Consider the following 56,991-nt stretch of genomic DNA (forward strand, 5'->3'; position numbering starts at 1 on the left):
TTCGGCCGTGATTCTAGGGTACGTCCAAGCTGGCAGTGGGAGAGTGACGTGCAGGTTCTGACGCAACGCATCGACAGCGCGGATGTCGGCCGGGGCCGTTGCCTTGCGGTTGTCCCACGGGGCGGCGACCGCGTGGCCTGCTTCTTCCCGTCGAGCTTTCCCGAGAACGCGATCACCAACGTGCCGGGCTTCGCGGTGGACTCCATCACCTCGATCGGTGGGGGTCTGATGGTGCAGGGCGACGCGGCGCGAGACGCTGGCGGACGCAGGCTGCCGTTGGCGGGCGATCCGGTTGCGCTGCCGGAAACTGCGCCGCAACTGGAGCTCTTCGCCGGTTTGAACAGCGCACTCGCCTTGCGGCAGGTGGAATCGCCGGAGACGGTGCGCGACTGGCTGCAATGGCACGCGACCCACCACGGATTGCAGGCCGCGCTGATCATCGACCGCGGCGCGCAGGCGGCTGAAGCGCTGGCCAAGGCTTTGATGCAAACCCCTGTCGAGGGGATCGAGCGGGTCGTGATCGTCAGCTTCGATGTCCCCCTTGGCCGCGCGGATCAGGGGCCCGAACAGCATCCGTTCAATGCCCCCGACGCCCCCGGCAAAGACCGGATGGAGCCTCCGGCGCCCGACCCGGAACGCTCTGCCTTCGGCGAGATGATCCTGTATGAGCTGTGCCGCGCGCTGTATCTGGACCGTGCGGCGGGTGTCATGAACGTCGATCTGTCTGACCTGATCACCGACGGCGCGCCCACCGTGTTTGAACAGACCGCGCTGTCACCCGGCGGCCTGCTGCCCCTTATGGCCAAGCGGATCTATCCCTGGGGCGTCGATAGCGTCGACGGCACAGGCTTTGCCGATCACGTCTGCGAGCGTTTCGACGGCAGCATGGCGCATCCCCGTTGGTGCATGATCCCCGACCGGATGCCGGATGGGGCCGTATGGCGCATGGTGCGGATCGGTGGCGCGCAACCGGCCGCGAAGGGCCGCGTCTACTGGCGCGCGATGGCGCTGCGCCACCCAACAGAGAAGATCTCCGAGATCGTGCCCAAGACCGCGCTGATTGAGGATGCGCGCCTGATCCGCACCATGGCCGCCAACTTCGGGCGCGAAGGCCAGCGCCCGCCGGTTGAGGAACTGAACCCGCAAGCGCATTCCGGAACGAACCGCACTTGCATCGTCACCACGATGAAGAACGAGGGGCCGTTCATCCTGGAATGGATCGCCTATCACCGCGCGATCGGCGTGCAGGATTTCTTGGTCTATACGAACGATTGCACCGACGGCACCGACACGATGCTCGATCTGATGCAGGACAAGGGCCTGCTGCAGCACCGGGACAATCCGTTCAAGGATAGCGGCCTGAAGCCTCAGCACGCGGCCCTGCAGGCGGCCGAGAACGAGCCGATGATCCAGGATGCGGATTGGGTCATCTGCATGGATGTGGACGAGTTCATCAACATCCACACCGGCGACGGCACGCTGGCCGATCTTTACGCCGCCGTGCCCGACGCCAACATGATCTCGCTAACATGGCGCCTGTTCGGCAACGCGGATGTGGAAGAGTTCCGCGACGATTTCTTGCTGGACACCTATACCCTGTGCGCGCCGCAGCTGGCGCGCAAACCGCATCAGGCGTGGGGCTTTAAGACGCTCACGCGCAACACGGGCATCTTCAAGAAACTGGGCGTTCACCGCCCCAAGGGGCTGAAGCCCCAATTGGTCGATCACATCAACTGGGTGAACGGATCCGGCAAACCCATGCCAGAGACCGATTATCGCAACGCCTGGCGCTCTACGGTCGAGACCTATGGCTACGATCTGGTCATGCTGAACCACTACGCCCTGCGCTCTGCCGAAAGCTTTCTTGTGAAGCGGGACCGGGGCCGAGTGAACCACGTGGATCGCGATCAGGGCCTGAACTACTGGTTCCGCATGAACCATAATGCGGAAGAGGATCGCTCTATCCAGCGGATGATCCCCGCGTTGCGCGCGGAATACGACCGCCTGCTGTCGGACCCCGAGATTGCCGCTCAGCACGCGAAATGCGTCGCCGCCCACCGCGCCAAGATCGACGAGCTGCGTGCCACCGAGAAATACAAGGCCTTCTACGCCGAGATCACCGGCGACCGCCTGCGCAAGCTCAGCCGGATGCTTGAGCACTTTGGGTCGAACGTCTTCATGGCCGGCCCCGACGTGATCCCCGACGAGGTGATGAACTACGCCGGTCGCCCCGACTATTTCTTTACCGTTCCGGACGAAGAGGTTCCGGGTTAGTACAATAGCCACAATCTTGCCGGATTGTTGTGACATCAGGCCATAATCTGAACAGGACGAATGCCATGCCCCTTCCTGAGATCGGCACGCTGTGGGTCGGCCCCGCGCTAAGCTGGCTGGAACAGCTTTGCCTGAAAAGTTTTGTGGACGCGGGGCATACCGTTCATCTGTTCGCCTATGACAAGATCGATGGCGTGCCCAATGGCGTGACCATGCGGGATGCGTCCGACATCATGTCCGCCGATCAGATCATGCGCCATGCACGCACCGGATCGCCCGCGTATCACGCCGATATCTTCCGGCTGAAGATGATGGCGCAGACCGATTTGATCTGGGCCGACACCGATGCGTATTGCGTGCAGCCGTGGGATATCGATCCCGCCAAGCCGTTTTACGGTTGGATTTCCGACGACGTGGAGCAGGTCAACAATGGCGTTCTTCGGCTTCCCAAAGACAGCCGGACCTTGGATTTGATGACCGAATTCGCCTCTGATCCCTATCCAATCCCGCCGTGGTTGAACGGAAAGCGCCAGGCCGACCTGCGCGCCGCGAAAGAGGCTGGGCAGGGCGTGCATGTGACTGAACTGCCGTGGGGCGTGCTGGGTCCGGATCTTCTGACCCATATGCTCACCGAAACCGGAGAGATCGAACACGCGCAGCCCGGCCATGTCATCTATCCGATCCCGTTCAAGGACACGGTGATGCTGTTCCAGCCGAAACGCCATGCTGCCGCAGAAAAACTGATCAAACCCGACACCCTGTCGATCCACCTGTGGGGGCGGCGCTTCCGCAATTCCGCGGCCAAGCGGGGCGGCGTTCCCGATCCGGCAAGCTACGTCGGTACGTTGTGCGTGCGGCACGGGATCGACCCCGAGCAAACGAGGCACCTCATGAAGCTGAAACCGAATGCGTCCAGTTCCATTACCTCCCTGCCGTCCGACATCGACACATCGATGTTCAGCGATGTGGATGTTGCGAACCTGATCCTGCAGCGTTCGGAAGTGGTCGCCTCGCGAGAAGCGATCCTAGCGTGGGAAGCGGGTGACGATGCACCTTTGCTGAACCTCGCGCAGACTGCGCGTGATGCCGTTCTGACCGGTGCGCTTGAGCGGTTGCGGTCGCGGTGTGATGTGTTCGCGCCCAGCGTCGATGCGCAGAAGCCCAAACGCATCGCGGATATCGGGTGTGGCTACGCCATGGCGTCGCTGGTTCTGTATCACCGCTATCAGTGCGACGTGGTACTGATCGATATCGAGCAAGCGCCGAACCGCCATTTCGGCTTTCAAGACACCGGGGCGGCTTACGCCGATCTCTCCACGGCCCGCGCCTTCCTAGAGGCCAACGGAGTGCCATCGGACAAGATCAAGACCGTCAATCCGCTTAAGCAACCCATCGCAGACGCGGGCACCGTTGATCTGGCGTTTTCGTTGATTTCTTGTGGCTTCCACTATCCGGCTGAGACTTACGCCGATTTCTATCGTGAGCAAGTGACGCCTGAAGGGCAGATCGTGCTGGACATCCGCAAGGGCTCTGGCGGCATTCCGGCCATGAAGAAATTCGGGGCATTGACCGTTCTTGATCAGGAAAAGGGCCTATCGACGATCCTTGTTCAAAAGCAGCCAGAAAACGCATGACACTCGATCCCGCCGATATCCGCGCCATCATGGACGCCTTGGACCGCGACGATGTGGGCAAGGTCGCCGACATCAACGGCCAGGCGCCGGGGCTGATCGCGGCGCTGCAGAAGCGGTACGATTGCAAGGTCGACGTCTTCGGCCTTTGTGCCGACGGAGAGCGGGTCGTCGTGTCGGACGACGAGTTGGACGCTTACTGCATTGCCGTGGGGGCCGCCGGGGGCAACCCGGACCGCATCAAGTCCGCGACGCCTGGCAAGGCGATCCGGCCTTACGACGTGATCGCCAACATCAATGGGTTCGGGTCGCGCCATAAGGTGAAGCACCTGAAACCGTTGATCGAAAACGGCTTCAACGGTCAGACGCGGCTGGTCACGGATATCAAGCAGGGCTCTGGCAGCTATCCCTTCTTCAAGGACTACGGCACAGCGAACACGCTGATCGAGCCGACGAAGGCCGCGCCGGGTCGGGCCGTTGTATCGGCGATCCCGCCGAAGACAAGTGCGGGTGCATGGTCCGAGATCGCGAAGGGACTGGCGGGCGATAGCGGCTGGTTCCGTGATCTGGGCGAGCATTCCATGCTGTTCGAGGATCGCTCGGACACGCTGGTCGTCACCTTCGACAACCTTGATATCGCCATGGATAAGCGAGAGGATCGTCGCCCCTGGGGCTATGCGTTCATCGAAGCCCAGGGGTGGTCGATGCTGGGCGTCATGGCGTCCGGCTGGACGTGGTTTCGCGACCCTGCGGTGGACGCAGAATTTATCCGTCTGCGCGACGAAGGCTTCTTCGAGCGGTTCAGCCGCGTTGTCTTCTACGGCGCATCCATGGGCGGCTACGCGGCGGCAGCGTTCTCTGCCGCTTGTCCAGGGGCGACGGTCTTCGTGACCTCGCCGCAATCGACGCTCGACAAGTCCATCGTGCCTTGGGAAATGCGCTACAAAACCGCGTGGGACCGGGATTTTTCAGGACCCTTCGGCGACGCGTCACTGGCATCACAGTCAGCCTCGGCCGTTCACATCCTGTATGATCCCTACGTCGCCCCCGACGCTGCCCACGCCGCGCGGTTCACGGGCGATAACGTCACGCATTGGCGCTGCCCATTGTTGGGGCATCGGCTGGGGTCCTCTTTGCAGCAGATGGGCGCTTTGAAAGAGATCACCGTCGCTGCCATCGAAGGGCGGCTGGACCGCGATCTGTTCTACACGACGCTTCGCAAGCGACGCGAGTTGCCGCGCTACCAGCGAGAGCTCGTGCACCACGCGCTTGACCGTGGTCACGATGCGCTGGCGCTGAAGGTCTGCAATTTTGTGCTGGCACGGCGCAAGGACAAGGCTCTGGCGGGTATCGTGAAGCAGCTGACCTCTGCAGCTTAGCGTGGTGCTGAAACCTAAGCTGGACGACACGCTGACCGGGTCAGTCGTCCAGCCAATCTGGATACTCACCGCGCGCGTCCATCGCTTGAATGGCAGCGTTCAGGCGCTTGCGGAACATCGGCCCACCGCCGCGCTTCAAGCTGGCCTTGCAAGCCAAGGCAATCAGGCGCTGTCGATCCTGGGCGACAAGGCGGACAATCAGACGCCGCAGCCAGACCAGATCGCCGTGGCGTTTGCGCAGGGCCTTATGGGCGTCGGCGCGGCTCATTTCGCCGCTTCCAAGGCCGTCGATCAGCGGATGCAGCAGGTCCATCCGCTCTAGCACCAGCGCTAGCGATCCGCCCTCTGGATCCGCCATGTAAGGCATAGGGATCAAGGTGACGTTGGCGTTGCGGAATAAGGTGGCATGCATCGCGTCCATCGGCTGTTGGGGATCGAACAACACCATGACTTCTTCCGCGGCTTCGATCATCTCGGGCGCATAAGCGTAGCGTCCGCCGAACGCGATCCGGCGCGCGGACGGAAACCGCGTGTCCCAACCGGCGATGCGGGTTTCCATGGTGGCCTGTGGGGCCAGCGCCACCACACGCGCGCCCGGCGCTGTTACGGAATAGGCGGCCGCCGCGTATCCACCGGCTTCGGCGCCGTAGAATATCACGCGGTCGTATTCGTCGAAGAAGACGTCATCGGCCAGATCGTCGAAGAAGGCGAACACGGCGTTGCTGCGAAACCAGGTGGGGCGGGCGGCAGTGATGTGGAGGACGGACCAGTTCTTGTCTTCGGCAAGGTCCAGCGCCACCGGCAGACCGGATTCGCGTTTCAGCGTCACCTCGACCTCTTCAAAGGACACCATCAATGTCGCTCCGCGGGACACGAGCGTCGCGGTATGATCGGCGTCCAGCACCCGGTGGTAGCCACGATCGCCCGCTGCGGCCTGCAACTGCTCCAGCACGCCTGCGGCATCCACCGGACGAGCTTCTTCGATGTTTGCCACGTCATCTGCTGCCATGGTCTCGGTCATGTCTGCCCCTCTTGGCCGGAACCGGTATTCGGCCCCACACGAAGACCGTCTTCGGTGATACCTAATGCCAACCCAAGGCAATTTTAAGGAAGGAAGGGGACGGTTGCTGGCCCGTGATGGGCATTCGCGCTTGCCGTGCGGGTCAGCGATGGCCTATGTCTGCTGCCGATCAATGATGGGACTGCCGTGCCGACTTCCGCCGACCCCCATGCCAATCAGCGCGTCTACAGCGACCCGGAAACGCATGTCGTCTTTCATCTGGGCGCGCATTGCACCGGCGAAGACAGCCTGATCTTCTCTCTCAAGCGCGACAAATCGTTGTTAGAGAAATACAACCTGGGCGTGCTGCGCCAGAAGTTCTTTACCGATATCCTTAGAGAATACACAACGGAATTGCTGCGCGGTCGCGCGGCGGACCTGTCCGAACAAGAGCATCTCTTCCAGTCCCTGATCGGCACGAACCTCGTCGACCGTCTGGTGCTGTCATACGACAGTTTTCTGTCCGGGCCACAGAGGGTTCTGGCCGCCGGCGGTCTGTATGTGAACGCGGATCAAAAGGCGCGAGAGCTACGCAACTGCGTCCCGGACAATCCGGTGTCTTTCATGTTGGCGATCCGCAATCCGGCGACATTCCTGCCCGCCATGTTCGCGAAGGTCAGCGAAGCGCAGGACATCGAAGATTTCCTAGGCGCGATCGATCCGTTTTCGATCCGGTGGAGCCAGGTCATCGCGCAGATCCGCGAAGGCGCGCCGGATGCGCCGATCACCGTTTGGTGCAACGAGGACACGCCTTTCGTTTGGGGCAAGGTCCTGCGCAGCGGCTTCGGGATCGCCGGTGAAGAGATGCTCGACGGCCAATTCGATATCGCGAAAGACATCATGACGGAACAGGGTCGGGCGGCGTTCGAATCCTACGTCGCTGTAAAACCGCCCCGCTCGGACGCGCAAGCGGCGTCGATCATCGAACTGTTCTTGGAGCGGTTCGCCGATCCCGAGCAGCTGATCGAGGACGATAGCCTGCCCGGCTATGCGCCCGAAGACCTGACCGCCATGACCCGTCTGTATGAAGAGGATATCGCGCGCATCGCCGCCATGCCGGGCGTCACACTGCTGTCGCCATGAGGGTACTGGCGATCTCCAGCTTGCGGGACGAGGGGCTGAACCTGCTGCACTGGATCGCCCACCACCGGGCGGCGGGGGTGACGGACTGGCTGCTCTTCACCAACGACTGCGCGGATGGCACTGATACGATGCTCGATTTGTTGCAGGCGGCCGGGATCGTCACGCATGTGCGCAACGCCGTGCCGGAAGGGCGCACGCCGCAATGGTCCGCCTTGCGACAGGCGCGCGATCAGCCAGCCTATGGCCGCGCGGATTGGGCGATGGTCATCGATTGCGACGAATACGTGAACCTGCGCCCATCGGTGCCGACGATCCCGGCGCTGATCGACCGCGCGGGCGCCGATGCCATCGTTCTTCCGTGGCGACTGTTCGGTCACAACGGCCACGCGCGCCGCCCCGAAACCCCGCCGACCGAGGCTTATACCCGTGCGATCCCGCCCGATGCGCTTTACCCGGCACTGTCGCGGTTCTTCAAGACGCTCTACCGGCAAGAGGCGTTCCGCGCCCCCGGCGTGCACCGCCCAAAGGCGCGCAAGGACGCGGCGCCATCATGGGTTGACGGATCTGGCCAGCCGCTGGGAGAGGACTTCGCCCGCGCCAATCAGATCATGCTGTGGGGCCAGCCGCTGGCCACCGATCTGGTGCAACTCAACCACTACTCCGTCCGCTCGGCAGAGGACTTCGTGGCGAAGGTAGCGCGGGGGTTGCCCAACCACACCGACAAGCCGATCGACTTGACATACTGGGTCGAACGCAACTTCAACGCCGTGCCCGACGACACCATCGCCCCCATGGCCGCCGCCACCGCGCGCGAGTTGGAGCACCTACGCAGCCTGCCCGGCGTGGCCGAGGCGGAAGCCGCCAGCCGCGGTTGGCACAGCGCGGGCTTCGATGCCGCGCTGCACGATCCCGCCATGGTCAAGCTGTTCGGGCGCCTGTTGCTGTCGGCGGGCAGCACCGCCCCCGACGCGCAGACCGCGATGACGCTGGTGCGCCTGTTCCAGCGCGCGGGCGTCTAGGACTTTTGCGCCATTGACCCTATGCCGGTCGGGTGCAGGTATCGCCAGGCAACCAGCAAGGACAGACCATGGCCGACATGCCCGCTTCCATCGACGATGTGCAGACCATGCTGCGCGATCAGGACTACGTTTGCGGGCGTCCGCTTGCGACCGTGGCCTATCTTGCGCTGACCCTGGGCCGCCCGTTGTTCCTTGAAGGCGAGGCGGGAACGGGAAAGACCGAAATCGCGAAGGCCATCGCCGCCGCGCTGGGCCGTAAGCTGATCCGCCTGCAATGCTACGAAGGGCTGGACGCCGCATCCGCCGTCTACGAATGGAACTTCGCCGAGCAGATGATCGCGATTCGCTCGGCCGAAGCGACCGGCGGGGCCGACCGCGCGGCCCTGAAGACGGAGCTCTTCACCGAGGACTACCTGATCTCACGACCGCTTCTGGAAGCGATGCGTCCCCAGACCGGCGGCGCGCCCGTCCTCTTGATCGATGAGATCGACCGCACCGACGCCCCGTTCGAGGCCTTCTTGCTGGAAGCCCTGTCGGACTTCGCCGTCACCATCCCGGAACTCGGCACGATCAAGGCGCCAGAGCCGCCCATCGTAATCCTGACGTCGAACCGCACGCGCGAAGTCCACGACGCGCTCAAGCGCCGCTGCCTTTACCACTGGGTCGATTACCCGGCCTTCGAGCGTGAGATCGACATCCTGCAAGCCCGCGCGCCCGAAGCCTCTGCCGATCTGTCGCGGCAGGTGGTTGCTTTCGTTCAGAAACTGCGCGGGAAAGACCTTTTCAAGAAGCCCGGCGTGGCCGAGACCATCGACTGGGCGAAGTGCTTGCTGGCGCTCGACATGATGGAGCTTAGCCCGCAGGTGATCGCCGACACCCTCGGCGCGATCCTTAAATACCAGGACGACATTCAACGCATGGAAGGCTCTGAAGCCAAGCGCCTGTTGGACGAGGTCAACGCGGAACTCAGCCCAGCATGATGCTGCTTCATCGTTCCTTAAATACCTCGGGGGTCCGGGGGTAGGACCCCCGGCTTGGACCGATGGCGAAATACACCGATCTCGACCTGCCGGAGCACCCGAAGCTCGCGCACAACATCACGTGGTTCGCCCGTGCGTTGCGCACCGCTGGCCTGCCCATAGGTCCGGGCCGCGTGATCGATGCGATCCGCGCCGTGGAGACTGCAGGCTTCACCGACAAGCGCGACTTCTACTGGGTTCTGCACGCCTGCTTCGTCACCAAACGCGACCAGCGCGAGACCTTCGATCAGGTGTTCCGCCTGTACTGGCGCGACCCGCGATACATGGAACAGATGATTTCCTTCATGTCGCCGATGGTGCGCGGCGTTGCCGAGGAACGGACCGCCAAGGCCGCCGAAAAACGCGCGGCAGAGGCGTTGCTGGAGGGTGCGCAGGAACCCGACCTGCCGCCCCCGCTGGAAGAAGAGCCGCAAGAGGACACCCTGATAGAGGTCGACGCCAGCCGCACCATGTCCGACGAGGAACGCCTGCGGACACTGGATTTCGAGCAGATGTCGAACGCGGAAATGGCGCGCGCGAAGAAGATGATCGCGCGGCTGACCCTGCCGGTGCAGCCGTTGAAGTCCCGCCGCACCATCGCCGCGCCGCAGGGTCTGTCGCCCGATTGGCGGCGCACGATGCGCACGGCGATGCGGTCTGGGGGCGAACTCACCCGGTTTGAGCGTCGCACGCCCCGCATCCGCTGGCCCGCTCTGGTGGCGATCTGCGACATCTCTGGATCGATGTCGCATTACTCCCGCGCGGTGCTGCACTTCCTGCATGCAGTCTCGAACCAGAAGGGCGCGGGCTGGGCGGATGTGCACGCCTTCACCTTCGGAACGCGGCTGACCAATATCACCCGCCACCTACGCCAGCGCGATGTGGATGCGGCCCTCGCCGCCGCCGGTGCGCAGGCGCAGGACTGGGAGGGCGGCACCCGGATCGGCCAGTGCCTGACAGAGTTCAACCGCGACTGGTCGCGTCGGGTCATGGGGCAGGGGGCCATCGTTCTTCTGATCACCGATGGCCTTGATCGGGGTGACCCGGATGAGCTGGAGCGCGCGATCACCCGCCTGCAGCTTACCGCGCGCCGCGTGATCTGGCTCAATCCGCTGTTGCGCTTCGATGGCTTCGCTCCAAAGGCCAAGGGCATCGCCACGATCCTGCGCCACGTGGACAGCTTTCGCGCCGGTCACGACATCGCATCGCTGGAAGGATTGGCCGCTGCGATCGCCAAACCCGACGACGTCGGCGAGAAAGCGCGCATGATGCGCCTTTTGGGCGTGTGATATGCGATAACCACGCCGAAAAACGCCCTTGAAGGAACGTCCGCCGCGCTCAGCTGTTAGCAGGCAACCCAACTCCTCAAGGATGTTTTCCATGTTGAAGTCTCTTAAGACAACCACCGCGCTCGTCGCTTCGTTGAACCTGATCGTGCCCTTCCCGGCGCTCGCTCAGGCGACCGACGCACAGTCCCGCGCCGTCGAGGCCTGCTCGGCCGATATCACCTCTGCCGAATGTCTGACCGCGACGCAGGATGCAGTATCCCAAGGCGTTGATCCGGAACAGCTGCAGGCGCAAATTCAGAACGGTCCCGAAGCGGAAGCGGAAGCCGAGGCTGGCTTAGAAGCCGAACCCTCCGAGGCACCTGCCGCGCCGGAAGCCCCCGAAGCCGCTGCCGAACCCGAAGCGCCCGCTGATGTCGGCACGGTGAATGAGGAAGCGCCTGCCGCCGAAGCGCCAGTGGAAGAGGCTCCCGCGGAAGAAGCACCCGCTATCGAAGCCCCTGCCGCTGAAGCCCCGGCTGAAGAGGCCGCGCCAGAGTCGACAACCGCCCCCGAGGCCGCGCCGGAAAGCACCGAACAGATGCCGTCCGAGGCTGACCTGCAGGAGCAGCTTGGTGCGGATACAGACGTGAACGCCGAAGCGGATGCAGCTGTCGAAGCGGAAACTGAAGTCGAAGCACAGACGGAGGCCGGCTCCGAAGCGGAAATGGAGACCGAGGCTCAAACCGAGACCGAAGCACCCTTGGAAGCAGAAGCTGAGGCCGAAGCTGAGACTGACGCCGAAACCGCGACGGACGACACCATGCCGTCTACGGACGATCTGGAGCAGCAACTCGGAGCCGCCGAAGCCGAGGCCGAAGGTCAGGCAAACGCCGACGTCGAAGCCGAAGGTGACGCAACCGCCGATAGCGAGACGGTGACGGACATCGAGTCCGAGACGACTGCCGAAACCTCGACCGTCGCGCCCGAAGAGCAGACCATGACGGAAAGCGAGCAAGCCGCCGTTGAAGGCGCGGCCCCCGCCGCCGCTGCTGCGTCCGAAGATGCGGAGGCCGTCGAAAGCGAGACAACGACCATCACCGACACGCGCTCCAGCTCGGAAGATTTCGAGGAGTCGATCAACGCCCAGCCGGCCGATGCGACCGCTCAGGCCAACAACGATGACGATGACGATAACGACAACGAAGACGGCATTTCCGGTCTGACCGATCTGGAAAAAGCGCTTGTCCTTGGTGCCGGTGCTCTCGGTGTTGGCATGCTGTTGCGCGGCAATCAGCAGGTCGTCGCATCCTCGAACGACCGTGTTGTCGTTTCGGGCAGCGACGGTGGGTATGAGTTGATCAAGGACGACAACTCGCTGCTGGCCCAACCCGGTGCGCAGGTTCAGAACCAGACGTTCGACGACGGCTCCAGCCGTTCCACCGTGACGTATGAGGATGGCACCCAGATCGTCACCATCCGTGACAATCAACTGCGTGTCGTGCGCCGCGTGCGGATCTCGCCCAACGGTGAGCAAGTCGTGCTGATCGACGACCTGAACGAGAACATCCAGCCGGTGAACGTCCAGCAACTGCAGCAGACCACGCAGCAGTCGCAAACGGTCAACTTGGCCGATGAAGCCGCTTTGCGTCAGGCCTTGGCAACCGATCGGTCCTTTGATCGCGCCTACAGCTTGAGCCAAGTGCGCAACATCGCCGAGGTCCGCCAGCAGGTGCCCGCCGTCGATCTTGAATCGATCACCTTCGAAACAGGCTCTGCCGCCATCCGTCCCGAGCAGGCCGATGAGTTGCGCGGTCTGGGTCAGTACATTCGCGACAGCATCGCGGAAAACCCGCGTGCGATCTTCCTCGTGGAAGGTCACACCGATACCGTCGGCAACGGGGCCTACAACCTTGCGCTGTCCGACCGCCGCGCGGAGTCAGTGGCGCTGGCGCTGACGGAGTATTTCGACGTGCCAGCCTCGAACCTTGTGGTCCAAGGCTACGGCGAGCGCTTCCTGAAGGTCGCGCAGGAAGGCGACATCCGCGAGAACCGTCGCGCCACCGTGCGCAACGTGACCCCGCTTCTGCAGATTGCCGCTGCGAACTGATCCGAAGCTTCGGGTAGAGACAGGGCCGGTCCTTCGGGGCCGGCCTTTTTCCGTCGCCTGGCCCCCATTCGAAAGTGGCCTTCCGCAACGCACATCGCGGCCCTATCTCTGACCCAACCGGAGGACTCCATGAGCGACACCCACTACGACGACATCCCCGCCATCGCGTTGGACTGGCATCGCGAAGGCAAGGGCGCGGCCTTGGCCACCGTGGTCGAGACATGGGGATCCGCCCCGCGTCCCGTCGGCAGTCAGCTTGCGATCTCTGGCGAGGGGCAGATCGCGGGGTCCGTCTCTGGCGGTTGCGTCGAAGGCGCCGTGGTGGTCGAAGCGCTGGAAGCGGTCGAGCAGGGCGGCGCGCGCATACTGGAGTTCGGCGTCAGCGATGACGAGGCCTTTGCCGTAGGCCTTGCCTGCGGTGGCCGCATCCGGGTCATGGTCGAGCCGGTGCGCGATGGCGACTTGTCACCCGATCTCTTGGAACGTCTGGTGACAGCGCGAGCCGCACGTCAGCAGGTGGCCTACGTTGTCGATACCGAGAACTGGACGCGTGATCTGTCCGGTCCGCCCGAGCACGCTGACCGGTTCCGGCTGGACCGGTCCGGCTTTCAGGATGATGCGCATACTTTCATCGCGATCCACAACCCGCCGCTGCGCATGGTCGTCGTCGGCGGCGTTCATATCGCGCAGCCGCTGATGCAGATGGCGCGCATGACAGGCTATGACGCGGTGCTGATCGACCCGCGCGAAAGCTTTGCCTCGCCCGAGCGCTTCCCTGGAGAGACGTTGCTGCATGACTGGCCTGACGAGGCGATGGCGCAGCACGAGCTGGATGCGCGCACGGCCGTCGTGACGCTGACCCACGATCCGAAGATCGACGACCCGGCAATCGAGACGGCGCTGGGCGCGGATGTGTTCTACCTTGGCTGCCTGGGATCGACCCGCACACATGCCAAACGTGTCGCGCGGCTGGAAGAAAAGGGCTTTGACGCCAACCAGATCGCACGCATCCATGCACCCGTTGGCCTGAACATTGGCTCGCGCAGCCCGGCGGAGATCGCGATTTCGGTTATGGCCGAGATCACCCAACGCCTGCGACGCGGCTGATGGACTTCGGAGAGGTCCCGCTGGATCGAGCAGAGGGCGCAATCCTCGCTCATTCGCTTCGCCTCGAAGGCGGGCGCATCCGGAAGGGGCGGGTCTTGAGCGCAGAGGATATCGTGGTGCTTCGCTCGGCCGGCGTGGGTTCTGTCGTCGCGGCGTCGTTGGCCGCCGGGGATCTGACCGAAGACGCTGCCGCCGCGCGCATCGCCGCAGCGCTCGTCCCCGATCCCAAGGCCGCTGGGCTGCGTGTGACAGAGGCCAGCACGGGACGCGTGAACTTCTACGCCACTGGGCCGGGCATTCTGGGATTGGACACCGATGCGTTGCATGCGCTGAACCTATTAGACCCGACGGTCACGGTGGCCACGTTGGCGCCCTTTGCACGGGTAGAGGCAGGCACCATGGTCGCGACGGTCAAGATCATCTCTTATGCGGTTGACGGCGCAGTGATCGATCAGGCGGCTGCGCTATGCGCCAACGCCCTGACGCGCATCCCGGTGAAGCTGCGCGATGCCACACTGATCATCACCGATCTGGGGCAGGGGCCGGGCAAAGGCGAGGCCGCCATCGCGACCCGGCTCGACCGGCTGGGGATGGCGTTGGCGGGGGTAGAGGTCGTGCCCCACGATGCGCCGTCCATCGCCACCGCACTTGCCGGGGTGGACAGCGATCTGGCCTTGCTGCTGACGGCCTCGGCCACCTCTGACATTCGCGATGTGGGGCCAGAGGGGCTGGTGCGAGCCGGTGGTCGCATGACCCGCTTCGGGATGCCCGTCGATCCCGGCAACCTGCTGTTCTACGGCGATCTTGGCGGGCGTCCGGTCATCGGTCTGCCCGGCTGCGCGCGCTCGCCTGCGCTGAACGGTGCCGATTGGGTGTTGGAACGACTGTGCTGCGGGTTGGTGCCGACAGGCGCAGAGATCGCGGCCATGGGCGTGGGCGGGCTACTGAAGGAAAGCCCGGCGCGTCCGCATCCACGGGCCGGATAGGTGGGGGCGCTGCCCCCGTCGCCCTGCGGTCGCCTCCCCCGAGGTACTTTCGGAACAATGAAGCAGGACCAGGATACGAAAAAGCCCGACCACCGGGGCCGGGCTTATGCGCTTGTAAGACGTGGCGGCCTTATTTCGTCGACGGTCCGATCATCATGACCATCTGGCGGCCTTCCATCTTCGGGAAGTTCTCGACCTTGCCGATTTCCTTGGTATCTTCCGCGACCCGCTCCAGCAGCTCACGGCCCAGGTTCTGGTGCGCCATTTCGCGGCCACGGAACCGCAGGGTGACCTTCACCTTGTCGCCGTTTTCCAAAAATTTGAAGACGTTCCGCATTTTGACTTCATAGTCGTGCGTATCGGTGTTGGGGCGGAACTTCACCTCCTTCACCTCAATGATCTTCTGCTTCTTGCGGGCCTCGGCCTCTTTCTTCTGGGTCTCGTACTTGAATTTGCCGAAATCCATGATCTTGCAGACCGGCGGCGTCGCATTGGGCGAGATCTCGACCAGGTCGAGACCGACATCCTCTGCCATCTGCATGGCGCGCTCGGGCGTTACGACGCCGACGTTCTCGCCTTCTGCGCCGATCAGCCGGATCTCGGAGGCCCGGATGCGTCCGTTGACGCGGGGGCCGGTATCGCGCTGTGGCGGCGCGTTGTGTGGTCTGCGGGCGATGGGTGTATCCTCACGGGTAATGGCTATCAGGTCGCTTAGATAGCCGTCCGACGACGCCCGTTCAAGCACTGACGGAACCTGAAGGGTCTGCCGGTGCGTTGTTACGTGAATCATGTTGCAGGAATTATCCTGCCGACGAGAAGGAGATGACCCATGTTCACACGTATGACATCCATTGCCGCCCTGCTGGCCGCCGGAATGGTGCTCGCCGCCTGTCAGGAAGAAGAGGCCGATGCGACCGAGACCAGTTCGGAGGTTGAAACGGTAGAGACGACGGCTGACGAGGCTGGCGAGAACGTCACCGCCGAGAGCGAAGATATGGCCGGGGGCGATGCCGAGATGACATCGGTGGACGATGAAGTCGCGCCTGAGACCGATGCGATGGCCGAGTCGGACAGTGACACCGAGAACACACAGATGACCTCGGTCGATGACGAGCCCGCACCCGAGACCGACAGCGCCGCGATGGACGATGCTGCTGCGATGGACGACAGCGACGCGACTGTAGCGGGCGAAGACACGGCGGAGGCCAGCCCGGCGGATGAGAATGACAACGTCGCCGAGCAGACCGAAGTTGAGACCAGCGACACGGGTGCTGCCTCTGCCGAGGCAACCGAAGAGGCGCTGGCCACCGCCCGCGATGGAGAGTCCCCGGCGGCCGCCGCTCAGGACGATGCCGTCGATGCCGCTCAGGAGGAAGGCACAGTCGGTGCAGAAGCCGCAGAGACCAGCCAATCTGAAGGTCGCGCTATTCTGGAGCAGGCACTGACGGTCGACGGGTTCGACCCTGACGCGCTGACGACCGCTTTGGAAAATGCCGAGATGAACGACATGGTCCGCACCGCACTGACCAATGCCGTGACCAACGTCGATCCCGAAAACGACGTGGCGGTTGAAGCGCTGACCAACCGACTGCGCAGCGCCTTTGGCATGCAATAGAAACTAAAGCGGCCCGTGACGGACGCGGGCCGTTTTTGCATTATCGAAACGCTCGCGCCAAATCGGCGCGGGCGTTTTGCTATCCGACGAAGGCCTTTTCCACGACGTACTCTGCCGGATCGCTGTTGGCGCCTTCGCGAAGACCGAACCCTTCCAGGATCTCCTTCAGATCGGTGTTCAGCCCCATGGAGCCACAGACCATCGCGCGGTCCGTTTCTGCAGTGATGCCGTCAATTCCCAGATCGCGGAAGATCTCGCCCGACTTCAGCAGATCGGTAACGCGGCCCATCTTCGGGCTCTCTTCGCGGGTCGTGGTTGGATAATAGACCAGCTTGTTCACGCCACCTTCCGTCAATTCGCACATCATCTCGTCCGATTTTACCTGCTCGACCAGTTGCCGCCCGTATTCCAGTTCGGCCACGTCGCGGCAGGTGTGGGTCAGGATAACCTGATCGTAGTCCTCGTAGGTCTGCGGCTCACGGATAAGCGACGCGAAGGGCGCGATGCCGGTGCCGGTCGAGAAAAACCACAGCCGGTTGCCAGGCAGCAAAGCGTCGTGGACCAGCGTGCCCACAGGTTTTGGCCGCATGATGATCTGATCGCCCGGCTGGATATGTTGCAGGCGGCTGGTCAGCGGGCCGTCCTGCACCTTGATCGAATAGAACTCCAACTCGTCGTCCCACGCAGGCGAGGCGATGGAATATGCGCGCAGCAGCGGTTTGCCGTCATCCTTCAACAGTCCGATCATCACGAACTCGCCCGAACGGAAACGAAGAGATGCGGGGCGGGCCACGCGGAACGAGAACAGACGGTCGGTCCAGTGGGTCACGCTAAGGACGGTCTGCGCGTCGGGCAGGGCCTTGGGCTTGGCTTGGGTCGAAAGGGTCATGTCGTTCATATGCTCTGCCGAATAGAAATCCGGCCCTCTGTAGTGTCATTCGGAATAATGCGAAAGACGGCGGTCAGCCGCGCAGACGGTTCTGATAGCTGTGCGCCTGCCAGTCGGCGCGCGCGCGCCACTGGGCTTCGGGCTGGCGCGCGGCCAGATCGTCGTCGATCTCGACCTCGTCGAAGCCGGAGCGGCGCGCCATGGCATATTGGTCAGCGATCACGTGCCCCTTGGCGCGCAGCCGTCCGTCGTATCCCAGCCGCCGCAAGTGACGCGCGATGGTAAAGCCACGTCCGTCTGCGAAACTGGGGAAATCGACGCGGATCATCGCGACGCCGTCCAGCTTGTCGGCCAGTTGCGTGGGGTCGGTGTCCGATGGTAAATCCAACGCCAGACCGCGACCGGCCTCGTCACTGGGGTGGTTCTGGATCAGGGTATAGCCCGCATCCCAGTCGTCGGCCGCAAAGCCCGTATCGGTGACGATTACGCTCATGCCTGTTCTCCTGCGCCGATGCGGACCATCTTGCCGTTCACGAAGTGGATACCGCATTCTTCCTTGTCGGTGTCGCGCCAGCGTCCGGCGCGTTCGTCCTCTCCCGGAGCGACCTTGGACGTGCAGGGCTTGCAACCGATGGACGGATAGCCCTGTGCCACTAGCGGGTGCCGGGGCAGGCGGTTGTTCACCATGTACTCGCGAACCCCGTCGCGCTCCCAATGGACGAGCGGGTTGATCTTGATACGACCGGTGCCCGGTTCTTCCTCGAAGAACTCCAGATCGGCGCGCTTGCCGCCTTGGAACCGCTTGCGGCCCGTAATCCAGGCGTCAAACCCGTTCAGGGCATTGGCCAGCGGCACGGTCTTTCGGAAGTTGCAGCAGGCGTCGGGGTCGGTCCGGTGCAGCAGTCCGTCCGGGTCCATGCGCGCCTTGTCATCCTCATCCGGGTGGATCAGGCGCACGTCTTCCAGCCCCAGCCGCTTTGCCACCGTTTGCTGATACTCCAGCGTTTCGGGGAACAGCATTTCGGTTTGCAGAAACAGCACAGGCGTCTTGGGATCGACGAGAGCCACAAGGTGCAGCAGTGCGACGGATTCGGCGCCGAAGGACGACACCATCGCCACGCGACCGACTTGCGCGTCCTTCAGCGCATGGCGCAGCACGTCGATGGCGGCGTGGTGCGCGTAGCTCTTGTTCAGAGCTACGACACGGTCGCTTACCGATTGGTCGAAGGCTTCATGCCGCATCGACTTTTTCCTTTTCCGGGTAGAGCGCTGCCTTGAATGGCTCCATCCCGACGCGGCGATAGGCTTGCAGGAACGTCTCATCCTCGCCTTCGCGCAGGTCCAGATAGGCCAGTAACAGGCGCTCGATGGCGGGCACGATCTCGTCGTAGGCGAAACCTGGGCCGGTCCGGGTGCCGATGGCGGCGTCTTCCGTGCCGTCACCGCCCAGCGTGATCTGGTAGTTCTCGACGCCCGCACGGTCGAGGCCAAGAATTCCGATGTGGCCCACATGGTGATGACCGCAGGCATTGATGCAGCCGGATATCTTGATCTTCAGCGGGCCGATATCGTGGGCCAGCTTCAATTCCTCGAACCGCAGCGCGATGTCCTGCGCGACGGGGATCGAGCGGGCGGTCGCCAGCGCACAGTAATCCATACCGGGGCAGGCGATGATGTCCGAAATCAGGCCGATGTTTGCCGCCGCCAGACCCACGTCGCGCAGGGCGGCGTGGACTTCCGGCAGGTCGGCGCGGGCGACATGGGGCAGGATGACATTCTGCTCGTGGCTGATGCGCAGCTCGTCGTAGCCGAAGCTTTCGGCAAGTTCTGCCATGGCGACCATCTGCTCGGCGGTCGCGTCACCCGGAGTCTGGCCCGGCGTCTTGATCGAGATCGAGACGATGGCGTGGTCGTCGCGCACGTGGTCGGTGACATTGGTGTCGACCCAAGCCCGGAACAGCGGGTCATTGTCGTAGGCGATCTGGAACGCGTCGTCGTCTTTGGCAACGTAATCGGGCGCAGAGAACGCGTCCTTGATCTGACCCAGAAGCTGTTGGTCCACGCCGGTGAAGGCGGGACGGATCTGGGAGAACCGTTCCTCTATCATCCGCGAAATCTCTTCCAGACCAGTCTCGTGCACGGTGATCTTGATGCGCGCCTTGTACTTGTTGTCGCGCCGGCCCAGCAGATTGTAGACGCTGACGATCGCCTCGCAGTAAGGCAGCAGATCGGCTTCGGGCAGGAACTCGCGGGCGACCTTGCCGATTATGGGCGTGCGACCAAGGCCGCCGCCGATAAGCACGCGGAAGCCGCGCTCGCCGTCCTTCTCGACGATCTCGAGCCCGATGTCGTGGGCACGCACAACGGCACGGTCGTGGGTCGAACCGGACACCGCGATCTTGAACTTGCGGGGCAGGAACTGGAATTCCGGGTGGTCGGTGGACCACTGGCGCAGCAATTCCGCATAGGGACGCGGGTCGGCGATTTCGTCCTTCGCGGCACCGGCGAAATGGTCGGCGGTGACGTTTCGGATCGTGTTGCCAGAGGTCTGGATGGCGTGCATCTCGACGTCCGCCAGATCGGACAGGATCTGCGGAACGTCCTTCAGTTTCGGCCAGTTGAACTGAATGTTCTGGCGCGTGGTGAAGTGGCCATAGCCTTTATCGTAGGTGCGCGCGATATGAGCGAGCTGCCGCATCTGGCGACCATTGAGCGTCCCGTAGGGCACCGCCACGCGCAGCATGTAGGCGTGCAACTGCAGGTAGAGCCCGTTCATCAGGCGCAGTGGTTTGAACTCGTCCTCGGTCAGCGAGCCGTCGATGCGGCGCTGCACCTGGGCAGAGAATTGGGCCACGCGCTCGCGCACGAACGCCTCGTCGAAGTCGTTGTACTGATACATGATTTCAGGCCTCCGCCTGTTTGCCGTGGGCGTAGTTGGACGGGCCGCGGGTGCGGAACGCCTCTCGGAAGTGGGTCGGTTCGGGGCCGTCTTCGCCCGCTTTCGCATCCGCCAGATAAGCGCCGACGACGACGTCGGCCTGACCCATGGCGAAGAGCAGACGGTCTTGGGAAACGGCCTCGTCCTCGATCAATTCGGCCTCGGACATATCGGTGGTCCAACGGTCGTCGGCGGTCAGCCAGACGGCATCGCCTTCCAGCAGGCGATTTGCGGTGACGACCTTTGGGGTGAAAGCGCGGGGCATCAGAGAGCCTCCTCAATAGAAATATCAACCGTCTGCAACGTCTCAGACGTATGTCGGCTCTCCGCCTGGCGCGGTGCCAAGCCCAGAAGGACCATGGCGGGGCCATCGAAAGCGGCATTGGTCAGCGCGGGCTCCAGCTCGGCCAGCGTCGTGGCGAGCGTGCGCTCGTTGGGGCGAGAGGCGTTTTCGATGACCGTGACGGGCGTTTCCGGATCGGCGCCATGCATCAGCAGACGGCCCTGAATGAATCGCGCGGCGCGCTTGCCCATATAGATCGCGGCGACCTGGCCGGGGGTGGCAAGGTCGGCCCAGTCGTGGTCGGCAAAGCCTTTCATGTCGTGGCCGGTCAGGAACCGAACATTGGCGTTGCGGCCGCGGCGCGTAAGCGACTGCCCGATCGAAGCAACAGCGGCAGAAGCCGACGTGATGCCGGGTACGATGGACCAAGATTGACCGGCGGCGGTGACGGCTTCGATTTCCTCGTCGAGCCGACCGAAAACGGTAGGGTCGCCGGATTTGAGACGCACGACCTGATGGCCATCGGCGACGTGGCGCACGATGTGGGCGTTGATCTCATCCTGCGGCGTGTGGCGGCCGAAGCCTTCCTTGCCCACGTCGATCATCAGAGCCTCGCGGCGGGCGAGTTCGAGTATTTCGGGCGTTACCAGACGGTCGAAGATCACGACATCCGCTTCGTCCAGCGCGCGGCGGGCTTTCATGGTCAGCAAATCGGGATCGCCGGGGCCACTGCCGACGAAGGCCACGTGACCTTCCCGCGCCGTGCGGGTCAGGTGCTTGGTCAGCAGAGTGTCGAGCGTTTCGCGCACGGCAGTCTCGCCGCCTGCGGCATGGGCGCGGGGCCCGGCCTGATCGTAGTAGTCGGCCCAGAAGTCACGGCGTGCCCGCCCCATGGGCAGGGCGTCGGCCATCTTGCGGAAAGTCTTGCCGATGCGGGCGAGGGGGCCCAGCACCGGGGACAGACGCTCTTCCAGCTCGCGCTTGATCTGGCGGGCCAGAACGGGGGCCGCGCCTTCGGTGCCGATGGCTATGGTCACGGGATCACGGTCCACGATGGCGGGGGTAATGAACTGGCTGCCGTGCAGGTTGTCGACCATGTTCACCAGCGCGCCATCGGCACGGGCGAGGGCGGCGACGCGCGCATCTTCCGCGTCATCGTCATTGGCAGCGTAGAACAGCGCGGCACAAAGGGCATCACCGTGATCCAGCGCACGGCGGACGAGGCGCAGCTTGCCCTGCGCGGCCCAGTCGCGGATCTCAGACGCAGGGGCGGCTGCGAACACTGTGACATGCGCTTCGGATTTCAGGATCAGCCGCAGCTTGGCCAGTGCGGCTTCCCCACCACCTGACAGCACCACACGCCGACCGGCGAGGTTCAGAAAAATCGGAAAATGCTGCATCGGGACGGCTCCTGCGTTCGTAGGCTTGAGATAGAACATTATCCCGCTGTATTGCAGGGGACGGGGCTGTATAAGGAACGTGTGTCCTGAGTTGCGCAGGATTTGGACCGAGTGTCCGCGACGTGGGAGAAGATCGGAATGGATGTTCGCGTGGACGACCTTGATCGGAAAATTCTTCGGGAATTGCAGCGCGATGCGGGGCAATCTTTGGACGACATAGCCAAGGTCGTCGGGTCATCCAAGACGCCTGTGTGGAATCGTATCCGCAAGATGCGCGAGGCGGGTCTGATCGGCGCGCAGACGGTCATTCTGGATGCCGAGGCACTGGGGTTCGACGCGTGTTTCTTCGTCTTGATCCGCACCTCGGCCCACGAGAAAGATTGGCAAGAGCGCTTTCTAGCGGCCCTGAAAGCGCGACCGGAGGTGCAAGAGGCGCACCGGCTGGCGGGCGATATCGACTATATCCTGAAGGTACGGGTCGCGAATGCGCGGGCCTATGACGTGTTCTACCAAGCGCTGATCGCTGAGGTGAACATCCACAACGTGACGGCGCTTCTGTCCATGGAAGAGCTGAAATACACGACCGCGCTGCCGTTATGATCGCCGGGGGTTTCACACCCCCGGACCCCCGTGAGGTATTTGCGGAACGATGAAGATCAGGTGCCGCGCTCTTTCTCCGCGTCTGACAGATCGGCCCACCAGTCGGCGTAGGTCGAGTTCTTCGGGGCTTTTTGCGTCTGGTCCGGCGCGTCGTCATTCCACCAGACGGGGCCACGTTCGCCCAAGTCGCGTTTCGCTTCATCAACGCGTGCGCGGGCGGCTGTCGTCTCAGCTTCCGTTTCCGCCTGTCCCACGGCCCGCCGCGCCTGCATCAAGCGTTTGACGGCGGCGCGGCGGGTCGAATCGTCTAAACGAGGATCGGTCTTGCGCCATAAACGCCCTTTGGAGACGAAGTAACGGCCATCAGGCGTTTCGGGATAGTCCGTGCGGCTCATTCTGCCAGCGGCGGGCCTTCGTAGCGGTCCATGTTCTGCAATTCCGCGGCGGTGATATCCAAGATGATGCGGATCGCGCCGGTCGCAGATTGGCCGATGTCGGCATCGATAAGCGGCACGGCAACCGGGCGCTCGAACACGCCGAAGACGCCGCCGACTTCAAAGACCAGCGCGACTGGCACGTCACGTTCGATCAGCACGCCGCGCGCGCTGCCGATGCGGTTTCCGGCGACGTCGAGCACCTCGGCTTGGGTGACGAGTTCGGTTGTGATCGCCTCTGGTGGCACCGGAGAGAAGGGGCCAGCCATGTCGGCCGTACCTTCGAGACGGGAGGCAAGGTTGCCCGCTTCTTTGAAAGGTGCGTCTTCGACCGGCACGGAATCTTGGGCTAATGCGGGAAGCGGTAGGGCGAGTAGGGTGGCGAGCACGAGGCGCATGAAGTTCTCCTGTTTGCCACGGCCAATGCGTCAGACCCACGCCCGTTCCCTGCCTGCGGCAATGGGTGCAACCTCAATCCTCAGTGGGAAGCGCGTCGAAATCTGCGGCAGTGACGACGCGTAGCGATCCCGCTGCCGTCTCCATGACTTGCGCCTGCGACAGTGGCAAGACGACGTCCCGCGAGCCCATTTCGAAGATGCCACCACGGTCGATAACGAGCTTATCCTCGGCGTCTTCATCGATCAGCACATCCTGAACGGCGCCGAGACTCTCTTCCGTCGTGGATACCACGGGTGCGCCACGCAGGCTTTCGACGGAGAGGCCGTCGATGGCGATATCTTCAAACTCTTCGGGTCCGGGATCGACGCCCAGAATTTCTGCCAATGGGCTGATGGTCTCGGAAGCCGGCGCGTCTTGCTCTTGCGCAAAGGCGGGCGCGGCAGCCAGAACGGTGGCGAGGGTAAGGCTTTGATAACGATAGAACATTTTTAGATCCTCCAAATACACGGGGCATAAAGTCAACGCGGTGTTCGGACGGGCGTTCCGTTTTGTCGCAGGAAAAGGCCCCGCCGGAGCGGGTCCGACGGGGCACATTTGTCTTCGTAGGAAGCGCCTACTTGTTCAGGCGGTTCGCGATCAAATCGTCCACGACTTCGGGTTCTGCCAGGGTCGAAGTGTCGCCCAGGCTGTCATGCTCGTTCGCGGCGACCTTTCGCAAAATGCGGCGCATGATCTTGCCCGACCGGGTCTTGGGCAGGCCGGGGGCCCACTGGATGAAGTCGGGCTTGGCGATGGGGCCGATTTCCGCGCGGACGTGATCCTGAAGCTCTTTCTTCAGCTCGTCCGACGGCTCATTCCCGTCCATGAGCGAGACGTAGCAGTAGATCGCCTGACCCTTCACATCGTGCGGGACACCGACGACGGCGGCCTCGTTCACGGCCTTGTGGCTGACCAGCGCGGATTCGACTTCCGCCGTGCCCATACGGTGGCCCGAGACGTTGATGACGTCATCGACGCGGCCCGTGATCCAGTAATAGCCATCCTCGTCGCGGACGCAGCCGTCCTCGGTGAAGTAGTAGCCTTTGTACTGCTGGAAGTAGGTGTTCATGAAGCGGTCGTGGTCGCCGTAGACCGTGCGCATCTGGCTGGGCCAGCTGTCGGCAATGGCCAGTACGCCATCGACGCCGTTGCCGTCCTGCACTTCACCCGATTCAGCATTCAGCACGACGGGCTGGATGCCGAAGAAGGGTTTGGTGGCCGATCCGGGCTTGGTGGGCGTGGCGCCGGGCAGGGGGGTCAGCATGTGGCCGCCGGTTTCGGTCTGCCACCACGTGTCGACAATGGGACAGTTCCCCTTGCCGACGACGTCGTTGTACCAGTGCCACGCCTCTGGGTTGATCGGCTCGCCCACAGTGCCCAGCAGTTTCAGCGACGACAGGTCGTGCTTTTCGACCGGCTCGTTCCCCTTGCCCATCAGCGCGCGGATGGCGGTAGGGGCAGTGTAGAACTGGTTGACCTTGTGGTCGGCGCAGATCTTCCAGAAGCGGCCCGCGTCGGGGTAGGTGGGCACGCCTTCGAACATCAGCGTCGTGGCGCCGTTCGCGAGCGGGCCGTAGACGATATAGCTGTGGCCGGTGACCCAGCCCACGTCTGCGGTGCACCAATAGACGTCGCCGTCGTGGTAATCGAAGGTGTATTCGTGAGTCATCGACGTGTAGACGATATAGCCGCCGGTGGAATGCACCACGCCCTTGGGCTGGCCGGTGGAGCCAGAGGTGTAGAGGATGAACAGCGGGTCTTCGGCGTTCATCTCCTCTGCCGGGCAGGAGTCGGACACGCCGTCTTCCATCTCGTGCAGCCAGTGGTCGCGACCGTCTTCCCAGTTGATGTCATTGCCCGCACGCTTGACGACCAGCATCTTGGCGTCGTGTTCGACCTTCTCGAACGCCTTGTCGGCGTTCTGCTTCAGGGGCGTCACGCGACCGCCACGGGGGCTGCCGTCAGAGGTGATGACAACCTTGGCCTTGGAGCCGTTGATGCGGCTGGATAGCGCTTCGGGCGAGAAGCCCGCGAAGACGACTGAGTGGATGGCGCCGATGCGTGCGCAGGCTAGCATGGCGTAGGCGGCTTGCGGGATCATGGGCAGGTAGATGACGACCCGATCGCCCTTTTCGACGCCCATCTCCTTCAGGACGTTGGCGAACTTGCCGACATGAGAGGCGAGCTGGTTGTAGCTGATGTGCTGGTCGCTGCCGTCGTCCTCATCCGGAACCCAGATAATCGCGGTCTGGTCGCCACGGTCCTTCAGGTGACGGTCGATGCAGTTGGCGGCGACGTTCAGGGTGCCGTCCTCGAACCATTTGATGTCCACCTGACCATAGGTGAAATCGGTGTTCTTGACCTTTGTGTAGGGCTTGATCCAGTCGATCCGCTTGCCGTGTTCCCCCCAGAAGCCTTCGGGGTCCTTGATCGAGCGGTCGTACATCTCGTCGTACGTGGCGCCGTCGATATGGGCCTTTCGTACGAAATCTTCGGATGGCGCATACGTCTTCGCGGCGGTTTCGTCTTTCATCTCTGTCTCCTCCACAGATCTTGCGATCCGGCCCCTTGGCGGGTCGGGCTATCATGCAGAACTCTAGGCCGGGTCGCCTAGATGGCGAGGTATTCCTGCCGCAGCTTCTCGTCTTCCAAGACTTCCTTGGCCGAGCCGTCGAATACGACAGAGCCGGTGTCCAGGATCACCGCGCGGTCGGCCAGCTTCAAAGCGGCGATGGCGTTTTGTTCCACCAGGATCGTGGTGATCCCCTGATCGCGGATGATCTGCAACGTCTTTGCAATTTCCTGCACGATAACAGGAGCCAGACCTTCGTAGGGTTCATCCAGCAGCAACACCTTGATGTCGCGGCACAGGGCGCGGCCGATGGCCAGCATCTGCTGTTCGCCGCCAGACAAGGTTACGCCTTCCTGCTTGCGGCGTTCGCCAAGGCGGGGGAACAGTTCGAACACACGGTCGATGGACCAGCCTTTGGGCGGCGCGATCTGCGCCAGTTCAAGGTTCTCCTGCACTGTCAGGCCGGGGATAATCCGGCGGTCTTCGGGCACCAACTGGATGCCGTTGGCGGCGGCCTCATGGGCTTTCATGTCATGCAGGGGCTTATGGTCCAGCCAGATTTCGCCGTGGCGGACTTCAGGCGTGCCGACCCGCGCGATGGCGCGCAAGGTGGACGTTTTGCCCGCGCCGTTGCGGCCCAGAAGGGCGAGGATCTCGCCCTCATGGACGTTGAAGCTGACGTTCTGGACGATGTAGCTTTCGCCGTAATACGCCTCCAGGTTCCAGACGGACAGGAACGCAGGGGCGGTGGCCGCGTGGTTGGCGTTGCGGTCGAAGCCTTCGGTTGTGGCGGGTTTGTTCATCGCGGCTGCTCCTAGACTTCGGCTTCGCCAAGGTACGCTTCGCGCACCTTGGGGTTGCCCTTGATGTTCTCTGGCTCGTCCTCGACCAGAGGGGTGCCCTGCGCGAGAACGGTGATCCGGTCGGCAAGGGAGAAGACGACGTGCATGTCGTGTTCGATGATGCACATGGTCAAGTTGCCCTTGGCCTTGATGGTCTTGAGCAGGTCGATGGTGTTGTTGGTATCGGCCCGCGCCATGCCGGCGGTCGGTTCGTCCAGCAGCAAAAGCTTGGGCTTCTGGGACAGGCACATCGCCATTTCCAAGCGCCGCTTGTCACCGCGGGACAGGCTGGAGGCGACGATGTCGCGTTTCCCCAGCATGTTCACCTCGTCCAGCATCTGCTCGGCCTGGGCGGTGATATCGGTTTCATGCTCCGTGCGCTCGATGGCGTGCATGCGGAACGAGCCGTCACGCTTGGCGAAGCAGGGGATCATCACGTTCTCGAACACGGTCAGATCGGCGAAGATTTCCGGCGTCTGGAACACGCGAGAAATACCCATCTGATTGATCTCATAGGGCTTGCGGCCCAGCACGGAGGTGCCGTCGAACGTGACAGAGCCTGAGTCCGGTATCAGCTTGCCCACAAGGCAGTTCAGCAGCGTGGACTTGCCGGCCCCGTTCGGGCCGATGATGGCGTGGCAGGTGTTTTCCTTGACGGACAGGTTCACGTCACCCAACGCCTGCAGACCACCGAAGCGCTTGTTGACGCCTTTGACTTCCAGAATACCCATGGTGTCTCTCCTTATTCCGAGGCGTCGCGCTTGGCGGCGGCTGTGTCTTCCACGTGGGCGCTTTTGCGGTCGCGGCGGAAGATGGTGGCGAAGCGGGTGCCGCCCTCGACCAGACCACCGGGCAGGAAGATGACCACCAGCATGAACATCAGGCCAAGCGTCAGGTGCCAGCCCTTGCCGACGAAGGGGTAGATGATGGTGACGAAGACGTCGGACAGGCCGTCCGGGAAGATCGCGAACCAGGTCTCCAGCGTGGTCTTGTTGATGGTCGACACGATGTTCTCGAAGTACTTGATGAAGCCCGCGCCCAGCACCGGCCCGATCAGGGTGCCAGCGCCGCCGAGGATGGTCATCAGGACTACCTCGCCCGATGCAGTCCAGAACATGCGTTCCGCGCCCACCTGCGTGTCCATCGCCACCAGCAGGCCACCGGCCAGACCGGCATACATGCCAGAGATCACGAAGGCCGCCAGCGTGTAGGGTTTGGGGCTGATTCCGGTGTAATTCAGGCGGTTCTGGTTCGACTTCACCGCCCGCAGCATCATGCCGAAGGGCGAGCGGAAAAGGCGGATCGACAGGTAGAACGCCAGCAGCATCATCGCACCGGCAATGTAATAGCCCGCGTTCAGCGTGAAGGCCCAGCCGCCGACGGTCAGCTCGTAGCTGGCTTTCATATCAAGCCCGAAGAGGTTGGCAGAGGGGCGCGCACCTTCGCCTGCACCGAAGAGACCATCCAGAATGCGCGGGTCGGCCAGCTTCAGTTGCATGCCGGTCTCGCCACCCGTGATGGGCGTCAGGACCGAATAGGCCAGCGCGTAGGACATCATGGCGAAGGCCAGCGTCAGGATCGAGAAGTAGATGCCCGACCGCCGCAGGCTGATGTAGCCCACGAGCAGGCTGAACAGGCCCGCCACGACGACCGACGCGATGATCGCCGGGATGACGTTGGTGGTCAGCAGCTTCATCATCCAGATGCCCGCGTAGGAACCGACACCCAGGAAGGCTGCGTGGCCGAACGAGAGGTAGCCGGTTAGCCCGAACAGGATGTTGAAGCCGATGGCGAAGGTGCCGAAGATCACGAACCGCTGCATCAGGTCGGGATAGCCGGCGTTGAACAAGGCCATGCCGCTGTCCACCGGGAAGGGGTTCAGGATGAACGGCGCAAGCACGGTCAACCCGACCACCAGTAGGAATAGGCCGAAGTCCTTTTTGCGCAGGCCCAGGATAGAGGCCGACTTGGCGCGTGTCGTGGATCGGCCAGCGGCGACGGGGGCGGATGTTGTTTGATCGGTCATGGCTTATTCCTCCATCACGCCTTTGCGGCCCATCAGGCCACGGGGGCGGGTCAGCAGCACGATGATGGCCACCAGGTAGATGATGATCTGATTGATGCCGGGCACCAGGTCGAGCACTTGGGACATGGACGCGAAAGCCTCGATGATGCCCAGAAGGAAGCCCGCCAGCACGGCGCCCGGAAGGCTGCCCATGCCACCCACGACGACCACGACGAAGGACAGCACAAGGAAATCCATGCCCATGTGGTAGTTCGGACTGTTGATCGGCGTGTACATCACCCCAGCAAGTCCTGCGACAGCGGCCGCGATGCCGAACATGATGGTGAAGCGCTTGTCGATGTCGATGCCAAGGATGGTTACCGTTTCACGGTCGGCCATACCGGCGCGAACGACCATGCCGAAGGTGGTGAACTGCAGGAAGCCGAAGACTGCGGCGATCACGACCATGGCGAACAGGAAGTAGATCAGGCGCCAGTAGGGGTACACGATCGAGCCTGCGTCAAAGCCCAGCAGCATCCCGAAGTCGAAGCTGCCGACGAAGGCGTCCGGCGCGGGTGTCGGGATCGGGTTGGCGCCGTAGAAATACTTGATGACCTCTTGCAGCACGATGGCCAGGCCGAAGGTCACAAGGATCTGGTCGGCGTGGGGGCGCTTGTAGAAGTGGCGGATCAGGCCGCGCTCCATCGCGACCCCGATGCCGATCATCACGGGAATGGCGAAGAGGATGGAAATCGGAACCGCCCAGTCGATGATGCCAGCGCCTAGGTTCTCACCGAAGATGCTGTAGATGTAGGGCACATCCATGGTCATCGGGTTGCCAAGGAAGTCGGTGCGCCCTTCGACGACGACCTCGTGGCTGAGTTGCAGCAGGTTCGACATGGTGACGGCGCAGAAGGCCCCCAGCATGAACAGCGCGCCGTGGGCGAAATTGACGACCCCAAGGGTGCCGAAAATGAGGGTAAGGCCCAAGGCGATCAGCGCATAGGCGCTGCCCTTGTCCAGACCGTTCAGGACTTGAAGGATGATGGCTTCCATTGCGGCGGACTCCGGCTTGCACGTTTCCTGTGCCGCCGCCCCGAAAGGGCAGCGGTGATACTCTTGTGTCTGTGTATTTGGTCAGACGATGCGCCGCTGATGGCGCGATGCCCCGGACCGAAGCCCGGGGCGGGGCGCATTACGCGCCGGGGTTGCACTCACCCAAGGAGCCACCGGCGAACTGGGCGTTGTCCGGCTCGTAGGTGACTTGCTCGGCAGGCGTGACCTCGACGATTTCGACCAGGTCGAATTCGTTCTCGGGGTTCTCCTTGCCGCGCACCACGACCACGTCCTTGAAGCACTGGTGATCGTCGGCACGGTAGGTGGTCGGACCATTGCCCAGGCCGTCGAACTCGAAGCCTTCGAGAGCTTCGACCACGGCGCAGGGGTTGAACGAGCCTGCACGGGTGACGGCATCGGCGTAGAGCATCGTCTGCACGTAGCAGGTGTGCGCGGCCTGCGACGGCGGGAAGCCGTACTTTTCGCCGAAGGACTGAACGAAGGCGTTGGTGCCGGAGTAGCGGTCGCCCAGCTGGTTCTCCAGCTTCCAGTCCCAGTTCTGCGAACCAAGGATGCCGGCGATGTTCTGACCCGCACCGCGCGCCATCAGCTCGGAGTACAGCGGCACGACGATTTCGAACTGCTTGTCGCCGACCATGCGCTCACGCAGGCCGAACTGGACGGCGTTGGTCAGCGAGTTGACCATGTTGCCGCCGTAGTGGTTCAGCACGAGGACATCGGCGTCGGACTGCAGGACCGGCGCGATGTAGGACGAGAAGTCCGTCTGCGTCAGCGGCGTCTTGACCGAGTTCACGGTGGACCAGCCAAGGGCTTCGGTCGACTCGCGCATGGCCTGCTCGGTCGTGTAGCCCCAGTTGTAGTCGGCGGTCAGGTGATAGGCCTTACGGTCGTTGCCGTACTGGTCGACCAGGATCGGCGCGAGAGCGGCACCCGACATGTAGGAGTTGAAGAAGTGGCGGAAGCCGTTGGCCTTCTTGTCCTTGCCGGTCGTGTCGTTGGAGTGCGTGAGGCCCGCCATGAAGATGACGCCAGCGGTCTGGCACAGGTCCTGCACGGCCACGGCCACACCGGACGAAGAACCGCCCGAGATCATGATCGCGCCGTCTTTCTGGATCATCGACTGCGCGGATGCGCGTGCGGCGTCAGACTTGGTCTGCGTGTCGCCGGTGACGAACTGAACCCGCTTGCCGTTGATGCCGTTGCCTTCCAGCACCTGGCTGGAGAACGTCCGCATCATGCCGCCGTCGCCTTCGCCGTTCAGGTGCTCGACCGCCAGCTCGAATGCGCGCAGCTCGTCGGCGCCTTCATCGGCGTAGGGGCCGGACTGGGGCACGTTGAAGCCCAGCGTGACGGTGTCGCCTTCTGGCGCGTTGGTGAAGCCGGTGTGGGCGGCGGCCCAGACCGATCCGGTGAAGATCGTGGGCGTCGCAAGCGCGATGCCGGTCGCGGCACCGGTCTTCATCAGACCGCGGCGCGTCAGGTTCGATTTCGTCATGAGTATCCTCCCGATTTCATGTCGAAGCGCCGATCGTTTCCTCCCACGGCGCTTCATGTCCCTTTACAGGACTGGGGCGATAATGTGGCGTGGCGTCATTCCGCGCAACAAATCATTGTGACGCTTGGTTATTTCTGTAAATAATTGTCATGCCTTGGCGAGCAATTTGTAAACTTCTTTGTGTTGCGTCGCAGAAAGCCATTGGGGACACGTAAGGAATCGCGGAATGGAGGCAGGCGGCGCAGGTGCGCGGATACGGTCCAAAAGGATCGAGCGGGGGCTCAGTCAGACCGAACTCGCCCAGCGGGCGCAGATCTCGGCCTCATACCTCAGTCTGATTGAGCATGACCGTCGTCCGGTGAGCGGGAAAGCCTTGGCGCGCATCGCGTCGGCCTTGGGAAGCGATCCGGCCACCTTGTCGGGCGGAGCGGATGCGCAGGTGGTGAAGGCGCTGAGCCGGGCGGCCAGCCGCCATGCCGACGCGGGTGAGGCTGGGCAGGCGGTGCGCTTCGCGGCGGAGTTTCCGGATTGGGCGCAGCTGGTCGTCGATCAATCCGCGCGGATCGCGGCGCTGGAAGCGCAGGTCGCCGCCATGGGGGATCGAATGGCGCATGATCCCGCGCTGTCGGCCTCTGTCCACGATGTATTGTCGGTCGCAACGGCAATCCGGTCCACCGCCGCCATCCTTGCGGCGGGCGAGCCGTTGGAGCGTGAGTGGCAGGATCGTTTTCACCGTAACATCCACGAAGACAGCCGCCGTTTGGCGTCATCGGCGCAGGGTCTCGCCGCCTATCTGACGGATGGACGGCGCGAAGACGAATTGGCGACGCCAGAGGAAGAGGTGACCGCTTGGTTGGCCGAACGCGACCACGTGGTGCGCGGGACGGAAGCGGTGGACGATGGGCTAAGCGCGGCGGGGCGTGCTGCGTTGGGGCGGTATCTGCAAGAGGTTCGTGCGGATGTGGCAATGCTCGATCCGGTCGTACTGCTCGATGCGTTTCAGGACTGCGGTCGCGATCCTTTCGCCACCGTGGATGCGCTGGAAGTGGCGCCAGAGGTGGTGCTGCGGTCCATCGCGCGATTGCCGGAGGCGGCGGCGGGGCCGGTGGGATTGGTGGAATGCGACGGGGCAGGAGCGGTGCTGCATCGCCGCGCGGTTCCCGGTTTCGACATTCCGCGAGCAGGTGCGGCCTGCGCGCTTTGGCCGATCTTTCAGGTGCTGCTGTCGTCCGAACACCCCCGCCGCGATCTGGTGCGGCAGGCAGGGCCAGACGCGCGCCCCATGCTGGCCTACAGCGTCGCGCGGATCGGTCGGGCAGGGGGGCTCTCGGCTCCGCTGACCGCGCGGGCGACGATGCTGCTGATGCCCGCGCCGCTTGGTCAGGATGTGGCTCCGTCGGTTGGATCAAGTTGCCGGATGTGCCCCTTGACCGACTGCCCGGCACGGCGCGCGGCGTCCATCCTTTGACATTGGTCTGCGCTACACAGCATAGTCGCCGGATATAGCTGAACGGACCTTTTGGGAGGAGGGTCGGTCTTGGCCGATGAGCGACGCCGCGTCCTTCTGATCGAGGACGAACCCAACATCATCGAAGCGATCCGCTTCATCCTAAGCCGGGATGGCTGGCATGTTGCGACCCATAGCACGGGGCGCGACGCGGTAGAGGCTGTGCGCACTCGCTCGCCCGACGTGGTGATCCTGGACGTGATGCTGCCCGAACGATCCGGCTACGACATTCTGGCGGATCTGCGCGCGGCGGAAGCCACCGCGCGGCTGCCGGTTCTGATGCTGACCGCACGCGGGCAGGAGAAAGAGCGCGACATGGCGCTGCGCATCGGCGCGGACAAGTTCATGACCAAGCCCTTCAGCAACGCAGAGATGCTGGAGGCCGTGCGCGCGCTGGGTCCCGCGCAGAAGAAGCGGGCGTGACCGTCGGCGCGGCCCCGGCATGAGGCAGCCCGCCGATCTGCCGTTTCTCGAACGCGCCGTCTACCGGGCGCGCCGGGTGCAGGATGCCGGACGGCTCCTGCCGGTTCTGGGCGCGGTCCTGTTCCTGCTGCCGATCCTGTGGGCTGCTGGGCAGACCGGATCCACGGTGCGCAGCGGGATCTACCTGTTCACGGCATGGGCGGCGCTTGTTGCCTGTTCTGCGGTCCTGTCGCGGATTCTGATCCGTACCGACGGGATTGAAAGCGAAAAGGCACAGCCCGACCGGAAGGCAGACGACTGATGCCCGTGGTCAACCTGCTGATCCTGTGCTGTGCGCTTTACGCTGTGGCCTTGTTCGGCATCGCGTTCCTTGCCGAGCGTCTGTCGCAGCGTGGGCGTGCGCGGTGGCTGCGGGGGCCGGCGATCTATACGCTGTCACTGTCAATCTACTGCACCGCCTGGACCTTCTATGGGGCCGTCGGCTACGCGGCGCGGTCGGGGTTGGAGTTCGTGACGATCTACCTTGGTCCCACGCTGGTGCTGATCGGCTGGTGGGCGCTTCTGCGCAAGCTGGTGCGTGTGGGACGGGCGCAGCGGATCACCTCCATTGCCGACCTGATCTCGTCCCGGTTCGGGAAGTCGAACTATCTGGGCGGTCTGGTCACGCTGCTCGCCGTTATCGCCACCACACCGTATATCGCGCTGCAATTGCAGTCGGTGACTCTCAGCTTCGCGGTTGCTTCCGGCGGGCCGGACGCGGCGGATGACACGAATGCCATCGCGATCTGGGTCGCGATCGGGTTGGCAGTCTTCGCCATCGTCTTCGGCACCCGACGATTAGATGCAAACGAACGCCATGACGGCATCGTCGCCGCCATCGCGGTTGAGGCTGTGGTCAAGCTGGTGGCGCTGCTGTCGGTGGGGCTGTTCGTAGTCTTTGCTCTGGCAGGCGGCGTGAATGAAACACTGTCGATCATCGACGCGTCCCCCATCGCTGCGTGGGAGATGCAGCCCGCCCGCTGGGTCGGGCTGACCTTCTTGGCGGCGGCGGCGTTTCTGTGCTTGCCGCGCATGTTCCAAGTGCTGGTGGTCGAGAATTCGGATGAGCGGCATCTGGCGACCGCAAGCTGGGCCTTCCCGGCTTACCTGTTGCTGATGTCCCTGTTCGTGGTGCCCATCGCGGCGGTGGGCTTGGCGCGCATGCCAGCAGGGGCAAACCCGGATTTGTTCGTGCTGACCTTGCCATTGGTCGAGGGGCAGACGGCGCTGGCGACCCTGTCGTTCCTTGGGGGATTTTCGTCCGCAACCTCGATGGTGATCGTCGCGGCGATCGCGCTGGCGACGATGATCTCGAACCACATCGTCATGCCCCTATGGCTACGGGCCAGCCCTGCACAGGCGACCATGTCGGGCGACGTGCGCCGGTTGGTGATCCGGGCGCGGAGGTTTTCCATTCTTGGCATCTTGGCGCTGGGCTACCTGTATTATCGCCTGTCGGGGGGCGGCACGGCGCTGGCGGCAATCGGTCTAATCTCTTTCGTCGGGATCGCTCAGACTTTTCCCGCTCTGCTGGGCGGCATCCTGTGGCGCGGGGCCACCCGCGTCGGCGCGGCGCTGGGCCTGTCGCTGGGGCTGGCGCTGTGGGTCTGGACACTGTTCCTGCCGTCGGTGGCCGGGGGCTTGCCCGAAAGTGTGATGGCCGCAGGGCCGTGGGGCTTTGGCTGGCTGCGCCCTCAGGCGCTGTTCGGGATAGAGGGCGTGGATCCGCTGGTGCATGCCGTCTTCTGGTCGATGGCGTTCAACGCGGGCGGGCTGGTGCTGGGGTCGCTGCTGACGTTCCCCAGCCCGATGGAGCGGTTGCAGGGTGCCGCCATGGTCAACGTCTTCCGCGCGAACCCCAGCGCGCGGGGCTGGCAGCCGGCCCAGATCGACGCAGAGGATCTGCTGGTCATGGCGCAGCGCATCCTTGGTGCGACAGAGGCGCAGGCGTTGTTTCGCGGGGCGGCGCTGGCGCAGGGGCGCGAGGGGTATCTGCCCGAGGTGGATCAAGACTTCCTGGAGGCGTTGGAACGTGAGTTGGCCGGGTCGGTAGGCGGTGCCACGGCCCATGCGATGCTGATCCAGATTACCGGCGGCGGCGCGGTGTCGGTCGCAGAGTTGATGCGCGTGGCCGACGAGACAGCGCAGATCATGGAAAGCTCGGCCCGCGCCGAGGCGCAAAGCCGCGAACTGAGCCGCACCGCTGCGCAGCTGCGCGAGGCGAACGACAAGCTGACCCGCCTATCGGTGCAGAAGGACGCGTTTCTCAGTCAGGTAAGCCACGAGTTGCGCACGCCCATGACCTCTATCCGCTCATTCTCCGAGATATTGCGTGATGGCGCGGACGACATGGATCGGGCCGACCGCACACGGTTTGCAGACGTGATCCACGGTGAGACCCTGCGCCTGACCCGCCTGCTCGATGATCTTCTGGACTTGTCCGTTCTGGAGTCGGGTCAGGTCAGCCTGCGAATGGATACGATTCGGCTGAGCGAGGTGATCGACCGTGCGCTGACCAGTCTCGACGGTGGCGGCGTGCGGATCACGCGGGATATCGCGGTCGATCCGCTGCTGACGACCGACTCGGACCGGCTGACGCAGGTGTTCATCAATCTTGTGATGAATTGTCGAAAGTACTGCACCGTTGGCGACCCGCATCTGCGGATCGTCTCGCGGCTCGTCGGGGACGGCTTGGTGGTGGACCTGATCGACAACGGGCCGGGCATCCCCAAGGGCCAGCAGAAGATGATTTTCGAGAAGTTCGCGCGTGGTGGCGACAGTCGCGCGGCGGGCGGTGCGGGGCTTGGACTGGCGATTTGCCGAGAGATCATGGATCGGTTGGGTGGCGCGATCACCTACCTGCCGGGGCAGGGTGGTGCGGCGTTCCGATTGCAGTTGCCGCTTCGGGACATTGCCGTTCGGGCCGCGGAATAATTCCGCTAAACTTCTTAACCTTCGCGATTTGTTAAGACACCGCCGTCACGATGACCGCACCTAGATATGAGTGCCGCTGTTCCGATGACCGACGGATCGCCCTTGCGCCGAAAGATCGGTGCATCGAAAACCGAGGCTCCGCCGCCCCTTGGCCCCGAGCGGGTCTGGCGGCGTGCGGTGACGCATGCGATCGGGCGTGGACTTGGCCTGTCGATTGAGGTGACGAGCGTCACCCGCGCCGCCGTCACCCCGGATGGGGCGACGAAACTGATGGCCGACGGCACGCTCGTGCTCTTGCTGGACGGGCCGGGGACCGGCGGTATCGCCTATCTGGATCCCGGTCCCCTTGCGGCGATCATCGAACGGCAAACGCGCGGATCATTGGGCAAGCGCTCGGTCGCCGTAAGGCGACCCACCGAAACTGACGCTGCGCTGGCTGCCGACAGTATCGACCGTATCCTCGGCACGTTCGACCTGATGAACGCCGAACTTGGCCTGACCGGGATCACCACAGGCTACCGCTTCGGCACGCGCATCGCGCAATCCCGCGAAATTGCTCTGGCACTGCCGGATGCGCCGCACGATCACTGGCGGATCGACATCGCGTTCCCCGAATCAGAGACGCGTGCCGGGTCGTTGCACATCGTCCTGCCGCAGGTGCAGCTTCCCGAATTGACCGACCAGACCCCGGCCAAAGGGTGGAGCGACAAGATCGAGCGTCGTGTCATGGGAAGCGAGATCGTTCTGCATGCTGAACTTGGGGCACTGACCCTGACAGCGGATGCACTGCGTGGGCTGACCGTCGGGCACGCGCTGACCCTGCCGCGCAGCCAGATCGGGCAGGTGGCTTTGAAAGCGCCAACGGGTACCGTCGTGGCGCGGGGCCGTTTGGGCCAGTCAGCGGGGCGCAAGGCGCTGCGGATCGAGGCCGCGACGCCAGAGCCATTTCATGAGCGTCAGACTGCGACTGAGGAAACTTTATGACGTCCGGGCCGACGCGTCGCGGTCTAGTCAGCCGCCTTGGCCAGAGCGTCGATCGTCGGGGCCAGAGGGGACAGGTCGTAGCCACCGCGCGCGCCAGATGCGATGATTTCGGACGCGGGCATCCGGCCCGCCTGTCCCAACGCCCAGATATGCGTCGACCGGGTGCCAGAGCGGCAATAGGCGAAGGCTTTGCCCTCTGCCGTTTCGACAGCACTGCGGTGTGCTGCCAACATTTCCGGCGTCAGGCCGCTGTGATCCACCGGGATCCGCACAAAGTCGAGGCCCGCATCCTTGCAGGCGGCAGCGATGGCGGCGCTGGCTTCGTCCCCCGACACTTCCGAGTCGGGACGGTTACAGATCACGAGGGTGAAGCCCTGCTGCGCAAGTTCAGACACGTCGGCGGGCTGGATCTGCGGGCTGACGGCGTAATCTTCGGTGATGTAGCGGATATCCATCGTTATGCTCCCATGGGCCTGCGCGACGTCTTGCCGCCCGGATCGCGCCTGCGCAACCCTCAGCCCAGCAGAAGGCCCACGGCAACCATGATCAAGCCAAGCGAGGACAGCAGCAGCGCGCCAAGGTTCCAAGCCACCAGACCGCGTAGCCGGTCGCGCATCTCCTCATCCGACAGACCTGCACGCTTTGCGCGCATTGCGGTGACGATGCAGTAGATCAGTCCGCACAGGCCCAGCAGAGACAGGATAACTCCGATCCAGATCAGCAATTGCATGGTGCAGCCCCTTGTTTCGCGCGGCTCTCGTGTAGGACGGGCAGGCGCCCCCCGCAACCGCCCTTGCCACCGCCGCGCGGCGGCGTATAGACGAGGCCCCGTTCCCCTTTTGAAAGGCCCCGTCCGATGTCTGACTCCAGCGTGATCGACAGCACCTACAAGGTCACCGCAGACGAGTTGCGCCAGATCATCGAACGCTATGAGCGGTTGGAGCAGGAAAAGAAGGACATCGCCGAAGCGCAGAAGGAAGTCATGGCCGAGGCGAAAGGCCGCGGCTACGACACCAAGGTGCTGCGCAAGGTGATCGCGCTGCGCAAGCGTGACAAGGACGACATTGCCGAGGAAGAGGCGGTGTTGGAGATGTATAAAGAAGCGCTGGGCATGAGCTAAGGCACCCGCGCGCATGCCCCGCTGGACGAGCACCGCGCCGTAGCCTAGATCGGGGTCATGGCCGATCAAATCAGTCAGGTACCCATTCGCGCGCCCCGGCTGGACCGCTGGTCCTTCGGCGCTGCGATCATCGCGGCGCTGGTCTTGTTGCCGGTGGCTACGGTCGTATGGTTGGCCTTCCATCCGTCAGAGCCGATATGGGGCCACCTGATCTCGACCACGCTGCCGCGCTACATGGGCAATTCGGTCGTGCTGATGCTGGCCGTCGGAACGATCTCGGGCGTCGTCGGCACATTATCCGCGTGGCTGGTCGTCATGTACCGCTTTCCGGGCCGCGGCTGGTTGCAGTGGGCGCTGCTGACACCGCTCGCGATCCCGGCTTATGTGGGCGCCTACGCCTTGGTCGATTTCCTTGAATATGCCGGTCCCGTGCAGACGGCCCTGCGCGGTGCGATGGGCTGGGAAAGCGCGCGAGACTACTGGTTCCCCGACATCCGTTCTCGCGGGGGGGCGATCGTCGTGATCTCTGCCGCGCTATTTCCGTATGTTTATCTGCTCGCGCGGGCCGCGTTCCGAGAGCTGTCGGCGCAAAGTTTCGATGTCGCACGCGCGCTCGGCGCAGGTCCGGTCGCGCGGTTCCGGCGCGTGGGGCTGCCTTTGGCGCGCCCGGCCATCGCGGCGGGCATGGCCGTCGTGATGATGGAAACGGTCAACGATTTTGGCACTGTCGAGTATTTCGGCGTGCAGACCCTGACCACCGGCATCTTCACCGTCTGGCTCGAGGGCGGCAACGCGGGCGGCGCCGCACAGATCGCCTGCGTCATTCTCGTTTTGATCCTTGTGCTGGCGACGCTTGAAAAACTGTCGCGCCGCCGCGCACGGTTCTACGCATTAGGCCGGTCGGAACGGCGGCCGGTGGCGGCACCTTTGGGCGGCCTGCGCGGTTGGGTCGCCACCCTGTTCTGCGCGGGGCCGGTGCTGGTCGGCTTCGTGCTGCCGGTCGGCGTGATCACCTCTCATGCGTTGCGGTCTATGGATCGCTGGGCCGATCCGGGCCTGGTACGCGCGGCGTGGCATACGCTGGTGACGGGTGGGGCCGCTGCGGTTCTGACCGTCGCGGCCGCGCTGTTCCTCGTCTACGGCGTCCGTCTGTCCGGCCGGGCGCTACCACGGATGCTGATGCCCGCAACGCTGATCGGCTACGCGGCTCCCGGCGCGGTCCTGGGGCTGGGGCTGCTGATCCCGCTGGCGTGGTTCGACAACCGCGTGGCCGATGCGGTTCTGGCGATCACAGGCAGTGATCCGGGGCTGATCCTGACAGGCTCTGCCGCTGCCATCGTGCTGGCCTATGCGGTGCGATTCTTCGCCATCGCGCAGGGCGCTTGCGACTCGGCGATGGGGCGGGTCTCGCCATCGTTGCCGATGGCCGCACGTGCGCTGGGGCGGACGGCAGGGGGGGCGTTGGGGTCGGTCTACATGCCCATGATGCGCGGATCGGTGGCGACGGCCTTGCTGTTGGTGTTCGTCGACGCAGTGAAGGAGTTGCCCGCGACTCTGCTGCTAAGGCCATTTAATTACAACACCTTAGCAACGCGCGTTTATGAGCAGGCGTCCTTGGAACGGATCGGCGAAGCGGCCCCGGCGGCGCTGATCGTGACAGCAGTCGGCTTAGTTGCCGTCGCCATCCTTGCACGCACGCAATCACGCGGCTAAATCGGTCCCGCGCCCCTATAGCTCAGCTGGTAGAGCAGTGGTTTTGTAAACCGAAGGTCGGGAGTTCGAGTCTCTCTGGGGGCACCACACATTCAGCATTCCGCACACTCATGCCACGTGCTCCATCAGCATGTCGTGAACCCGCTGGGCGGCGGGGGAGAGGTCGTCGTCGGAGCGGCGGACGAGGCCGAAGGTCTTGACCCGCAGGTCGGGGGCGACGTTCAGCGTCTCCAGCCGCCCGGCTAATGCCGTATCGCGAACGAAGAATTCTGCGACGTCCGAGGCCAGTGGTGCGATGGCGTCGGATGTGTGGATGAGCCCTAGCGTGAACAGGGTCGAGCTGGTGCCGATCACGTGTTCGGGCAGGCGGTAGCCGCGGGATACAAGATAGGTTTCTGTCGTCTGGCGCAGAAGTCCGCCGGGCGGTTGCATGACCCAGTCGAAGGACATGCACTCCTCCAGCGTGGTCTTTGGCTTCTGCGCAAGCGGGTGGCCTTGGCGCACCACAAGGCTGATCGGTTCTTCACGAACCGGATTGAACAGGAACGGGCGTCCGTCGGTGCCGTCCGGCACGCGCCCGATGAAGAAATCGAGTTCACGTGATAGAAGATCGACGGCCAGCTTGGTCGAGGTGTCCACGTGGACGGCAAGTTCGATCTGCGGGAAATCGCGTCGCAGCAGGTGGATGACCGGCAGAAGCCATTTTAGCGACGGGCCCGTGACCGAGCCGACTCGGACAAGGCCGGTTTCGCCATGCATCGATTGCAACAGGCGGCTTTGTGTGAGGTCCAGATCGGCCAGAAGGCGAATCGCACCGTTGGCCAGGACCTCCCCTGCTTCGGTCAGTCGTACGCCGCGCGGGTGGCGATTGAACAGGGTCGCGCCGGTCGCGCTTTCCAACTGAGACAGCAGACGGGAGGCCGCCGGTTGGGTCATGCCCACCATTTCAGCGGCGGCAAGGATCTGTTCGGTTTCTTTCAGGCAGGCGATCAACTGAAGATGGGTCAGCTTCACACCTTTTCGGATCAGGTGCCCGGTCAGGCGGTCGGTGCGTGCGTCGGTGCGGCTCATCGCGTGGGCTCCTCATGTCGTTCGGCTAAGCGGTCTCTACACTTCATCGTTTGGATATGATCATTCTGGTATGTCCAAGGATGAATAAGGCATTTGCAGGCATAGGCCAGTGGCGCAATAGTGTTGCCGGTCGAACCGGGAATCGCGGTTCGCCAAAATGTCTGACGGGGCGCCAACGCCTCGCACTGTCTGGGAGGACACCATGACACTGACCCGCCGCGCCCTTGGCGCCACCGCTCTTGCGACTCTGATCGCCTTCCCTGTCTACGCGCAGGAAAACGGCACGATCGGCATCGCGATGCCCACGAAATCCTCTGCCCGCTGGATCGCTGACGGCGACAACATGGTGAAGCAGTTCGAAGAGGCCGGATACGCAACCGATCTGCAATACGCCGAGGATGACATCCCGAACCAGTTGGCGCAGATCGAGAACATGATCACCAAGGGCGTCGACGCACTGGTGATCGCCGCCATCGACGGCACCACCCTGACCAATGCGTTGGCCAACGCCGCCGCGATGGACATTCCGGTCGTCGCATACGACCGCCTGATCCGCGGGTCCGGCGATGTGAGCTATTACGCCACCTTCGACAATTTCCAGGTGGGCGTGCAGCAGGCCGAAACGCTGGTGTCGGGTCTTGAAGAGCGATTCCCCGATGCGGAAACGTGGAACGTGGAACTGTTCGGCGGCTCGCCCGACGACAACAACGCCTACTTCTTCTACGATGGTGCGATGTCGGTTCTGCAACCGCTGATCGACGACGGTTCCGTCACCATCGTGTCCGGCCAGATGGGCATGGACACCGTGGGCACCCTGCGGTGGGATGGCTCCGTCGCGCAGGCACGCATGGATAACCTGCTGTCGGCCAATTACACGGACGAGCGCGTTCACGGCGTTCTGTCGCCCTACGACGGTTTGTCGATCGGTATTTTGTCGTCGCTGAAGGGCGTCGGCTATGGCTCTGGCGACATGGAAATGCCCATCGTCACCGGTCAGGACGCCGAAGTTCAGTCTGTGAAGTCGATCCGCAACGGCGAGCAGTATTCGACGATCTTCAAGGACACGCGCGAACTGGCCGGCGTCACAGTCGGCATGGTCGAAGCGCTGTTGCAGGGCGGTGAGCCTGAGATCAACGACACCGAGACCTACGACAACGGCGTGAAGGTCGTGCCGTCCTACCTGCTGGAGCCTGTGAAGGTGACGGAAGGCGATATCGAGTCGGTTCTGATCGAAAGCGGCTACTACGACGCTTCCGAACTGGAGTGATTCTCCCAGCGGGTTCGGCTTTGCACCGGACCCGACCTGCCCCCGACATGCCTGTCGGGGGCCTTTCCACACATGGAGGGGACGATGGCGACCATTCTGGAAATGCGCGGCATCACCAAGGAATTCCCCGGCGTGAAGGCGCTGGACGATGTGAATCTGGCCGTCGAAGAGGGCGAGATTCACGCGCTGGTGGGCGAGAACGGTGCGGGCAAGTCGACGCTGATGAAAGTGCTGTCGGGCGTGTATCCCCATGGCAGCTATACCGGCGACATCGTCTACGACGGCGACGTGCAGGCCTTTGGTTCAATCCGCGACAGCGAAAGCCGGGGCATAATCATCATTCACCAAGAACTCGCACTGATCCCGCTATTGTCGGTGGCAGAGAACATCTTTCTGGGCAACGAGCGCGCCAGGGGTGGCGTTATCGACTGGCGCGAGACGGAAACGCGCGCCGCCGATCTGCTGGCGCGCGTGGGCTTGCGCGAAAGCCCCAAGTCCATCGTGGCCGATCTGGGCATGGGCAAACAGCAGTTGATCGAAATTGCCAAGGCGCTGTCGAAGGACGTGCGCTTGTTGATCCTTGACGAGCCGACGTCATCGCTGAACGAACAGGACAGCGAGAAGCTGCTGGATCTGTTGGTAGAGTTCCGCAAGCAGGGCGTGACCTCGATCCTGATCAGCCACAAGCTGAACGAAATTTCCCGCGTGGCCGATACCATCACCGTGCTGCGCGACGGGTCTGCCGTGGCGCGTCTGGATTGCAAGGACGGCATCAGTGAAGACGATATCATCCGCGATATGGTGGGCCGGTCGCTGGATGATCGCTATCCGCCGCGCGATCCGAAGATTCAGGACGAAATCGCGATGGAAGTGTCGAACTGGACGGTTCACCATCCTATCGACTCGGATCGTGTCGTGGTGAAGGACGTGTCCTTCCATGTGAAGCGCGGCGAAGTCTTGGGCATCGCAGGTCTGATGGGGGCAGGGCGCACTGAACTGGCGATGAGCCTGTTCGGCCGCTCCTACGGGCGCGACATCACCGGCACCGCCAAGATCAACGGGCAGGTGGCTGACCTGTCGTCGGTGCGTTCGGCGATCAACGCGGGGCTGGCCTACGCGACCGAGGACCGGAAGACCTACGGTCTGGTGCTGGACGACACGATCCGGCGCAACGTGCCCTTGGCAAAGCTGGAATCCATCTCTGACGGCGCGGTCGTGAACGCTGGCCGCGAGGCCGAGGTGGCAGAGCGCTTCCGCAAGCGGCTGAACATCAAGTCGAGTTCTATCGAGCAGGAGACGGTGAACCTGTCTGGCGGCAACCAGCAGAAGGTCGTTCTGTCGAAATGGTTGTTCGCCGATCCCGATATCCTGATCCTGGACGAGCCGTGTCGCGGCATCGACGTGGGCGCGAAGTTCGAAATCTACACCGTCATTCGTGACCTCGCCGCCAGCGGCAAGGCCATCATCGTCATCTCGTCCGAGATGCCTGAACTCTTGGGCATTTCCGACCGCCTTTACGTCATGAACGAGGGCCGCTTCGTCGGTGAGATGCAGACCGCAGAGGCCAGTCAGGAAAAGATCATGGCCCGCATCATCAAGTCCGGGGAGGACGTGCTATGAGCGATATTCTCGACACAACAGCCAGCGAACCGGCAGGCGAACAGGCGCGCGCAAGCTGGCGGTTCCTGAAGACGCACCTGCGCGAATACGGCATCCTGTTCGCTCTGATCGCGATCATGGCGTTCTTCCAGATCGCCACCGGGGGCATTTTGCTGAAACCGGTGAACCTGACGAACCTTGTTCTGCAGAACAGCTACATCGTCATCATGGCCATCGGCATGCTGCTGGTCATCGTGGCGGGCCATATCGACCTGAGTGTCGGCTCGGTTCTTGGCTTCGTTGGCGCGCTTGCGGCTGTGATGATTGTCAACTGGGACATGCATTATCTGATCGCGGGTATTCTATGTCTGGGCGTCGGCGCTTTGATCGGCGCGGCGCAGGGCTTCTGGATCGCCTATTTCCGCATTCCGTCATTTATCGTGACGCTGGCAGGGATGCTGGTGTTCAAGGGCCTGACGCTGTGGCTGCTGGCGGGCCAGTCCGTCGGCCCGTTCCCGGCGCAGTTCCAGCTGATCTCCTCCGGCTTCCTGCCGGATCTGCTGAACATGGACGGCTTCAACCTGATGTCCTTCATCATCGGTCTGGCTGTTGCGACAGGCCTGACGCTGTTGGCGATCCGCAACCGCGCATCGCAAGCAAAGACGGGTGCACCGGCAGAGCCGTTCGCCTTCTTCGCCGCCAAGACTGCGATCATCTTCATCGGGATCACGTGGATGAGCTGGTTGATGGCCGATTTCCGGGGCCTGCCCAACGTCTTCATCGTCATGGCGCTGCTGATCGCGATCTACTCTTTCGTCACCAGCCGCATGACCGTGGGTCGCAGGCTTTACGCCATTGGCGGCAACGAGAAGGCGGCGACGCTGTCGGGCATCAACTCCAAGCGGTTGGTCTTTTTGACATTCGCGAACATGGGGATGCTCGCGGCCTTGGCTGGGCTGGTCTTCGCCGCGCGCCTGAACACCGCGACACCCAAGTCGGGTGCGGGGTTCGAGTTGGACGTGATCGCTGCCGTCTTCATCGGCGGAGCGTCCATGGCCGGTGGCGTGGGCACGGTGGTTGGGGCCGTGATCGGCGCCTTCATCATGGGTGTGATGAATAACGGCATGTCGATCCTGGGCATCGGGATCGACTACCAACAGGTCATCAAGGGGCTGGTCCTGCTTGCCGCTGTGATCTTCGACGTCATGAACAAGAAGAAGGGCTAACCCGTGCTGCTATCGCAATACCTGAACGACGCGGGCCGCCCGCAAGTTGCCGTGCGGGACGAAGGAGAGGCGCGTGCCGTCCAGTCCGAGGCCACGCTGTACCAGATCGCACTGGACGCCATCGCAGCGGGGGCTTCGCTGCGGGACCACGTCAATGCGCTTGGCACCGGCGACGTGGTCGACCTGGAGCAGATGGTGGCCGAAGGCCGGATGCTGCCACCGCTGACCCATGACGATCCGGCGCATTTGCATCTGACCGGAACGGGGCTGACGCACCTGGGATCGGCCTCTACCCGGTCTTCGATGCACGCCAAGGCGGCGCAGGACGAGACGGACTCGATGAAGATGTTCCGCATGGGCGTCGAAGGCGGCAAGCCGGATGGGAACACCGCTGGCGTCCAGCCAGAGTGGTTCTACAAGGGCACCGGCGCGGCACTGGTCGCCCCCGGCCAGCCCCTGCAAAGCCCGGCCTTCGCGCTGGATGGCGGCGAAGAGCCCGAGCTTGCGGGCCTTTACGTGATTGCACCCGACGGCACGCCCGTTCGGATCGGCTTCGCGCTGGCCAACGAATTTTCGGACCACGTGACCGAGCGGCAGAACTACCTGTTCCTCGCCCATTCCAAGCTGCGCCCCTGTTCCGTTGGGCCGGAGATGCTGGTCGGCGATCTGCCGGACAGCGTGGAAGGCATCAGCCGGATCATGCGCGGGGACAATGTGATTTTCGAAAAGCCTTTCCTTTCGGGAGAGGCGAACATGTCCCACACGATCCGCAATCTGGAACATCACCACTTCAAGTACGACCTGTTCCGGCAACCGGGTGACGTGCACGTCCATATGTTCGGCACGGCCACCCTGTCCTTCGCCGATGGTGTGAAGCCGCAAGATGGCGACGTGTTTGAGATCGAGGCACCTGCCTTCGGTCTGCCGCTGCGCAACGCGCTCTCCCAGGCAACTCAGGACGTTGAAACCCTGACAGATGTACGGGTGATCTGATGGCTTTCAAACCCACCGAATGGCCCCGCAAGCTGCGCTCGCAAGAGTGGTACGGCGGCACCAGCCGCGACAACATCTACCACCGGGGCTGGCTGAAGAACCAAGGCTATCCGCACGACCTGTTCGACGGGCGGCCGGTGATCGGCATCCTTAACACCTGGTCGGACCTGACCCCCTGCAACGGCCACCTGCGTGAGCTGGCCGAGAAGGTGAAGGCGGGCATCTGGGAGGCCGGGGGCTTCCCGCTGGAAGTGCCGGTGTTCAGCGCGTCAGAAAACACCTTCCGCCCCACGGCCATGATGTACCGCAACCTTGCGGCCATGGCGGTCGAGGAAACCATGCGTGCCCAGCCCATCGACGGCGCGGTGCTGCTGGTGGGGTGCGACAAGACCACGCCGTCACTGCTGATGGGGGCGGCATCCACGGATATCCCGTCCATCGTCGTCACCGGCGGGCCGATGCTGAACGGCTGGTTCCGGGGAGAGCGCGTCGGCTCCGGCACTGCGCTGTGGCAGATGTCCGAAGACATCAAGGCCGGGAAGATGACTCAAGACGAGTTCCTGGAGGCAGAGCAGGCGATGAGCCGCTCTTCCGGCACCTGCAACACGATGGGCACCGCCAGCACCATGGCATCGATGGCAGAGGCTTTGGGCATGGCCCTCTCCGGCAATGCCGCGATCCCGGCGGTGGATGCGCGACGGCGGGTGATGGCGCAGCTGTCGGGGCGGCGCATCGTGCAGATGGTCAAGGACGATTTGAAGCCGTCTGACGTGATGACCAAGGACGCCTTCGAAAATGCGATCCGCTGCAACGGCGCGATCGGCGGCTCGACCAACGCTGTCGTGCATCTTCTGGCGATGGCCGGGCGTTGTGGTGTCGACCTTGGGCTGGACGACTGGGACCGTCTGGGCCGCGACGTGCCGACGATCGTGAATCTCATGCCCTCGGGCAAGTATCTGATGGAAGAATTCTTCTATGCCGGGGGCTTGCCGGTCGTTCTTAAACGTCTGGGTGAAGCTGGCAAGCTGCACAAGGACGCGCTGACCGTGTCGGGCAGCGGCATATGGGACGAGGTGAAAGACGCCCGGAACTGGAACGAAGACGTGATCCTGCCGGTGGAAAAGGCGCTGACGGCCTCTGGCGGCATCGCCGTTCTACGCGGCAATCTCGCCCCGGACGGCGCCGTGCTGAAGCCGTCCGCGGCCAGCCCGCATCTGATGAAGCACAAGGGCCGCGCGGTCGTGTTTGAGGACATCGACGACTACAAGGCCAAGATCGCCGACGACGATCTGGATATCGACGAGACCTGCGTGATGGTCCTGAAGAACTGCGGCCCGAAGGGCTATCCCGGCATGTCAGAGGTCGGCAACATGGGCCTGCCACCAAAGGTGCTGAAGAAAGGCATCACGGATATGGTTCGCGTGTCGGATGCCCGCATGTCGGGCACCGCCTACGGCACGGTCGTGCTGCACACCGCGCCAGAGGCTGCCATGGGCGGACCGCTGGCGGTGGTCAGAAACGGCGACATGATCGAGCTGGATGTGGAGGCACGGCGCCTGCACCTCGACATCTCGGATGAGGAACTGGCACAGCGTCTGGCCGATTGGACCCCGCGCACCGACGGACCGGCCAGCGGCTATGAAAAGCTGTTTCACGACCACGTGCAGGGTGCGGATACGGGTGCAGACTTCGACTTCCTGAAGGGCTGCCGTGGCAATGCCGTGCCGAAGGACAGCCACTGATGACCGACACGAGCATCCCCATCGCCCTTGTCGGCATCGGTAAGATTGCGCGCGACCAGCATATCCCGGCGATCGCGGGCCACCCGCAATTCACCTTGGCGGCGACCGTTTCCAGCTCTGGTGGGGTCGATGGCGTCGAGAACCACGCGACGATCCACGACTTGCTGGCAGCGCGGCCCGACATCACCGTCGTGTCCCTGTGCATGCCACCCGTTCCGCGCTTTGCTGCGGCAAGTGCGGCCATCGCAGCGGGGCGGCACGTTATGCTGGAAAAGCCACCGGGGGCGTCGGTCGCCGAAGTCCTGACGCTGGAGAAGCTGGCGCGCGACGCCGGTGTGACCCTCTTCGCCACATGGCACTCGCGCCACGCGCTCGGGGCCGCGCCCGCGCGCGAGTGGCTGGCGGACAAGCACGTCACACGCATCCGCGTCGACTGGAAGGAAGACGTGCGCAAGTGGCATCCCGGGCAGGACTGGATCTGGGAGCCGGGCGGCATGGGCGTCTTCGATCCGGGCATCAATGCGCTGTCGCTGTTGACCGCCATCAGTCCGGTGCGCCTGCATCTGACCGAAGCGGAGTTGAGCTTTCCCGAAAACCGCGCGACCCCCATCGCCGCCGAGCTCTTGTTCAGCAATGGAACTGATTTGAACGCCACGGCTGGGTTCGATTGGCGGCAGCAGGGTGACGATATTTGGCAGATCGAGATTGACACAGATCAGGGCCAACTGCGCCTGACCGAAGGCGGAGCGCGGTTGTTCATTGATGATGTGGAACGCGAACTGGATGGGCTGGGCGAATACCCGGACATCTACCGCCACATGGGCGATTTGCTGCAAAACAATGCATCCGATGTGGACGTCACGCCGTTGGTCCACGTCTCTGACGCTTACATGCTGGGCCGTCACCTGACGGTCGAGCCCTTTCACGACTGACCTAGAAGGACATACCATGACCGATCTGACCGGACGCCACCTGATAAACGGAGCCTGGACAGAGGGCGGAAACACCTTCCAGTCCGACCCTGTTTCCGGTGACGCGATGACCGTCTGCAATGGCGGAAAGGCCGAAATCGACGCCGCGATGCAAGCCGCCGAAGAGGCATTTGCCGTCTATGGCTGGACCAGCCGCGAAGACCGCGCGCTGTTCCTTGAGGCCATCGCCGAGGAAATAGAGGCGCGTGTCGATGCCATCACCGAAGTGGGTATGGCCGAAACGGGCCTGCCCGAGCCGCGTCTGCGCAGCATCGAGCTGCCACGCACCGCGAACCAGATCCGCCTGTTCGCCAAGCACATCCGCGCGGGCAACTACCTTGACCGCCGACACGATGAGGCTCTGCCGGATCGCGCACCGATGCCACGCCCTGATCTGCGCATGATGCAGCGCCCGCTGGGACCTGTGGGTATCTTCGGCGCGTCGAACTTCCCGCTGGCGTTCTCGACCGCCGGGGGCGACACCGCCGCCGCGTTGGCGGCTGGTTGCCCGGTCGTTTACAAGGGCCACCCCGGCCACCCCGGTTGTGGGGAACTGGTCGCCCAAGCGATCCACGCCGCCGTCGAAAAAACCGGCATGCCCAAGGGTGTGTTCGGCTTCGTACAGTCGAACTCGACCGATGCGGGCGAAGCTCTGGTAACGCATCCGCTGACCCGCGCCGTGGGCTTCACAGGCTCTTTCCGGGGCGGCAAGGCCCTATTCGATCGGGCGATGGGCCGGGATGAGCCGATCCCCTTCTTCGGAGAGTTGGGTGCGATCAACCCGGTTTTCGTCCTGCCCGCAGCTCAATCCGCGCGCGGCGGCGATCTGGGCACCGCTTGGGCCGGCTCGCTGACCATGGGCGTCGGCCAATTCTGCACCAATCCCGGCGTCGTGGTTCTGCAAGACGGCGAGGGGGCGGACGCTTTCGTGGATGCAGCCAAGGCTGGGCTGGAGGGCGTCGGTGCACAGCCGATGCTGACGGGCGGCACCGCAGAAGGCTATCGTAAGGGCGTGTCTGCCGTTGGTGGGATAGACGCTGTGAAAGAGCATCTGCGCAAAGAGTGCGATGGACGCCAAGGCGCGCCCGCGTTCTTCGAGGTGTCCGGCAAGGACTGGCTGGACAACCCCGATCTGGCGCAAGAGGTCTTCGGCCCCGCGGGTATCGTGGTCCGAGCCTCCGACGCCGATGAAGTCCACGCCATCGCGAAAGGTCTGCACGGCCAGCTGACGGCGACGCTACAGATGGACGATGGCGATACCGAAGCTGCGAAACCGCTGGTTCCGGTGCTGGAACGCAAGGCGGGCCGCGTACTGGTCAACGGCTTCCCCACTGGGGTCGAGGTGGCAGACGCGATGGTTCACGGCGGCCCGTTCCCGGCATCGACCAACTTCGGTGCGACCAGCGTGGGCACCCTGGCGATCCGCCGCTTCCTGCGTCCGGTGTGCTACCAGAACATGCCCGAAGCGCTGCTGCCCGCCGACCTGCGTAGCTAAAGCAGTGGCCATCGAAACCCATGACACGACGCGCTGCCTTCTGGGCGAAGGCGCGTTGTGGCACCCGGAACGCGAACAGTTCCTGTGGTGCGATATCCTCTCGCGGCGCGTTCTATGCCGCGAGGGGGACGTGTTGAGGGACTGGAGCTTTGACCGCTTCGTGTCCTGCATCGCGTGGGTAGACAGGTCGCGGGTGGTGGTGGCGACGCAATCCGATCTGACACTGCTCGATCTGGACGCGAATACCCGCGAGACCTTGATCCCGCTAGAGGCCGATGACCCGACAACTCGTTCCAACGATGGGCGCGCCGATCCCTACGGCGGGTTCTGGATCGGCACCATGGGGATCGACAAGGCACAGGGGGCGGGGGCGATCTATCGCTATGTCGATGGCGAACTGACTTGCCTGCGCCCCAACATCACGATCCCAAACGCCATATGCTTCGCGCCCGGTGGCGATCTGGCCTACTTCGCCGATACGGTGGAAGGCCGCATCTATCGATGGCCGCTGGACGGATCGGGCTGGCCGGTGGGCGAGCCGGAGGTGTTCGTCGATGTAAGCGCCATGGGCCTCGCGCCCGACGGAGCGGTCTGCGACTCCGAAGGACGCGTGTGGGTGGCCAAATGGGGCTCTTCACGAGTGTCGGTCTACAGCGCCGATGGCGCGTTGGATAAAGAAGTCGCATTCCCGGCGACGCAACTGACCTGCCCGGCCTTCGGCGGCTCGGATCTGACGACGTTGTTCTGCACGTCCGCTACGGTTCACCTGCCCGAAGCAGAGGTCACGGCGAACACGTCGCACGGTCTGACGTTCCGGCTTGATGACGCGGGCAAGGGCTTGGCCGAGCATCGCGTGCGGATTGGGTAAGGCGGCCTAGTCCCGCACACCCGAAAACTTTGCCGCCCATTCGTCGCGTTGATCGTCGGTGATCTTGGCAAACAGGTTGTCCGGCACGTCGAATTCGTGTCCGGCAGGCAGGGCGGCGGACACATCCGTCGCCGACTTGGGCCATGCGGCATCGGTTCGCATCGCTTTCAAGATCGCGTCCGCTGCATCGGGAATGAAGGGGGCGGACAGGATGCCGTAAAGGCGGACCAGGTTCAGCGAAAAGCGGATGATCGCGGCGGCGCGCGCCTCGTCTTCCTTGATGACGGACCACGGCGCGGCGGCCTGCAGGTATTCGTTGCCCACGACCCAGATTGCGCGCAATTCTGCGGCGGCCTTGCGGATCTCGATCGCGTCCATATGCGCGGCGTAGGCTTCGATCCGGGCATCCAGATCGGCCAAAGCGGCGGCTTCGGCCTCACCATACGCGCCGCCCTCCGGCACCGCCTCGCCGAACTTCGAGCGGCAAAACTTGGTGACGCGGGATACGAAGTTGCCCAGCACATCCGCCAGATCGCGGTTCGATGCGGCCTGGAACGTTTCCCACGTGAACTCGGAGTCGCCATTCTCGGGGGCGTTGCGCAGCAAATACCAGCGCCAATAGTCGGCGGGCAGCAGCGACAGAGCCTGATCCATGAAGACGCCGCGGCCCTGAGAGGTAGAGAACTGGCCGCCATCGTAGTTCAGGTAGTTGAACGACTTGATATAATCGACAAGCTTCCAATCCTCGCCCGTCGCATTTGCGCCCATGATCGTGACGGGGAACGACAGGGTGTGGAAGGGCACGTTGTCCTTGCCCATGAACTGCACGTAACGCACATCGTCAGCGCCATGCTCGGTGCGCCACCAGCGCTGCCAGTCCGCATCGGGGCGGCCTTGCGCGTCGGTCCATTCCTTGGCCGAGGCGATGTATTCGATGGGCGCGTCGAACCAGACGTAGAAGACCTTGCCCTCCATGCCCGGCCAATCCGCGTCGCCCTTCTTGACCGGCACGCCCCAGTTCAAATCGCGGGTGATGCCTCGATCCTGCAGGCCGTCGCCGTCGTCCAGCCACTTCTTCGCGATGGAGGTCGTGAGGATCGGCCAGTCGGTCTTGGCGTCGATCCAGTCGCGCAGGGCGTCGCGCATCTTGGATTGCGTGAGATACAGGTGCTTGGTTTCGCGCTCTTGCAGGTCGGTCGCGCCCGAAACGGCAGAGCGCGGGTCGATCAGGTCGGTCGGGTCCAGCTGCTTGGTGCAGTTTTCGCATTGATCGCCGCGCGCGCGGTCGTAGCCGCAGTTGGGGCAGGTGCCCTCGATATATCGGTCGGGCAGGAAGCGGCCGTCGGCTGGCGAATAGACTTGGGTTTCAGAGCGTTCCTCGATCAGGCCAGCCTCGGCCAGACGGCCCGCGAAATGCTGTGTCAGGGCGTGGTTCTGGGGGGACGACGATCGGCCGAACTGGTCGAATGACAAGCGGAAGCCGTCGGAGAGGTCTTTCTGCACTTGCCACATCTCCGCGCAGTAATCAGCCACGGGCTTGCCAGCCTTGGCCGCGGCCAGCTCGGCAGGCGTTCCGTGCTCGTCGGTGGCGCAAAGGAACAGAACTTCGGACCCGCGCGCGCGTTGGTAGCGGGCGTAAAGATCGGCGGGCAATTGAGAGCCGATAAGGTTGCCCAGATGCTTGATGCCGTTGATGTAGGGGATAGCAGAGGTGATGAGAACGCGGGACATGGGGGCAGCCTTCGATGCGAGTTGTCGCGTCCTTATCGCGCGGGCTGCGCGATTTCCAGCGCGAGTCCGCGCTCTTCATCGTTCTGAAAATACCGCGGGGGAGCCGCGCAGCGGCGGGGGCAGAGCCCCCATGCTTTACGCTGCGACTACCGCGCGCCCCGTCGCGTCGATGTCCCACGCCTTCTGCGGCAGGGTGCGGGCGCGCAAACGCTCTACCCGCCAGGCCATGCGCCCGGCGGTGCAGGCGGGCGACAGCGACCAGCGGCTCTCGATCCCCGGTGCCGCACCCTCTGGCGTCATCAGCAGGGCCACGGGCGGGGTTCCGTTGGCCGCCCCTGCCTCTGCCGTCAGATGCAGGCGGCGGACAGAGACCATGCCGGGCGGGCCGGGCAGATCGGCCACCACCAGCGGCACGATGCCGGTGCGCAGCGTTTCCTCCAGCGACCACAGCACGTCATCCGCCCGGTCCGGCGTGACATACGTGATCCGCGCGGGGTCCAGCCAGCGCGACAGGCCCGGCGGGTTGGGGCGCACGCGGCACCACGCGGGCGCGACCCAGAACACCGGCCCGGTGCAGGCTGCGGCGGCCAGAAGAGCGAAGTAGCGGCGCGACGGTCCCGTCACCTCATGCGCGCGGGCGACGGCCAGATCGACGCCTTCCGCCGGGGTCAGCGGCGGCTGGCCTGCACGCGGTGCGCTGTTGGCGATGATATGCGGGGCAGTGGCGACCATGCCCCGAAACTAGCGTGTTCACTTTATGTTCTCAAGTCCGGTCTTCCCGTTCTACACGCATCCCCTTAACCAGATACTAACGGATAAGGAGTATCGTGATGAAGCGGACCGAATTGGGGCGCAGCGGGATAGAGGTATCGGCGTGGTGCCTGGGCACGATGACATGGGGGCGGCAGACGGACGCGGCGGCTGCGCATACCCAGATCGACACCGCGCTGGACCATGGAATCGACTTCATGGATGCGGCAGAAATGTATCCGGTGAACCCGGTAATGGCCGAAACGGTGGGCGATACCGAAGCGATCATCGGCGACTGGATCGAACGCACGGGGCGGCGGGGCGATATCGTGCTGGCCACGAAGTGCACCGGCCCGTCCGAACTGGTCCGCGATGGCGCGCCGATCACGCCGAAGACGCTGCGCGCCGCGCTCGATGGCTCTCTACAACGGCTGAAGACCGATCACGTAGACCTGTATCAATTGCATTGGCCCAATCGCGGCTCTTACCATTTCCGCAAGATCTGGGGATACGATCCGACCGCGCAGGACACCTCAGAAGTAAAAGACAACATCGCCGCCGTGTCCGAGACGCTGGGCGAGCTGGTGTCCGAAGGCAAGATCCGCGCGTTCGGCCTGTCGAACGACACCGCATGGGGCGTCTCCCAATGGCAGGCGGCGCGTGGGCCGCGCGTCGACGCGATCCAGAACGAATACTCGCTACTGTGCCGCTATTTCGACGCCGACCTTGCCGAGACGTGCCACCACGAGGGGGTCACGCTGTTGGCCTATTCGCCGCTGGCCTGCGGCTTGCTGACGGGTAAATACGCGGATGGGCGTGTGCCCGAAGGCTCTCGACGTTCGATCAACGATAATCTGAACGGGCGGATGTCGGCTGGGACTGAGGCGGCGACGCAGGCCTACCTGGACATCGCCGCGCGCCACGGGATCGACCCGGTGCACATGGCGATCGCATGGACGGCGCAGCGGCCCGTCCGCACGATCCCGATTTTCGGGGCAACGACGCAAGGCCAATTGGCGCAAATTCTTGGAGGCGTGGACGTGTCGCTCAGCCAAGCGGTGCTCGACGAAATCGAAGCCGCGCACCGCACCCATTCGATGCCGTTCTGATGCGCCTGCGCCTCCTTGTCGCCGCCTTGACCCTTACCGCATGTTCGACAGAGTCGCCGCTGATCCCTGCGCCGAGCTTTCGCGACACTGACGTGCCCATTGCCTCGAAAGCGGTCTTCGATCCGGCGCGCTTCGCGGGGCGCTGGTATGAGATCGCCTCCTATCCGACCCCGTTTCAATCGGGCTGCACCGATACGCAGGCGGTCTATACGCCCACAGGTGACGCGCTGGCCGTCCGCAACACCTGCATCCGGGACGGCAAGCTGTCGGCCATCGAAGGCAGCGCTCAGGTGACGGGTCCGGGGCGGCTGACCGTGCGACTGAATGGCGTTCCGCTGGCCGCGCCATACTGGGTCCTGTGGGTGGATGAGGGGTATCGAACGGCTGTCGTGGGCGTGCCGTCGGGCCGCGCGGGGTGGATCCTGAACCGCGACCCCTCTATCTTGGCGGACCGGTTGGCCGCCGCGCGCGAGGTGCTGGCGTTCAACGGCTACGACCTGTCGCGCCTGCAGGCGACACCGCAATCAAACCGATGAGACTGGCGGTTCTGGGCTTGCCCGATTGGGCCGCGCGGGCTGCCGTGATGGGCGCGGATGTGCGCTATTGCGGGCCTGATCCCAAGCCGATGTTACGCCGGGCGGCCAAGGTCCTGCCGGGGCTATATGACCGCACGCCGCCCGCGGGTGACCTGACGATGTGCGGCACGCCCGATCTTGCGGTCGACGGCGCCGACCTGATCCTGACGGCTCCGACGAGCGGGATATCTGCCACAGTGCCTGTGGTGCATATCGGCGGTGGCCCTGAGGGTGCGACAGTCGCACATTCCGGAACGCCTGCATGGCTGGTGCCGGAGGTGGTCCTGACGGGACCGGGCGCCGCACGTATCGCGCCGTTGCTGGTGGGGATCGGGGTCGCCGCCGTCGACGCGCTGACCCCGCTGCCGACCGACACGATGCTCGACGGACCCGAACGGGAAGCTGCCATCGTCGGCAGCCTGCGCGCCCTGCGCGAGGCGAACGTCGGGCCAGGGCGCAATCTTGCGCAGACCGAGGCACTGTGGCCCTGGCCCGATCCCGACTGGTCGCAGCCCGTCGAGACCGCCGACCGCGTGGTTCCGCTCGATTGGCTGGACTACAACGGCCACATGACCGAGGCGCGCTATTTGCACGCCTTCGGCAACGCGACGGACCGGCTTATGCACATGCTGGGATGTACACCGGATTACATCGCCGCCGGGCACTCGTTCTTCACGGCCGAGACGCACATCCGCCATATCGGAGAGGCCAACGCAGGCGACAGGATCCGCATTCACAGCCAAGCCCTGATGGTTGATGGGGCGAAGATGCGGTTCTTCCACATGATGCGGGTCGCAGATCGGATCGTGGCCACGTCCGAGCATTTCATGCTGCATGTCTCATTGAAGACGCGCCGTTCGGTGCCGCCGCTTCCGCCGCTGGATGGCGGAATGGCGCGGTTCGGGGCTGCAGAGTTGACTTGGCCGGACGGTGCGGGTCGCGCGGTCGGACAGCCGAGGTGATCGGTTGGGTTGGGGCCACACTGGTCGCCTCGGTCGCGCAGACATTCCGGTTCCTTGTGCAACGCCACTTGAAGCGCACCAGCCTGTCGACGGCGGGAGCGACGTTCTCGCGGTTCTTGTTCTCTGCGCCGTTGGTCGCGGCTCTTCTGGCGGCATACCTCTGGGCGGGTGGGCTATCGTTGCCGACACCGAACGGCGCGTTCTGGCGCTTCGTGTTGCCCGGCGGGCTTAGCCAGATACTGGCTACAGCCTGCGTTATCACCCTGTTCGGATTGCGGAATTTCGCGGTCGGTATCACGCTTATGAAGACCGAGGTGATCCTGACCGGCGCGGTCGGATTTGTGTTGCTGGGTGAAGCCGTAACACTGAGCGCGGCGCTTGCTATCGCGGT

General features: G+C 63.7%; 53 protein-coding genes, 1 tRNA gene and 1 pseudogene (1 of these 55 running past the window's edge). 33 read left to right on the plus strand and 22 right to left on the minus strand.

Annotation, left to right across the window (positions count from 1 at the left end; translation table 11 throughout):
• Positions 1-48: 48 nt before the first annotated feature.
• The 3 genes from FIU81_RS05035 to FIU81_RS05045 all read left to right on the plus strand — a co-directional run bounded on the left by FIU81_RS05035 (position 49) and on the right by FIU81_RS05045 (position 5,284).
• Entirely contained in the window at positions 49-2,274 is a 2,226-nt protein-coding gene (locus tag FIU81_RS05035) for a glycosyltransferase family 2 protein (protein ID WP_172971401.1), read from the plus strand.
• Positions 2,275-2,339: 65 nt separating this feature from the next.
• Complete coding sequence (locus FIU81_RS05040) at positions 2,340-3,908, plus strand: class I SAM-dependent methyltransferase (RefSeq protein ID WP_124112403.1); 1,569 nt, start codon at positions 2,340-2,342, stop codon at positions 3,906-3,908.
• Positions 3,905-5,284: a hypothetical protein gene (locus FIU81_RS05045; RefSeq protein ID WP_124112404.1), complete on the plus strand. Its 1,380-nt coding sequence runs from the start codon at positions 3,905-3,907 to the stop codon at positions 5,282-5,284. Before FIU81_RS05040 ends, FIU81_RS05045 begins: the two co-directional genes overlap by 4 nt.
• A gap of 40 nt (positions 5,285-5,324) precedes the next feature.
• Here the strand turns inward: FIU81_RS05045 and FIU81_RS05050 are convergent, their stop codons facing one another.
• Positions 5,325-6,305, minus strand: coding sequence for a phosphoadenosine phosphosulfate reductase (locus tag FIU81_RS05050; RefSeq protein ID WP_124112405.1), 981 nt, complete (start codon positions 6,303-6,305; stop codon positions 5,325-5,327).
• A 186-nt stretch (positions 6,306-6,491) separates the two neighbouring features.
• On the opposite strand from FIU81_RS05050, the gene FIU81_RS05055 reads away from it, so the two are divergent.
• From FIU81_RS05055 to FIU81_RS05085, 7 genes are all read left to right on the plus strand, one after another.
• Positions 6,492-7,427 carry a hypothetical protein gene (locus FIU81_RS05055; protein WP_124112406.1) on the plus strand — a complete coding sequence of 312 codons (936 nt, stop codon included), beginning with the start codon at positions 6,492-6,494 and terminating at the stop codon, positions 7,425-7,427.
• Positions 7,424-8,446 (plus strand): glycosyltransferase family 2 protein, encoded by a 1,023-nt coding sequence (locus FIU81_RS05060; RefSeq protein WP_124112407.1) that lies wholly within the window; start codon positions 7,424-7,426, stop codon positions 8,444-8,446. The genes FIU81_RS05055 and FIU81_RS05060 overlap by 4 nt, the downstream gene beginning before the upstream one ends.
• A gap of 68 nt (positions 8,447-8,514) precedes the next feature.
• Positions 8,515-9,426: an AAA family ATPase gene (locus tag FIU81_RS05065; protein ID WP_254696004.1), complete on the plus strand. Its 912-nt coding sequence runs from the start codon at positions 8,515-8,517 to the stop codon at positions 9,424-9,426.
• Between the two features lie 62 nt (positions 9,427-9,488).
• Positions 9,489-10,754, plus strand: a complete 1,266-nt coding sequence (locus FIU81_RS05070) for a vWA domain-containing protein (protein WP_124112408.1) — start codon at positions 9,489-9,491, stop codon at positions 10,752-10,754.
• Between the two features lie 91 nt (positions 10,755-10,845).
• Complete coding sequence (locus FIU81_RS05075; protein ID WP_172971402.1) at positions 10,846-12,840, plus strand: OmpA family protein; 1,995 nt, start codon at positions 10,846-10,848, stop codon at positions 12,838-12,840.
• Positions 12,841-12,969: 129 nt separating this feature from the next.
• On the plus strand, positions 12,970-13,947 hold the full coding sequence (locus FIU81_RS05080; protein WP_124112410.1) for an XdhC family protein: 978 nt from the start codon (positions 12,970-12,972) through the stop codon (positions 13,945-13,947).
• The gene (locus FIU81_RS05085) at positions 13,947-14,933 is read left to right on the plus strand and encodes a molybdopterin-binding protein (RefSeq protein ID WP_124112411.1); all 987 of its coding nucleotides are present in this window, start codon (positions 13,947-13,949) and stop codon (positions 14,931-14,933) included. The genes FIU81_RS05080 and FIU81_RS05085 overlap by 1 nt, the downstream gene beginning before the upstream one ends.
• Positions 14,934-15,063: 130 nt before the next feature.
• On the opposite strand, the gene infC is transcribed toward FIU81_RS05085, so the two are convergent.
• Complete coding sequence (infC, locus tag FIU81_RS05090) at positions 15,064-15,609, minus strand: translation initiation factor IF-3 (RefSeq protein ID WP_124112476.1); 546 nt, start codon at positions 15,607-15,609, stop codon at positions 15,064-15,066.
• A 153-nt stretch (positions 15,610-15,762) separates the two neighbouring features.
• Here infC and FIU81_RS05095 point away from each other — a divergent pair, with 153 nt between their 5' ends.
• Positions 15,763-16,548 carry a hypothetical protein gene (locus FIU81_RS05095; RefSeq protein WP_124112412.1) on the plus strand — a complete coding sequence of 262 codons (786 nt, stop codon included), beginning with the start codon at positions 15,763-15,765 and terminating at the stop codon, positions 16,546-16,548.
• A 79-nt stretch (positions 16,549-16,627) separates the two neighbouring features.
• Here FIU81_RS05095 and FIU81_RS05100 read toward each other — a convergent pair whose 3' ends face one another.
• The 6 genes from FIU81_RS05100 to cysG form a co-directional block, all read right to left on the minus strand.
• On the minus strand, positions 16,628-17,446 hold the full coding sequence (locus FIU81_RS05100) for a ferredoxin--NADP reductase (RefSeq protein WP_124112413.1): 819 nt from the start codon (positions 17,444-17,446) through the stop codon (positions 16,628-16,630).
• A gap of 64 nt (positions 17,447-17,510) precedes the next feature.
• A complete protein-coding gene (locus FIU81_RS05105; RefSeq protein ID WP_124112414.1) occupies positions 17,511-17,930 on the minus strand; it encodes a DUF934 domain-containing protein in 420 nt (139 codons plus the stop codon).
• Positions 17,927-18,679, minus strand: coding sequence for a phosphoadenylyl-sulfate reductase (locus FIU81_RS05110; RefSeq protein WP_124112415.1), 753 nt, complete (start codon positions 18,677-18,679; stop codon positions 17,927-17,929). The genes FIU81_RS05105 and FIU81_RS05110 overlap by 4 nt, the downstream gene beginning before the upstream one ends.
• Complete coding sequence (locus FIU81_RS05115; protein WP_124112416.1) at positions 18,669-20,336, minus strand: nitrite/sulfite reductase; 1,668 nt, start codon at positions 20,334-20,336, stop codon at positions 18,669-18,671. The genes FIU81_RS05110 and FIU81_RS05115 overlap by 11 nt, the downstream gene beginning before the upstream one ends.
• A gap of 4 nt (positions 20,337-20,340) precedes the next feature.
• A complete protein-coding gene (locus tag FIU81_RS05120) occupies positions 20,341-20,640 on the minus strand; it encodes a DUF2849 domain-containing protein (protein WP_124112417.1) in 300 nt (99 codons plus the stop codon).
• Positions 20,640-22,058 (minus strand): siroheme synthase CysG, encoded by a 1,419-nt coding sequence (cysG, locus tag FIU81_RS05125; RefSeq protein WP_124112418.1) that lies wholly within the window; start codon positions 22,056-22,058, stop codon positions 20,640-20,642. Before cysG ends, FIU81_RS05120 begins: the two co-directional genes overlap by 1 nt.
• A 138-nt stretch (positions 22,059-22,196) precedes the next feature.
• Here cysG and FIU81_RS05130 point away from each other — a divergent pair, with 138 nt between their 5' ends.
• Complete coding sequence (locus tag FIU81_RS05130) at positions 22,197-22,658, plus strand: Lrp/AsnC family transcriptional regulator (RefSeq protein ID WP_124112419.1); 462 nt, start codon at positions 22,197-22,199, stop codon at positions 22,656-22,658.
• Positions 22,659-22,714: 56 nt separating this feature from the next.
• Here the strand turns inward: FIU81_RS05130 and FIU81_RS05135 are convergent, their stop codons facing one another.
• The 9 genes from FIU81_RS05135 to FIU81_RS05175 all read right to left on the minus strand — a co-directional run bounded on the left by FIU81_RS05135 (position 22,715) and on the right by FIU81_RS05175 (position 31,521).
• A complete protein-coding gene (locus FIU81_RS05135) occupies positions 22,715-23,053 on the minus strand; it encodes a hypothetical protein (RefSeq protein ID WP_124112420.1) in 339 nt (112 codons plus the stop codon).
• Entirely contained in the window at positions 23,050-23,490 is a 441-nt protein-coding gene (locus tag FIU81_RS05140) for a PRC-barrel domain-containing protein (RefSeq protein WP_124112421.1), read from the minus strand. The genes FIU81_RS05135 and FIU81_RS05140 overlap by 4 nt, the downstream gene beginning before the upstream one ends.
• A gap of 73 nt (positions 23,491-23,563) precedes the next feature.
• Positions 23,564-23,977 (minus strand): PRC-barrel domain-containing protein, encoded by a 414-nt coding sequence (locus tag FIU81_RS05145; RefSeq protein WP_172971403.1) that lies wholly within the window; start codon positions 23,975-23,977, stop codon positions 23,564-23,566.
• A gap of 127 nt (positions 23,978-24,104) precedes the next feature.
• Complete coding sequence (gene acs / locus FIU81_RS05150; RefSeq protein ID WP_124112423.1) at positions 24,105-26,063, minus strand: acetate--CoA ligase; 1,959 nt, start codon at positions 26,061-26,063, stop codon at positions 24,105-24,107.
• Between the two features lie 77 nt (positions 26,064-26,140).
• Positions 26,141-26,905 (minus strand): ABC transporter ATP-binding protein, encoded by a 765-nt coding sequence (locus tag FIU81_RS05155; RefSeq protein WP_124112424.1) that lies wholly within the window; start codon positions 26,903-26,905, stop codon positions 26,141-26,143.
• An 11-nt stretch (positions 26,906-26,916) separates the two neighbouring features.
• Entirely contained in the window at positions 26,917-27,675 is a 759-nt protein-coding gene (locus FIU81_RS05160; RefSeq protein WP_124112425.1) for an ABC transporter ATP-binding protein, read from the minus strand.
• Positions 27,676-27,686: 11 nt separating this feature from the next.
• Positions 27,687-28,901: a branched-chain amino acid ABC transporter permease gene (locus FIU81_RS05165; RefSeq protein WP_124112477.1), complete on the minus strand. Its 1,215-nt coding sequence runs from the start codon at positions 28,899-28,901 to the stop codon at positions 27,687-27,689.
• A 72-nt stretch (positions 28,902-28,973) separates the two neighbouring features.
• Positions 28,974-30,005, minus strand: coding sequence for a branched-chain amino acid ABC transporter permease (locus tag FIU81_RS05170; protein WP_124112426.1), 1,032 nt, complete (start codon positions 30,003-30,005; stop codon positions 28,974-28,976).
• A gap of 139 nt (positions 30,006-30,144) precedes the next feature.
• Positions 30,145-31,521, minus strand: a complete 1,377-nt coding sequence (locus FIU81_RS05175) for a substrate-binding protein (protein ID WP_124112427.1) — start codon at positions 31,519-31,521, stop codon at positions 30,145-30,147.
• Positions 31,522-31,747: 226 nt separating this feature from the next.
• Between FIU81_RS05175 and FIU81_RS17145 the strand changes: the two are divergent.
• The 6 genes and pseudogenes from FIU81_RS17145 to FIU81_RS05200 form a co-directional block, all read left to right on the plus strand.
• Positions 31,748-31,879, plus strand: a pseudogene (locus FIU81_RS17145) (helix-turn-helix domain-containing protein); the annotation flags it as partial.
• On the plus strand, positions 31,880-32,989 hold the full coding sequence (locus tag FIU81_RS05180; RefSeq protein ID WP_254696006.1) for a short-chain fatty acyl-CoA regulator family protein: 1,110 nt from the start codon (positions 31,880-31,882) through the stop codon (positions 32,987-32,989).
• Between the two features lie 69 nt (positions 32,990-33,058).
• Entirely contained in the window at positions 33,059-33,451 is a 393-nt protein-coding gene (locus FIU81_RS05185; RefSeq protein ID WP_254696007.1) for a response regulator transcription factor, read from the plus strand.
• 19 nt (positions 33,452-33,470) lie between these two features.
• A complete protein-coding gene (locus tag FIU81_RS05190; RefSeq protein ID WP_124112429.1) occupies positions 33,471-33,752 on the plus strand; it encodes a hypothetical protein in 282 nt (93 codons plus the stop codon).
• Complete coding sequence (locus tag FIU81_RS05195; protein ID WP_124112430.1) at positions 33,752-36,424, plus strand: ATP-binding protein; 2,673 nt, start codon at positions 33,752-33,754, stop codon at positions 36,422-36,424. The genes FIU81_RS05190 and FIU81_RS05195 overlap by 1 nt, the downstream gene beginning before the upstream one ends.
• A gap of 84 nt (positions 36,425-36,508) precedes the next feature.
• Complete coding sequence (locus tag FIU81_RS05200) at positions 36,509-37,408, plus strand: FliM/FliN family flagellar motor switch protein (RefSeq protein WP_216644280.1); 900 nt, start codon at positions 36,509-36,511, stop codon at positions 37,406-37,408.
• A 23-nt stretch (positions 37,409-37,431) separates the two neighbouring features.
• Here the strand turns inward: FIU81_RS05200 and FIU81_RS05205 are convergent, their stop codons facing one another.
• Together FIU81_RS05205 and FIU81_RS05210 are read right to left on the minus strand one after the other, a co-directional pair.
• On the minus strand, positions 37,432-37,863 hold the full coding sequence (locus FIU81_RS05205; protein WP_124112432.1) for a TIGR01244 family sulfur transferase: 432 nt from the start codon (positions 37,861-37,863) through the stop codon (positions 37,432-37,434).
• Positions 37,864-37,922: 59 nt separating this feature from the next.
• Positions 37,923-38,138: a hypothetical protein gene (locus tag FIU81_RS05210; RefSeq protein WP_124112433.1), complete on the minus strand. Its 216-nt coding sequence runs from the start codon at positions 38,136-38,138 to the stop codon at positions 37,923-37,925.
• Between the two features lie 126 nt (positions 38,139-38,264).
• Between FIU81_RS05210 and FIU81_RS05215 the strand changes: the two genes are divergently transcribed.
• The 3 genes from FIU81_RS05215 (at position 38,265) to FIU81_RS05225 (ending at position 40,328) form a co-directional block, all read left to right on the plus strand.
• Positions 38,265-38,528, plus strand: a complete 264-nt coding sequence (locus FIU81_RS05215) for a DUF2312 domain-containing protein (RefSeq protein WP_124112434.1) — start codon at positions 38,265-38,267, stop codon at positions 38,526-38,528.
• A 57-nt stretch (positions 38,529-38,585) separates the two neighbouring features.
• Positions 38,586-40,241 (plus strand): ABC transporter permease, encoded by a 1,656-nt coding sequence (locus FIU81_RS05220; RefSeq protein ID WP_124112435.1) that lies wholly within the window; start codon positions 38,586-38,588, stop codon positions 40,239-40,241.
• Between the two features lie 11 nt (positions 40,242-40,252).
• A tRNA-Thr gene (locus FIU81_RS05225) sits at positions 40,253-40,328 on the plus strand.
• A gap of 21 nt (positions 40,329-40,349) precedes the next feature.
• Here the strand turns inward: FIU81_RS05225 and FIU81_RS05230 are convergent.
• Positions 40,350-41,312 carry a LysR family transcriptional regulator gene (locus FIU81_RS05230; protein WP_124112436.1) on the minus strand — a complete coding sequence of 321 codons (963 nt, stop codon included), beginning with the start codon at positions 41,310-41,312 and terminating at the stop codon, positions 40,350-40,352.
• 202 nt (positions 41,313-41,514) lie between these two features.
• Between FIU81_RS05230 and chvE the strand changes: the two genes are divergently transcribed.
• The 8 genes from chvE to FIU81_RS05270 all read left to right on the plus strand — a co-directional run bounded on the left by chvE (position 41,515) and on the right by FIU81_RS05270 (position 51,473).
• On the plus strand, positions 41,515-42,579 hold the full coding sequence (chvE, locus tag FIU81_RS05235; protein ID WP_124112437.1) for a multiple monosaccharide ABC transporter substrate-binding protein: 1,065 nt from the start codon (positions 41,515-41,517) through the stop codon (positions 42,577-42,579).
• An 84-nt stretch (positions 42,580-42,663) separates the two neighbouring features.
• Positions 42,664-44,199, plus strand: coding sequence for a multiple monosaccharide ABC transporter ATP-binding protein (mmsA, locus tag FIU81_RS05240; RefSeq protein ID WP_124112438.1), 1,536 nt, complete (start codon positions 42,664-42,666; stop codon positions 44,197-44,199).
• Positions 44,196-45,404, plus strand: coding sequence for a multiple monosaccharide ABC transporter permease (gene mmsB, locus FIU81_RS05245; RefSeq protein WP_124112439.1), 1,209 nt, complete (start codon positions 44,196-44,198; stop codon positions 45,402-45,404). Before mmsA ends, mmsB begins: the two co-directional genes overlap by 4 nt.
• Before the next feature lie 3 nt (positions 45,405-45,407).
• Entirely contained in the window at positions 45,408-46,397 is a 990-nt protein-coding gene (gene araD1, locus FIU81_RS05250) for an AraD1 family protein (protein ID WP_124112440.1), read from the plus strand.
• Entirely contained in the window at positions 46,397-48,139 is a 1,743-nt protein-coding gene (gene araD / locus FIU81_RS05255; RefSeq protein WP_124112441.1) for an L-arabinonate dehydratase, read from the plus strand. Before araD1 ends, araD begins: the two co-directional genes overlap by 1 nt.
• The gene (locus FIU81_RS05260) at positions 48,139-49,071 is read left to right on the plus strand and encodes a Gfo/Idh/MocA family protein (protein WP_124112442.1); all 933 of its coding nucleotides are present in this window, start codon (positions 48,139-48,141) and stop codon (positions 49,069-49,071) included. The genes araD and FIU81_RS05260 overlap by 1 nt, the downstream gene beginning before the upstream one ends.
• 16 nt (positions 49,072-49,087) lie before the next feature.
• The gene (locus FIU81_RS05265) at positions 49,088-50,605 is read left to right on the plus strand and encodes an aldehyde dehydrogenase (NADP(+)) (RefSeq protein WP_124112443.1); all 1,518 of its coding nucleotides are present in this window, start codon (positions 49,088-49,090) and stop codon (positions 50,603-50,605) included.
• A 4-nt stretch (positions 50,606-50,609) separates the two neighbouring features.
• On the plus strand, positions 50,610-51,473 hold the full coding sequence (locus FIU81_RS05270; RefSeq protein ID WP_254696008.1) for an SMP-30/gluconolactonase/LRE family protein: 864 nt from the start codon (positions 50,610-50,612) through the stop codon (positions 51,471-51,473).
• A 6-nt stretch (positions 51,474-51,479) separates the two neighbouring features.
• Here FIU81_RS05270 and metG read toward each other — a convergent pair whose 3' ends face one another.
• Together metG and FIU81_RS05280 are read right to left on the minus strand one after the other, a co-directional pair.
• Entirely contained in the window at positions 51,480-53,204 is a 1,725-nt protein-coding gene (metG, locus tag FIU81_RS05275; RefSeq protein WP_124112444.1) for a methionine--tRNA ligase, read from the minus strand.
• A gap of 135 nt (positions 53,205-53,339) precedes the next feature.
• On the minus strand, positions 53,340-53,936 hold the full coding sequence (locus tag FIU81_RS05280) for an ImuA family protein (RefSeq protein ID WP_254696009.1): 597 nt from the start codon (positions 53,934-53,936) through the stop codon (positions 53,340-53,342).
• Positions 53,937-54,034: 98 nt separating this feature from the next.
• Here FIU81_RS05280 and FIU81_RS05285 point away from each other — a divergent pair, with 98 nt between their 5' ends.
• The 4 genes in view from FIU81_RS05285 to FIU81_RS05300 are tightly spaced (each overlapping or abutting the next) and all read left to right on the plus strand, a layout consistent with a single transcriptional unit that may run on beyond the window.
• A complete protein-coding gene (locus FIU81_RS05285) occupies positions 54,035-55,063 on the plus strand; it encodes an aldo/keto reductase (RefSeq protein WP_124112445.1) in 1,029 nt (342 codons plus the stop codon).
• Positions 55,063-55,599 (plus strand): lipocalin family protein, encoded by a 537-nt coding sequence (locus FIU81_RS05290; protein WP_124112446.1) that lies wholly within the window; start codon positions 55,063-55,065, stop codon positions 55,597-55,599. Before FIU81_RS05285 ends, FIU81_RS05290 begins: the two co-directional genes overlap by 1 nt.
• Positions 55,596-56,600 (plus strand): thioesterase family protein, encoded by a 1,005-nt coding sequence (locus tag FIU81_RS05295; protein ID WP_124112447.1) that lies wholly within the window; start codon positions 55,596-55,598, stop codon positions 56,598-56,600. Before FIU81_RS05290 ends, FIU81_RS05295 begins: the two co-directional genes overlap by 4 nt.
• Positions 56,597-56,991, plus strand: partial view of a DMT family transporter gene (locus tag FIU81_RS05300; protein ID WP_124112448.1) — the 5' portion only. It continues 487 nt past the right edge of the window; only the first 395 of its 882 coding nucleotides appear in the window; it begins with the start codon at positions 56,597-56,599; its stop codon lies beyond the right edge, outside the window. The genes FIU81_RS05295 and FIU81_RS05300 overlap by 4 nt, the downstream gene beginning before the upstream one ends.

The sequence above is a fragment of the Palleronia sp. THAF1 genome, assembly GCF_009363795.1.
Taxonomy (GTDB): domain Bacteria; phylum Pseudomonadota; class Alphaproteobacteria; order Rhodobacterales; family Rhodobacteraceae; genus Palleronia.

Excerpts from the sequence above, each read along its gene's own strand:
- FIU81_RS05040 (WP_124112403.1), top strand. The coding sequence starts at position 2,340 with ATGCCCCTTCCTGAGATCGGCACGCTGTGGGTCGGCCCCGCGCTAAGC.
- FIU81_RS05045 (WP_124112404.1), top strand. The coding sequence starts at position 3,905 with ATGACACTCGATCCCGCCGATATCCGCGCCATCATGGACGCCTTGGAC.
- FIU81_RS05050 (WP_124112405.1), bottom strand. The coding sequence starts at position 6,305 with ATGACCGAGACCATGGCAGCAGATGACGTGGCAAACATCGAAGAAGCT.
- FIU81_RS05060 (WP_124112407.1), top strand. The coding sequence starts at position 7,424 with ATGAGGGTACTGGCGATCTCCAGCTTGCGGGACGAGGGGCTGAACCTG.
- FIU81_RS05065 (WP_254696004.1), top strand. The coding sequence starts at position 8,515 with ATGGCCGACATGCCCGCTTCCATCGACGATGTGCAGACCATGCTGCGC.
- FIU81_RS05070 (WP_124112408.1), top strand. The coding sequence starts at position 9,489 with ATGGCGAAATACACCGATCTCGACCTGCCGGAGCACCCGAAGCTCGCG.
- FIU81_RS05075 (WP_172971402.1), top strand. The coding sequence starts at position 10,846 with ATGTTGAAGTCTCTTAAGACAACCACCGCGCTCGTCGCTTCGTTGAAC.
- FIU81_RS05080 (WP_124112410.1), top strand. The coding sequence starts at position 12,970 with ATGAGCGACACCCACTACGACGACATCCCCGCCATCGCGTTGGACTGG.
- FIU81_RS05085 (WP_124112411.1), top strand. The coding sequence starts at position 13,947 with ATGGACTTCGGAGAGGTCCCGCTGGATCGAGCAGAGGGCGCAATCCTC.
- FIU81_RS05095 (WP_124112412.1), top strand. The coding sequence starts at position 15,763 with ATGTTCACACGTATGACATCCATTGCCGCCCTGCTGGCCGCCGGAATG.
- FIU81_RS05100 (WP_124112413.1), bottom strand. The coding sequence starts at position 17,446 with ATGAACGACATGACCCTTTCGACCCAAGCCAAGCCCAAGGCCCTGCCC.
- FIU81_RS05105 (WP_124112414.1), bottom strand. The coding sequence starts at position 17,930 with ATGAGCGTAATCGTCACCGATACGGGCTTTGCGGCCGACGACTGGGAT.
- FIU81_RS05110 (WP_124112415.1), bottom strand. The coding sequence starts at position 18,679 with ATGCGGCATGAAGCCTTCGACCAATCGGTAAGCGACCGTGTCGTAGCT.
- FIU81_RS05115 (WP_124112416.1), bottom strand. The coding sequence starts at position 20,336 with ATGTATCAGTACAACGACTTCGACGAGGCGTTCGTGCGCGAGCGCGTG.
- FIU81_RS05120 (WP_124112417.1), bottom strand. The coding sequence starts at position 20,640 with ATGCCCCGCGCTTTCACCCCAAAGGTCGTCACCGCAAATCGCCTGCTG.
- cysG (WP_124112418.1), bottom strand. The coding sequence starts at position 22,058 with ATGCAGCATTTTCCGATTTTTCTGAACCTCGCCGGTCGGCGTGTGGTG.
- FIU81_RS05130 (WP_124112419.1), top strand. The coding sequence starts at position 22,197 with ATGGATGTTCGCGTGGACGACCTTGATCGGAAAATTCTTCGGGAATTG.
- FIU81_RS05135 (WP_124112420.1), bottom strand. The coding sequence starts at position 23,053 with ATGAGCCGCACGGACTATCCCGAAACGCCTGATGGCCGTTACTTCGTC.
- FIU81_RS05140 (WP_124112421.1), bottom strand. The coding sequence starts at position 23,490 with ATGCGCCTCGTGCTCGCCACCCTACTCGCCCTACCGCTTCCCGCATTA.
- FIU81_RS05145 (WP_172971403.1), bottom strand. The coding sequence starts at position 23,977 with ATGTTCTATCGTTATCAAAGCCTTACCCTCGCCACCGTTCTGGCTGCC.
- acs (WP_124112423.1), bottom strand. The coding sequence starts at position 26,063 with ATGAAAGACGAAACCGCCGCGAAGACGTATGCGCCATCCGAAGATTTC.
- FIU81_RS05155 (WP_124112424.1), bottom strand. The coding sequence starts at position 26,905 with ATGAACAAACCCGCCACAACCGAAGGCTTCGACCGCAACGCCAACCAC.
- FIU81_RS05160 (WP_124112425.1), bottom strand. The coding sequence starts at position 27,675 with ATGGGTATTCTGGAAGTCAAAGGCGTCAACAAGCGCTTCGGTGGTCTG.
- FIU81_RS05170 (WP_124112426.1), bottom strand. The coding sequence starts at position 30,005 with ATGGAAGCCATCATCCTTCAAGTCCTGAACGGTCTGGACAAGGGCAGC.
- FIU81_RS05175 (WP_124112427.1), bottom strand. The coding sequence starts at position 31,521 with ATGACGAAATCGAACCTGACGCGCCGCGGTCTGATGAAGACCGGTGCC.
- FIU81_RS05190 (WP_124112429.1), top strand. The coding sequence starts at position 33,471 with ATGAGGCAGCCCGCCGATCTGCCGTTTCTCGAACGCGCCGTCTACCGG.
- FIU81_RS05195 (WP_124112430.1), top strand. The coding sequence starts at position 33,752 with ATGCCCGTGGTCAACCTGCTGATCCTGTGCTGTGCGCTTTACGCTGTG.
- FIU81_RS05200 (WP_216644280.1), top strand. The coding sequence starts at position 36,509 with ATGACCGACGGATCGCCCTTGCGCCGAAAGATCGGTGCATCGAAAACC.
- FIU81_RS05205 (WP_124112432.1), bottom strand. The coding sequence starts at position 37,863 with ATGGATATCCGCTACATCACCGAAGATTACGCCGTCAGCCCGCAGATC.
- FIU81_RS05210 (WP_124112433.1), bottom strand. The coding sequence starts at position 38,138 with ATGCAATTGCTGATCTGGATCGGAGTTATCCTGTCTCTGCTGGGCCTG.
- FIU81_RS05215 (WP_124112434.1), top strand. The coding sequence starts at position 38,265 with ATGTCTGACTCCAGCGTGATCGACAGCACCTACAAGGTCACCGCAGAC.
- FIU81_RS05220 (WP_124112435.1), top strand. The coding sequence starts at position 38,586 with ATGGCCGATCAAATCAGTCAGGTACCCATTCGCGCGCCCCGGCTGGAC.
- FIU81_RS05230 (WP_124112436.1), bottom strand. The coding sequence starts at position 41,312 with ATGAGCCGCACCGACGCACGCACCGACCGCCTGACCGGGCACCTGATC.
- chvE (WP_124112437.1), top strand. The coding sequence starts at position 41,515 with ATGACACTGACCCGCCGCGCCCTTGGCGCCACCGCTCTTGCGACTCTG.
- mmsA (WP_124112438.1), top strand. The coding sequence starts at position 42,664 with ATGGCGACCATTCTGGAAATGCGCGGCATCACCAAGGAATTCCCCGGC.
- mmsB (WP_124112439.1), top strand. The coding sequence starts at position 44,196 with ATGAGCGATATTCTCGACACAACAGCCAGCGAACCGGCAGGCGAACAG.
- araD (WP_124112441.1), top strand. The coding sequence starts at position 46,397 with ATGGCTTTCAAACCCACCGAATGGCCCCGCAAGCTGCGCTCGCAAGAG.
- FIU81_RS05260 (WP_124112442.1), top strand. The coding sequence starts at position 48,139 with ATGACCGACACGAGCATCCCCATCGCCCTTGTCGGCATCGGTAAGATT.
- FIU81_RS05265 (WP_124112443.1), top strand. The coding sequence starts at position 49,088 with ATGACCGATCTGACCGGACGCCACCTGATAAACGGAGCCTGGACAGAG.
- metG (WP_124112444.1), bottom strand. The coding sequence starts at position 53,204 with ATGTCCCGCGTTCTCATCACCTCTGCTATCCCCTACATCAACGGCATC.
- FIU81_RS05280 (WP_254696009.1), bottom strand. The coding sequence starts at position 53,936 with ATGGTCGCCACTGCCCCGCATATCATCGCCAACAGCGCACCGCGTGCA.
- FIU81_RS05285 (WP_124112445.1), top strand. The coding sequence starts at position 54,035 with ATGAAGCGGACCGAATTGGGGCGCAGCGGGATAGAGGTATCGGCGTGG.
- FIU81_RS05290 (WP_124112446.1), top strand. The coding sequence starts at position 55,063 with ATGCGCCTGCGCCTCCTTGTCGCCGCCTTGACCCTTACCGCATGTTCG.
- FIU81_RS05295 (WP_124112447.1), top strand. The coding sequence starts at position 55,596 with ATGAGACTGGCGGTTCTGGGCTTGCCCGATTGGGCCGCGCGGGCTGCC.